This window comes from Burkholderia sp. BE12 (assembly GCF_002959955.1).
GTDB lineage: Bacteria > Pseudomonadota > Gammaproteobacteria > Burkholderiales > Burkholderiaceae > Burkholderia.
The window spans coordinates 1-56,385 of record NZ_PREY01000015.1 but is presented as its reverse complement, the minus strand read 5'-3'; the positions used below and the strand labels follow the sequence as shown (position 1 = coordinate 56,385).

General features: G+C 66.5%; 53 protein-coding genes and 1 tRNA gene (1 of these 54 only partly in view). 20 read left to right on the top strand and 34 right to left on the bottom strand.

All coding sequences use genetic code 11. The annotated features are described in order from the left end of the window. From accC to C4B30_RS18440, 6 genes are all read left to right on the top strand, one after another. A protein-coding gene (gene accC, locus C4B30_RS18465) for an acetyl-CoA carboxylase biotin carboxylase subunit (protein ID WP_027783491.1) crosses the window boundary here: on the top strand, positions 1-334 show its 3' end. Its footprint begins 1,034 nt before the window's first position; the window shows 334 of its 1,368 coding nt (coding positions 1,035-1,368); its start codon lies beyond the left edge, outside the window; the stop codon is at positions 332-334. 2 nt (positions 335-336) lie between these two features. Continuing rightward, positions 337-1,239 (top strand): 50S ribosomal protein L11 methyltransferase, encoded by a 903-nt coding sequence (gene prmA, locus C4B30_RS18460; protein WP_027783490.1) that lies wholly within the window; start codon positions 337-339, stop codon positions 1,237-1,239. 45 nt (positions 1,240-1,284) lie between these two features. Beyond that, positions 1,285-2,724 (top strand): zinc-ribbon and DUF3426 domain-containing protein, encoded by a 1,440-nt coding sequence (locus tag C4B30_RS18455; RefSeq protein WP_027783489.1) that lies wholly within the window; start codon positions 1,285-1,287, stop codon positions 2,722-2,724. A 69-nt stretch (positions 2,725-2,793) separates the two neighbouring features. Beyond that, positions 2,794-3,297, top strand: a complete 504-nt coding sequence (gene tpx, locus C4B30_RS18450; protein ID WP_027783488.1) for a thiol peroxidase — start codon at positions 2,794-2,796, stop codon at positions 3,295-3,297. An 85-nt stretch (positions 3,298-3,382) separates the two neighbouring features. Beyond that, positions 3,383-4,321, top strand: a complete 939-nt coding sequence (locus C4B30_RS18445; RefSeq protein ID WP_006490717.1) for a carbohydrate kinase family protein — start codon at positions 3,383-3,385, stop codon at positions 4,319-4,321. 19 nt (positions 4,322-4,340) lie between these two features. Continuing rightward, complete coding sequence (locus C4B30_RS18440) at positions 4,341-4,814, top strand: glycine zipper 2TM domain-containing protein (protein WP_027783487.1); 474 nt, start codon at positions 4,341-4,343, stop codon at positions 4,812-4,814. Positions 4,815-5,055: 241 nt separating this feature from the next. On the opposite strand, the gene C4B30_RS18435 is transcribed toward C4B30_RS18440, so the two are convergent. The 7 genes from C4B30_RS18435 to C4B30_RS18395 all read right to left on the bottom strand — a co-directional run bounded on the left by C4B30_RS18435 (position 5,056) and on the right by C4B30_RS18395 (position 12,990). After that, positions 5,056-5,703, bottom strand: a complete 648-nt coding sequence (locus C4B30_RS18435; RefSeq protein WP_027783486.1) for a histone H1-like DNA-binding protein — start codon at positions 5,701-5,703, stop codon at positions 5,056-5,058. Positions 5,704-5,731: 28 nt separating this feature from the next. Continuing rightward, positions 5,732-6,058, bottom strand: coding sequence for a hypothetical protein (locus tag C4B30_RS18430; protein ID WP_011544525.1), 327 nt, complete (start codon positions 6,056-6,058; stop codon positions 5,732-5,734). Positions 6,059-6,140: 82 nt separating this feature from the next. Further along, positions 6,141-7,352, bottom strand: a complete 1,212-nt coding sequence (locus C4B30_RS18425; protein ID WP_027783485.1) for a ribonucleotide-diphosphate reductase subunit beta — start codon at positions 7,350-7,352, stop codon at positions 6,141-6,143. A 365-nt stretch (positions 7,353-7,717) separates the two neighbouring features. After that, positions 7,718-10,723, bottom strand: coding sequence for a ribonucleoside-diphosphate reductase subunit alpha (locus C4B30_RS18415; protein WP_027783484.1), 3,006 nt, complete (start codon positions 10,721-10,723; stop codon positions 7,718-7,720). Positions 10,724-11,175: 452 nt separating this feature from the next. After that, the gene (ampD, locus tag C4B30_RS18405; protein WP_027783483.1) at positions 11,176-11,766 is read right to left on the bottom strand and encodes a 1,6-anhydro-N-acetylmuramyl-L-alanine amidase AmpD; all 591 of its coding nucleotides are present in this window, start codon (positions 11,764-11,766) and stop codon (positions 11,176-11,178) included. Next, positions 11,763-12,083, bottom strand: coding sequence for a PP0621 family protein (locus C4B30_RS18400; RefSeq protein ID WP_027783482.1), 321 nt, complete (start codon positions 12,081-12,083; stop codon positions 11,763-11,765). Before C4B30_RS18400 ends, ampD begins: the two co-directional genes overlap by 4 nt. A gap of 13 nt (positions 12,084-12,096) precedes the next feature. Further along, the gene (locus C4B30_RS18395; protein WP_027783481.1) at positions 12,097-12,990 is read right to left on the bottom strand and encodes a cytochrome C assembly family protein; all 894 of its coding nucleotides are present in this window, start codon (positions 12,988-12,990) and stop codon (positions 12,097-12,099) included. 89 nt (positions 12,991-13,079) lie between these two features. Between C4B30_RS18395 and ffh the strand changes: the two genes are divergently transcribed. Together ffh and C4B30_RS18385 are read left to right on the top strand one after the other, a co-directional pair. Continuing rightward, positions 13,080-14,447, top strand: a complete 1,368-nt coding sequence (ffh, locus tag C4B30_RS18390; RefSeq protein ID WP_027783480.1) for a signal recognition particle protein — start codon at positions 13,080-13,082, stop codon at positions 14,445-14,447. A gap of 94 nt (positions 14,448-14,541) precedes the next feature. Beyond that, a complete protein-coding gene (locus tag C4B30_RS18385; protein WP_006489240.1) occupies positions 14,542-15,093 on the top strand; it encodes a hypoxanthine-guanine phosphoribosyltransferase in 552 nt (183 codons plus the stop codon). An 81-nt stretch (positions 15,094-15,174) separates the two neighbouring features. On the opposite strand, the gene C4B30_RS18380 is transcribed toward C4B30_RS18385, so the two are convergent. Continuing rightward, entirely contained in the window at positions 15,175-15,777 is a 603-nt protein-coding gene (locus tag C4B30_RS18380; protein WP_027783479.1) for a MarC family protein, read from the bottom strand. 21 nt (positions 15,778-15,798) lie between these two features. Continuing rightward, positions 15,799-17,535 carry a proline--tRNA ligase gene (locus tag C4B30_RS18375; protein WP_027783478.1) on the bottom strand — a complete coding sequence of 579 codons (1,737 nt, stop codon included), beginning with the start codon at positions 17,533-17,535 and terminating at the stop codon, positions 15,799-15,801. Positions 17,536-17,753: 218 nt separating this feature from the next. Between C4B30_RS18375 and C4B30_RS18365 the strand changes: the two genes are divergently transcribed. Further along, positions 17,754-18,398 (top strand): RNA pyrophosphohydrolase, encoded by a 645-nt coding sequence (locus C4B30_RS18365; RefSeq protein ID WP_027783477.1) that lies wholly within the window; start codon positions 17,754-17,756, stop codon positions 18,396-18,398. Between the two features lie 13 nt (positions 18,399-18,411). Further along, a complete protein-coding gene (locus C4B30_RS18360) occupies positions 18,412-19,020 on the top strand; it encodes a CNP1-like family protein (protein ID WP_034185395.1) in 609 nt (202 codons plus the stop codon). 95 nt (positions 19,021-19,115) lie between these two features. Here the strand turns inward: C4B30_RS18360 and proB are convergent, their stop codons facing one another. The 4 genes from proB to rplU form a co-directional block, all read right to left on the bottom strand. Beyond that, entirely contained in the window at positions 19,116-20,234 is a 1,119-nt protein-coding gene (proB, locus tag C4B30_RS18355) for a glutamate 5-kinase (protein WP_027783475.1), read from the bottom strand. A gap of 89 nt (positions 20,235-20,323) precedes the next feature. Next, positions 20,324-21,436, bottom strand: coding sequence for a GTPase ObgE (obgE, locus tag C4B30_RS18350; RefSeq protein WP_027783474.1), 1,113 nt, complete (start codon positions 21,434-21,436; stop codon positions 20,324-20,326). Between the two features lie 187 nt (positions 21,437-21,623). Beyond that, positions 21,624-21,887, bottom strand: coding sequence for a 50S ribosomal protein L27 (rpmA, locus tag C4B30_RS18345; protein ID WP_027783473.1), 264 nt, complete (start codon positions 21,885-21,887; stop codon positions 21,624-21,626). A 24-nt stretch (positions 21,888-21,911) separates the two neighbouring features. After that, a complete protein-coding gene (rplU, locus tag C4B30_RS18340; protein ID WP_027783472.1) occupies positions 21,912-22,223 on the bottom strand; it encodes a 50S ribosomal protein L21 in 312 nt (103 codons plus the stop codon). A gap of 210 nt (positions 22,224-22,433) precedes the next feature. Between rplU and C4B30_RS18335 the strand changes: the two genes are divergently transcribed. The 9 genes from C4B30_RS18335 to C4B30_RS18295 all read left to right on the top strand — a co-directional run bounded on the left by C4B30_RS18335 (position 22,434) and on the right by C4B30_RS18295 (position 30,355). Beyond that, on the top strand, positions 22,434-23,429 hold the full coding sequence (locus tag C4B30_RS18335) for a polyprenyl synthetase family protein (protein WP_027783471.1): 996 nt from the start codon (positions 22,434-22,436) through the stop codon (positions 23,427-23,429). A 148-nt stretch (positions 23,430-23,577) separates the two neighbouring features. Further along, positions 23,578-23,654: transfer RNA gene (locus C4B30_RS18330), tRNA-Pro, on the top strand. A gap of 139 nt (positions 23,655-23,793) precedes the next feature. Continuing rightward, positions 23,794-25,086, top strand: coding sequence for an HlyC/CorC family transporter (locus tag C4B30_RS18325; protein ID WP_027783470.1), 1,293 nt, complete (start codon positions 23,794-23,796; stop codon positions 25,084-25,086). 122 nt (positions 25,087-25,208) lie between these two features. Continuing rightward, positions 25,209-26,486: a GspE/PulE family protein gene (locus C4B30_RS18320; RefSeq protein ID WP_034185394.1), complete on the top strand. Its 1,278-nt coding sequence runs from the start codon at positions 25,209-25,211 to the stop codon at positions 26,484-26,486. Between the two features lie 2 nt (positions 26,487-26,488). Continuing rightward, positions 26,489-27,694, top strand: a complete 1,206-nt coding sequence (locus C4B30_RS18315) for a type II secretion system F family protein (protein WP_034185393.1) — start codon at positions 26,489-26,491, stop codon at positions 27,692-27,694. 45 nt (positions 27,695-27,739) lie between these two features. Continuing rightward, positions 27,740-28,651 (top strand): prepilin peptidase, encoded by a 912-nt coding sequence (locus C4B30_RS18310; protein ID WP_027783467.1) that lies wholly within the window; start codon positions 27,740-27,742, stop codon positions 28,649-28,651. A 1-nt stretch (position 28,652) separates the two neighbouring features. Continuing rightward, the gene (gene coaE, locus C4B30_RS18305) at positions 28,653-29,261 is read left to right on the top strand and encodes a dephospho-CoA kinase (protein ID WP_027783466.1); all 609 of its coding nucleotides are present in this window, start codon (positions 28,653-28,655) and stop codon (positions 29,259-29,261) included. A 109-nt stretch (positions 29,262-29,370) separates the two neighbouring features. After that, positions 29,371-30,126, top strand: coding sequence for a cell division protein ZapD (zapD, locus tag C4B30_RS18300; RefSeq protein WP_027783465.1), 756 nt, complete (start codon positions 29,371-29,373; stop codon positions 30,124-30,126). Positions 30,127-30,154: 28 nt separating this feature from the next. Beyond that, positions 30,155-30,355 (top strand): DNA gyrase inhibitor YacG, encoded by a 201-nt coding sequence (locus tag C4B30_RS18295; RefSeq protein ID WP_027783464.1) that lies wholly within the window; start codon positions 30,155-30,157, stop codon positions 30,353-30,355. A gap of 57 nt (positions 30,356-30,412) precedes the next feature. Here the strand turns inward: C4B30_RS18295 and C4B30_RS18290 are convergent, their stop codons facing one another. The 4 genes from C4B30_RS18290 to secA all read right to left on the bottom strand — a co-directional run bounded on the left by C4B30_RS18290 (position 30,413) and on the right by secA (position 35,926). Continuing rightward, positions 30,413-30,856: an NUDIX domain-containing protein gene (locus C4B30_RS18290; protein ID WP_027783463.1), complete on the bottom strand. Its 444-nt coding sequence runs from the start codon at positions 30,854-30,856 to the stop codon at positions 30,413-30,415. Beyond that, positions 30,853-31,722 (bottom strand): ATP-binding protein, encoded by an 870-nt coding sequence (locus tag C4B30_RS18285; protein WP_027783462.1) that lies wholly within the window; start codon positions 31,720-31,722, stop codon positions 30,853-30,855. Before C4B30_RS18285 ends, C4B30_RS18290 begins: the two co-directional genes overlap by 4 nt. Positions 31,723-31,741: 19 nt before the next feature. Beyond that, positions 31,742-32,983: a bifunctional glutamate N-acetyltransferase/amino-acid acetyltransferase ArgJ gene (gene argJ / locus C4B30_RS18280; protein WP_027783461.1), complete on the bottom strand. Its 1,242-nt coding sequence runs from the start codon at positions 32,981-32,983 to the stop codon at positions 31,742-31,744. A gap of 144 nt (positions 32,984-33,127) precedes the next feature. Beyond that, complete coding sequence (gene secA, locus C4B30_RS18275) at positions 33,128-35,926, bottom strand: preprotein translocase subunit SecA (RefSeq protein ID WP_027783460.1); 2,799 nt, start codon at positions 35,924-35,926, stop codon at positions 33,128-33,130. Between the two features lie 256 nt (positions 35,927-36,182). Here secA and C4B30_RS18270 point away from each other — a divergent pair, with 256 nt between their 5' ends. Then, the gene (locus C4B30_RS18270; RefSeq protein WP_027783459.1) at positions 36,183-36,659 is read left to right on the top strand and encodes a DUF721 domain-containing protein; all 477 of its coding nucleotides are present in this window, start codon (positions 36,183-36,185) and stop codon (positions 36,657-36,659) included. A 79-nt stretch (positions 36,660-36,738) separates the two neighbouring features. On the opposite strand, the gene lpxC is transcribed toward C4B30_RS18270, so the two are convergent. From lpxC to mraZ, 17 genes are all read right to left on the bottom strand, one after another. Then, positions 36,739-37,656, bottom strand: a complete 918-nt coding sequence (gene lpxC / locus C4B30_RS18265) for a UDP-3-O-acyl-N-acetylglucosamine deacetylase (RefSeq protein ID WP_006487145.1) — start codon at positions 37,654-37,656, stop codon at positions 36,739-36,741. 241 nt (positions 37,657-37,897) lie between these two features. After that, on the bottom strand, positions 37,898-38,404 hold the full coding sequence (locus C4B30_RS18260; RefSeq protein WP_027783458.1) for a peroxiredoxin: 507 nt from the start codon (positions 38,402-38,404) through the stop codon (positions 37,898-37,900). A 188-nt stretch (positions 38,405-38,592) separates the two neighbouring features. Beyond that, positions 38,593-39,789, bottom strand: a complete 1,197-nt coding sequence (ftsZ, locus tag C4B30_RS18255) for a cell division protein FtsZ (protein ID WP_006477012.1) — start codon at positions 39,787-39,789, stop codon at positions 38,593-38,595. Between the two features lie 192 nt (positions 39,790-39,981). After that, the gene (gene ftsA / locus C4B30_RS18245; RefSeq protein ID WP_006487138.1) at positions 39,982-41,214 is read right to left on the bottom strand and encodes a cell division protein FtsA; all 1,233 of its coding nucleotides are present in this window, start codon (positions 41,212-41,214) and stop codon (positions 39,982-39,984) included. 26 nt (positions 41,215-41,240) lie between these two features. Continuing rightward, a complete protein-coding gene (locus tag C4B30_RS18240; protein ID WP_006477014.1) occupies positions 41,241-41,993 on the bottom strand; it encodes a cell division protein FtsQ/DivIB in 753 nt (250 codons plus the stop codon). Positions 41,994-42,012: 19 nt separating this feature from the next. After that, complete coding sequence (locus C4B30_RS18235; RefSeq protein WP_027783457.1) at positions 42,013-42,954, bottom strand: D-alanine--D-alanine ligase; 942 nt, start codon at positions 42,952-42,954, stop codon at positions 42,013-42,015. Between the two features lie 84 nt (positions 42,955-43,038). Then, on the bottom strand, positions 43,039-44,436 hold the full coding sequence (gene murC, locus C4B30_RS18230) for a UDP-N-acetylmuramate--L-alanine ligase (protein WP_027783456.1): 1,398 nt from the start codon (positions 44,434-44,436) through the stop codon (positions 43,039-43,041). After that, positions 44,433-45,536: an undecaprenyldiphospho-muramoylpentapeptide beta-N-acetylglucosaminyltransferase gene (gene murG / locus C4B30_RS18225; protein ID WP_027783455.1), complete on the bottom strand. Its 1,104-nt coding sequence runs from the start codon at positions 45,534-45,536 to the stop codon at positions 44,433-44,435. Before murG ends, murC begins: the two co-directional genes overlap by 4 nt. Further along, positions 45,533-46,816, bottom strand: coding sequence for a putative lipid II flippase FtsW (gene ftsW, locus C4B30_RS18220; RefSeq protein WP_027783454.1), 1,284 nt, complete (start codon positions 46,814-46,816; stop codon positions 45,533-45,535). The genes murG and ftsW overlap by 4 nt, the downstream gene beginning before the upstream one ends. Then, complete coding sequence (gene murD, locus C4B30_RS18215) at positions 46,813-48,324, bottom strand: UDP-N-acetylmuramoyl-L-alanine--D-glutamate ligase (RefSeq protein ID WP_027783453.1); 1,512 nt, start codon at positions 48,322-48,324, stop codon at positions 46,813-46,815. Before murD ends, ftsW begins: the two co-directional genes overlap by 4 nt. Positions 48,325-48,352: 28 nt before the next feature. After that, entirely contained in the window at positions 48,353-49,522 is a 1,170-nt protein-coding gene (gene mraY / locus C4B30_RS18210) for a phospho-N-acetylmuramoyl-pentapeptide-transferase (protein WP_006477019.1), read from the bottom strand. A 16-nt stretch (positions 49,523-49,538) separates the two neighbouring features. Beyond that, positions 49,539-50,945 carry a UDP-N-acetylmuramoyl-tripeptide--D-alanyl-D-alanine ligase gene (locus C4B30_RS18205; protein ID WP_027783452.1) on the bottom strand — a complete coding sequence of 469 codons (1,407 nt, stop codon included), beginning with the start codon at positions 50,943-50,945 and terminating at the stop codon, positions 49,539-49,541. After that, complete coding sequence (locus tag C4B30_RS18200; RefSeq protein ID WP_027783451.1) at positions 50,942-52,489, bottom strand: UDP-N-acetylmuramoyl-L-alanyl-D-glutamate--2,6-diaminopimelate ligase; 1,548 nt, start codon at positions 52,487-52,489, stop codon at positions 50,942-50,944. Before C4B30_RS18200 ends, C4B30_RS18205 begins: the two co-directional genes overlap by 4 nt. Next, complete coding sequence (locus tag C4B30_RS18195) at positions 52,486-54,333, bottom strand: peptidoglycan D,D-transpeptidase FtsI family protein (protein ID WP_027783450.1); 1,848 nt, start codon at positions 54,331-54,333, stop codon at positions 52,486-52,488. Before C4B30_RS18195 ends, C4B30_RS18200 begins: the two co-directional genes overlap by 4 nt. Further along, positions 54,330-54,671 (bottom strand): cell division protein FtsL, encoded by a 342-nt coding sequence (gene ftsL, locus C4B30_RS18190; RefSeq protein WP_006487110.1) that lies wholly within the window; start codon positions 54,669-54,671, stop codon positions 54,330-54,332. The genes C4B30_RS18195 and ftsL overlap by 4 nt, the downstream gene beginning before the upstream one ends. Further along, positions 54,668-55,609, bottom strand: a complete 942-nt coding sequence (rsmH, locus tag C4B30_RS18185; protein ID WP_027783449.1) for a 16S rRNA (cytosine(1402)-N(4))-methyltransferase RsmH — start codon at positions 55,607-55,609, stop codon at positions 54,668-54,670. The genes ftsL and rsmH overlap by 4 nt, the downstream gene beginning before the upstream one ends. A gap of 23 nt (positions 55,610-55,632) precedes the next feature. Next, entirely contained in the window at positions 55,633-56,061 is a 429-nt protein-coding gene (gene mraZ, locus C4B30_RS18180; protein ID WP_006487094.1) for a division/cell wall cluster transcriptional repressor MraZ, read from the bottom strand. Between the last annotated feature and the right edge of the window lie 324 nt (positions 56,062-56,385).

The following is a 56,385-nucleotide window of genomic DNA, read 5'->3' as shown; positions in this document are numbered from 1 at the left end:
CAAGTTCACGCCTTCGCCGGGCCGGATCACGTCGTGGCATACGCCGGGCGGCCCCGGCGTGCGCGTCGATTCGCACGCCTACAATGGCTATTTCGTGCCGCCGAACTATGATTCGATGATCGGCAAGCTGATCACCTACGGCGCGACGCGCGAGCAGGCGATCAGCCGGATGCGCATCGCGCTGTCGGAAATGGTCGTCGAAGGCATCCAGACCAACATCCCGCTGCACCGCGAGCTGATGATCGACTCGAAGTTCGTCGAAGGCGGCACCAGCATCCATTACCTCGAAAACCGGCTCGCGCAGAAGCTGCAGGTCGCACCGGAAGAAGCGTAAGCATGAGTTATCGCGAACTCGTCGTCGAACTGGCCCGCGAGCATGCGGAGGCCCTGTCCGACGCACTGCTCGATCTCGGCGCGCTGTCGGTGTCCGTCGAGGACGCCGACGCCGACACGCCCGACGAACAGCCGCTCTTCGGCGAGCCGGGCCTCGTGCCCGATCGCACCGCGTGGCAGCACTCGCGCGTGGTCGCGCTGCTGTCGGCCGACCATGAGCCGGCCGTGCTGCTCGCGGCGGCCGCGAACGAAATCGGCATCGCCGAGACGCCGACGTTCGTCGTGCGTGAAGTCGAGGAGCAGGACTGGGTGCGGCTCACGCAGTCGCAGTTCGAGCCGATCCCGATCGGCGAGCGGATCTGGGTCGTGCCGTCGTGGCACGATGCGCCCGATCCCGATGCACTCGTCCTCGAGCTCGACCCCGGCCTCGCGTTCGGCACCGGCAGCCACCCCACCACCCGTCTGTGCATGGAGTGGCTCGAACAGTCGGTGAAGCCCGGCCAGTCGGTGCTCGACTACGGCTGCGGCTCGGGCATCCTCGCGATCCTCGCGAAGAAATGCGGGGCGAACCCCGTGATCGGCATCGACATCGATCCGCAGGCGGTCGAATCGGCACGCCAGAACAGCGAACGCAACCGGGCCGAAGTCACGTACGGGCTGCCCGATGCATGCCCGGACGGCGAATTCGACATCGTCGTCGCGAACATCCTGTCGAACCCGCTGAAGCTGATGGCATCGATGCTCGCATCGAAGGTCAAGCCGGGCGGGCGCATCGCGCTGTCGGGCGTGCTCGCGCGCCAGGCGGACGAGGTCGCGGCCGTTTATGCGCGCTACGTCGACATCTCGGTCTGGCGCGAACACGAAGGTTGGGTATGCCTCGCCGGAACCCGCCGCGAAAGCCATTAGAATAGCGCTGTCCTTCACTCTGGCCAGCAGGCCGCCCGCCTCGACATGCTTCTTGCGACGCGCTGCCCTCATTGCGAAACCGTCTTCCGGCTGCAGCAGGAACAGCTCTCGCTGCATCAGGGGCTCGTGCGCTGCGGGCATTGCCACGAAGTCTTCAACGCTTCCGAATCGCTCGTTCCCGAATACGCGCAGCAGCCCGAGCCGGCCTTGACGGAACCGGCTGCCGCGCCGCATGGCGGCGACGCACACCAGCAGGCCGCTCCGGTTCGGCTGTTTACCGCCGACGCGCCGGCCGGACTGCCGACCGGCACCGATTACAAGCCGGAAGGCTGGGACATGTGGGCGCCGTGGCTCGACGCAGGCGTCGATCCGACGCTGCAGCACAGCGTCGAAACCGTGCGCACCGAGCCGCTGATACCGCTCGCGCTCCCGTCCACGGAAGCCGGCGTCGTCCATCTGTCGGGTACGCCCGCGCCGTTCGCGACCTCTCCGGCCGAGCTCGATTCATCGGCTGCCGTCGAGCAACCGGCCGAACCGCATTCGCCGCACGAACCGCACGAAATCGAAGAAGCCGCGCCGTCGCCGTCGCCGTCGCCGTCGCCCTCGCCCTCGCCCTCGCCCGCGCCCGTCGAGCGCGACCCGCGCGAGCCCCGCTTCGTCGCCCACCTTCCGTCGGAACCGGAAATCGCGGCCGAACCGGCCGAACCCGTCGGCCACGCGCACTTCGCCGTGCCGGACGACGAACGCGCGCCGCGCGAACCGCGCTTTGCGTTCACGCCCGCACCGGCCGTCACCGAAGCCGAAACCGCATCGGAATCCGACGCCTTCGCCCGACACGACACGGCCCCGGCCGCGGCGGCAACCGATGAACCGGCCGTCGAACCGGTCGCCGAATCGGCCGCCCAACCGGCCGTCCAACCGGCCGTCCCGTTCCCCGCCGCACTGACCGACGACGATCGCCCGCCCTTCGCCGTCACGCGCGAGACGCGCGCGCCGCAGCGCCGCGGGATGCTCGGCGGCTTTTTCGGCGGCCTCGTCGCGGCCGCGCTGGTCGGGCTGCTCGTCGTGCAACTGGCGTGGTGGCAGCGCGAAACGCTGATGATCTACTGGCCCGTCACGCAGAGCTGGTTCCGGCAGGCCTGTGCGCCGCTCGGCTGCACGGTCACGCCGCCGCGCGCGATCGACGGCCTTCGGCTCGACGCGACCGACCTGCGCCAGCTCGACGGCCCGCGCGAACTCGAACTGAAGGTGCCGCTGACGAACCGCTACCGTGTCGCGCTCGCATACCCGTCGCTCGAACTCACGCTGCTCGACGACACCAATCACGTCACCGTGCGCCGCGTGCTCGCGCCGCGCGACTACGTGCGCCCGGGCACGCCGATCGACGCCGGGCTGCCGCCCGGCACGACGCAGACGATGGTCGTCCGCCTCGAAACGAACGGTACGCCCGCCTCGAATTTCCGCGTCCAGATCTTCTATCCGTGACGCACCGCGGCGCGCTTGCGCGCCGTCTCAACCCGCGCGCCGTGCGGCGCGCTATTTCGGAGCACGAACATGAGCAAAGTTACGCTGGGTGGCAACCCGATCGATCTCGCCGGCACGTTCCCGGCCGTCGGTGCACAAGCCGCCGATTTCAAGCTGGTCGGCAAGGACCTCGCCGACCTGTCGCTCGCCAGCTTCGCCGGCAAGCGCAAGGTGCTGAACATCGTGCCGAGCCTCGACACGCCGACCTGCGCGACGTCGACCCGCAAGTTCAACGAAGCCGCGTCGTCGCTCGACAACACGGTGGTGGTCGTCGTGTCCGCCGACCTGCCGTTCGCCGCCACGCGCTTCTGCACGACCGAAGGCCTCGAGAACGTCGTGACGGCATCGACGTTCCGCACCGGCCGCGCGTTCGCGAACGCGTACGGCGTCGACGTGACGAGCGGCCCGCTGAACGGCTTGACCGCACGCGCGGTGGTCGTGCTCGACGCGCAGGACAAGGTGATCCATGCGGAACTCGTCGGCGAAATCAAGGACGAGCCGAACTACGATGCAGCGCTCGCCGCACTGAAGTAAGCTTTCTTCCGCTTTCCCCTGCCGCGCCGCGCCCTTCGCGCGGCGTTGTCGCGCAGGGCCCCTCATTTCTACAGGAACGCACACCTTGGCTACGCTGATTTGCGGCTCGATCGCCTACGACTCCATCATGACCTTCGAAGGGCGGTTCCGCGAGCACATCCTGCCCGACCAGGTGCACCTCATCAACCTGAGCTTCCTCGTGCCGACGATGCGCCGCGAATTCGGCGGCTGCGCGGGCAACATCGGGTACGCGCTCCACCTGCTCGGCGGCGACGCGCGCATCATGGGCACGATGGGCGCGCTGGATGCGCAGCCGTATCTCGACCGGCTCGACCAGCTCGGCCTGCGCCGCGATCACGTTCGCGTGCTGCCCGATACGTACACCGCGCAGGCGATGATCACGACCGATCTCGACAACAACCAGATCGCGGCGTTCCACCCGGGCGCGATGATGCAATCGCACCTGAACCACGCGGGCGACGCGCCGGACATCAAGCTCGCGATCGTCGGCCCGGACGGCTTCGACGGGATGGTGCAGCACGTGGAAGAGCTCGCCAAGGCCGGTGTGCCGTTCGTGTTCGATCCGGGCCAGGGCCTGCCGCTGTTCGATGGTGCGACGCTGCGCCGCAGCATTGAACTTGCGACCTACGTAGCGGTCAACGACTACGAGGCCAAGCTGGTGAGCGACAAGACGGGATGGTCCGAAGATGAAATCGCCAGCCGGGTCGACGCCCTCGTCATCACGCGTGGCGAGCATGGCGCGACCATCCGCCACAAGCAGGGTGCGGAACAGATTCCAGTCGTGCCGGCCGAGCGCATCGCCGATCCGACGGGCTGCGGCGACGCCTTCCGGGGCGGCCTGCTGTACGGCATCGAGCATGGCCTCGACTGGGCCACCACCGGCCGTCTCGCGAGCCTGATGGGCTCGCTCAAGATCGCCCATCAAGGGCCCCAGACTTATGTACTGACGCGCGCCGAAATCGACGCACGCTTCGAGACTGCATTCGGTTACAGTCTCAAATGAATATTGTGGGAGAGCAAAGATGTTGACGAAAAAAACCCTCACGCTCGCGGCCATGCTGACGGCCACGCTGACGCTCGCCGGCTGCTTCACGGCGCCCGGCTCGGCGGATGTCTATAGCGTCGGCCAGGCGCAACGCGAACAGACGGTCCGCATGGGCACGGTCGAAAGCGTCCGCGCGGTGCGCATCCAGTCCGACGGCGGCGGCAGCGCGATCGGCACGCTCGGTGGCGGCGCACTCGGCGCGGTCGCGGGCAGCGCGATCGGCGGCGGCAAGGGCTCGATCCTGACGGCGATCGCCGGCGGCCTCGTCGGTGCGGTGGCGGGTAACGCGGTCGGCGAAAACCTCAGCACGGCGAACGGTGTCGAAATCACCGTGCGCCTCGACAACGGCGATCTGCGTTCGATCACGCAGGCGGCAAACGGCGAAGCATTCCGCGCCGGCGAGCGCGTACGCCTGCTGTCGAGCGGCGGCGTCACGCGCGTCACGCACTAACCGGTACCTCAGCACGCGGCGCAAGCCGCGGTCGAACGCATGTGCGAAGCCGCACATGCGTTTTTTTTCGTCCGCCCGTTCTTGTCCGCGCTCGCGGCGGCCAGCCGACCGGCGCCCCGTCGGCGCCCCATACGGACGAAAAAAAATCCCGCCACCTGAGCCAGATGGCGGGACTGATTGAGTAGCGCTACTCAACCCACGGACACCACGTGAGTGTCCGGGTGATGCTGCTCAGCCGCGATTACGGACGGCTGCCGGTCGGGAACGGCCATGCTGCTGCCGGGTTGAGCGCGGTCTTCACGCCCGATGCCGGCGCAACCGATGCGGTCGACGCGGTCGTTGCCGGCGCAGCCTTCTTCACGACGGCCTTCTTCGGCGCAGCAGCCTTCTTCGCCGGTGCGGCAGCCTTCTTCGCAGGGGCAGCCTTCTTGGCGGGCGCAGCCTTCTTCGCGGCAGCCTTCTTCGCAGGCGCGGCCTTCTTCGCGGCAGCCTTCTTCGCCGGCGCAGCCTTCTTGGCAGCAGCCTTCTTCGCCGGTGCGGCCTTCTTCGCAGCAACCTTCTTCACTGCGACTTTCTTGGCTGCAACCTTCTTCGCGGCGGCCTTCTTCGCCGGTGCTGCCTTCTTCGCAGCAACCTTCTTCACCGCGACTTTCTTCGCTGCGACCTTCTTGGCTGCAACCTTCTTCGTTGCGACCTTCTTGGCTGCGACCTTCTTTGCAGCGGCCTTCTTCGCCGGTGCTGCCTTCTTCGCGGCAACCTTCTTCACCGCGACCTTCTTCGCAGCAACCTTCTTCACCGCGGCCTTCTTCACCGGAGCAGCAGCCTTCTTCGCAACGGTCTTCTTGGCAGCAACCTTCTTAGCAGCCGGTTTCTTCTTGGCAGTAGCCATGTTGTTCTCCTTCAGGTTCAGATGAGAGTCAGTTCAAACTACACCCTTCGTCAAAACCCGCTTCCCGCGGACGCTGTTCAGGACGTGCGCTTCGAAGCGGGCTATTCATCGGCGTACGCAGGTACCGCGCGCTTACGCTAATGAATACGGTATGGCGCGCGTGACCACTCGGCCTCGCGCGCCAAATCAAGTCGGTAGCCGGCGCACCTCGCGCCGCTACCCCTAATCGCTTGATCAAGCGGACCGCCACACGGCCGTCCGCTTTTTCCGGAGGGAAGTTTGCCCATCCCACTGAAGGGTTCGCAAAGTGCCTGTCGTATCGTTGGGCCGTTAAGGCACCGGGCATGCTTTGCATCAGGCGTTCTTGCTCCTAAACCTTGGGCCGGGGCCGAGAGGCCACCGGCTGCTCCATCATGTAACGGGTTCGCTGCTGCGGGTTATTCCCAGGACAGCGCGCCCCCCGTCTGATACTCGATCACACGCGTCTCGAAGAAGTTGCGTTCCTTCTTCAGGTCGATCATCTCGCTCATCCACGGGAACGGGTTTTCCTCGTTCGGATACAGCGGGTCGAGGCCGATCTGCTGGCAACGGCGGTTGCTGATGAAGCGCAGATAGCTCTTGAACATCGACGCGTTCAAACCCAGCACGCCGCGCGGCATCGTGTCTTCGGCGTAGCGGTATTCGAGTTCGACAGCCTGCTTGAACAGCTCGCGGATCTCGGCGCGGAATTCCGCGGTCCAGAGATGCGGATTCTCGAGCTTGATCTGGTTGATCAGGTCGATGCCGAAGTTGCAGTGCATCGACTCGTCGCGCAGGATGTACTGATATTGCTCTGCAGCACCCGTCATCTTGTTCTGGCGGCCGAGTGCGAGGATCTGCGTAAACCCGACATAGAAGAACAGGCCTTCCATGATGCAGGCGAACACGATCAGCGACTTCAGCAGCTTCTGATCCGCTTCGAGCGTGCCGGTCTTGAAGGCCGGGTCCGTCAGCGTATGAATGAACGGGATCAGGAATTCGTCCTTCGCGCGGATCGACGTGACCTCGTGATACGCGTTGAAGATCTCGCCTTCGTCGAGACCGAGCGATTCGACGATGTATTGGTACGCGTGCGTGTGGATCGCTTCCTCGAACGCCTGGCGCAGCAGGAACTGCCGGCACTCGGGCGCCGTGATGTGGCGGTACGTGCCGAGCACGATGTTGTTCGCCGCGAGCGAATCGGCCGTCACGAAGAAGCCGAGGTTGCGCTTCACGATGCGGCGCTCGTCCTCGGTCAGACCGTTCGGGTCCTTCCACAGTGCGATGTCGCGGGACATGTTGATTTCCTGCGGCATCCAGTGGTTCGCGCAACCGGCCAGATACTTTTCCCACGCCCACTTGTATTTGAACGGCACCAGCTGATTGACGTCAGTCTGGCCGTTGATGATGCGCTTGTCGGCGACATTGACCCGCGCTTCCGTGCCGCCGGCGGGAACAGCCGATGCTTGCGGCGGCACCGCAAGATCGCCTTCGAAAATGTCGCGGACCTGATGGGCGGCAGGCGACGCAGCCTGCATTCCGACAGCCACTCCGGCGGGGGCGCGCATCGCGTTGTGCTGCGCTCCGCTCGCGGGAGCTACGGCAGTCTTCTCGTCATCCCAGTTGAGCATAAATTCTCACCATCAATTTAGAACGGTTTGTACCATCTTTTCCTGAGCGATAAAAGGGTTCGCTCACGAAAAATCCTTTTTTCGATTCGCGTTGCGACCTCGATACAACACTTTGAGCAACGCATCGTCGTTCATGCAGCGCGCGATGTGAGTCGCGCTTGTATCGCGAGGTGCGCTCGACGCATCGAACGCTGATCGAAACGCGACGCCGTCGGGGATGTTTCGATCGCTCGTCACTGCCTGCAACGCAGGTGTCGCGTTACAGATTCCTTATCATTTTTTTAGTTGAGAGCGGCGCACACTTCAACCTCGATCGGTCGCCGTGTGCGCCGCCCTCGCCTGCTTCTCAGGTCAGGCGCACTGCGTTACTGGCACGCTTCGCATTCGTCGAAGCCGGGATCGCCCGGACGCATCGTGCACACCGGACCGTCTGCTTCGACCGGCGCGAGTGCCGGCGCCGCGCTGATCGCGCCCGACGATGCATTGCCGCCTGCCGCACCGAAGCCGCCCGCTGCGCCTTGCGCGCCACCGCTGCCCGAGCCGCCGCTACCCGCACCGCCCGTCGGCACCGCGTTCAGCGCGCCGTGCGCGACCGTCGACTTCTCGACGTGCGTCGCCGCCATCGTGCGCAGGTAGTAGGTCGTCTTCAGGCCGCGCAGCCATGCGAGCTTGTAGACCTCGTCGAGCTTCTTGCCCGATGCGCCGCCCATGTAGATGTTCAGCGACTGCGCCTGGTCGATCCACTTCTGGCGACGCGAGGCCGCTTCGACCAGCCACGTCGGGTCGACTTCGAACGCGGTCGCGTAGATCGCGCGCAGGTCGGCCGGGATGCGGTCGATGCGCGACAGCATGCCGTCGAAGTACTTCAGGTCGGAGACCATCACTTCGTCCCACAGGCCGCGCTCCTTCAGGTCGCGGACGAGATACTCGTTTACCACCGTGAATTCGCCCGACAGGTTCGACTTCACGTACAGGTTCTGGAAGGTCGGCTCGATACAGGCCGACACGCCGATGATGTTCGAGATTGTCGCCGTCGGCGCGATCGCGACGCAGTTCGAGTTGCGCATGCCGTGCGAGGCGATCCGCGAACGCAGCGTCGTCCAGTCGAGCGATTCCGACGTGTCGACCTCGACGTAGCCGCCGCGCGCTTCGGCCAGCAGCTTCAGCGTGTCCTGCGGGAGGATGCCGCGATCCCACAGCGAGCCGCGGTAGCTCGAGTAGCGGCCGCGTTCTTCGGCCAGCTCGGTCGACGCGTAGTACGCGTAGTAGCAGACGGCTTCCATCGAACGGTCGGCGAACTCGACCGCCGCTTCCGACGCGTACGGCGTGCGCAGCAGATGCAGGCAGTCCTGGAAGCCCATGATGCCCATGCCGACCGGGCGGTGCTTCAGGTTCGAGTTACGCGCCTTCGGCACCGCGTAGTAGTTGATGTCGATCACGTTGTCGAGCATGCGCATCGCGACGCTGATCGTGCGCTTCAGCTTGTCGTGGTCGAGCGCGTAGCTGCCGTCCGCCTGCTTCACCAGGTGGGCGACGAGGTTCACCGAGCCGAGGTTGCACACCGCGATTTCGGTGTCGCTCGTGTTCAGCGTGATTTCCGTGCACAGGTTCGACGAGTGGACGACGCCGACGTGCTGCTGCGGCGAGCGGATGTTGCACGGATCCTTGAACGTGATCCACGGGTGGCCCGTCTCGAACAGCATGCCGAGCATCTTGCGCCACAGCTGCGCCGCCGGGATCTTCTTGAACAGCTTGATCTCGCCGCGCGCGACCTTGTCTTCGTAAGCCGTGTAAGCCGCCTCGAATTCCGCGCCGAACTTGTCGTGCAGGTCCGGGCAGGTCGACGGCGAGAACAGCGTCCAGTCGCCGCCTTCCATCACGCGCTTCATGAACAGGTCGGGAATCCAGTTCGCCGTGTTCATGTCGTGCGTACGGCGACGGTCGTCACCGGTGTTCTTGCGCAGCTCCAGGAACTCCTCGATGTCGAGGTGCCACGATTCGAGGTACGCGCAGACCGCGCCCTTGCGCTTGCCGCCCTGGTTCACCGCGACGGCCGTGTCGTTCACGACCTTCAGGAACGGGACCACGCCTTGCGACTTGCCGTTCGTGCCCTTGATATGCGAGCCGAGTGCGCGCACGCGCGTCCAGTCGTTGCCGAGGCCGCCGGCGAACTTCGACAGCAGCGCGTTTTCCTTCAGCGCTTCATAGATGCCGTCGAGGTCGTCCGCGACCGTCGTCAGGTAGCACGACGACAGCTGCGAGCGGTGGGTGCCCGAGTTGAACAGCGTCGGCGTCGAGCTCATGAAGTCGAAGCTCGACAGCACGTTGTAGAACTCGATCGCGCGCGTTTCGCGGTCGATCTCGTTCAGCGACAGGCCCATCGCGACGCGCATGAAGAATGCCTGCGGCATTTCGATGCGGGTGCCTTCGACGTGCAGGAAGTAGCGGTCGTACAGCGTCTGCAGGCCGAGGTAGCCGAACTGCAGGTCGCGGTTCGCGTCGAGCGCTTCGCCGAGGCGCTTCAGGTCGAACTGCAGCAGCTTGTCGTCGAGCAGGCCGGCGTCGACGCCGCGCTTCAGGAACTGCGGGAAGTATTCGGCGTAGCGGGCCGACATCTCCGACTGGAGCACTTCCTCGCTGAGGATCTCGCGACGGATCGTATGCAGCAGGATGCGGGCCGTGACCTGGCTGTATGCCGGGTCCTTTTCGATCATCGTGCGTGCCGCGAGGATCGCCGAGTCGTAGACCTGGCTCATCGGTACGCCGTCGTACAGGTTCTTCACCGTCTCCGCGACGATCGGGTCAGGGTTAACCGCAGCGCCGAGGCCGTCGCACGCCGACACGATCAGCGAGCGCAGCGCGTTCAGGTCGAGCGGGCGCGACACGCCGTTGTCGACGACGTTGATGCCGGTGGTCGACTCGCCGCCCGCGGCCGCCGCTTCCTCGCCCGCATGCTGGCGCTCGAGGTGACGCTTCTCGCGATACAGCACGTACGCACGCGCGACGTTGTGCTCGCCGCCGCGCATCAGCGCGAGTTCGACCTGGTCCTGGATGTCTTCGATATGGAACGTACCGCCGTTCGGGCGGCTGCGCACGAGCGCGCGCACGACGTTGTGCGTCAGTTGTTCGACCTGCTCGCGTACGCGCGCCGATGCCGCGCCCTGCCCGCCATTGACGGCCAGGAAAGCCTTGGTCACCGCGATCGCGATCTTCGAAGGTTCGAACGACACCACGCTGCCGTTGCGGCGGATCACCTTGTAGTCGGCGAACGTGGCCTGCGGCGCGAGCGCCTTCGCGCCCTGTTCGGTCCCGCCGAGCGGACGGCTCGAGGCGCTCTCGTACTGGGACGTCGCGTTGTCGGTGGTTTGCATGTGCAAAGCTCCTGGTGTTGGATGGTGCGGAGAGAACCGCGGATTAAAACGAACGCCGCGCAATGTGGTGCGCGAGCGGTAAGAGGCGAGCGATGCGCCGGGGAAGCCGGTTCGGTCGATGCGCGACAACCCAGCCGGTCGTGTGCTTCGTCATGTATACCCTGCCCCGTCGATATTCGCTGCGCTGATCGCGACGCCCTGACCGCCCGGCCTGACGCGCCGCCTTGAGAACCCCGTCCGCCGGCGTTGCCCGCCGGCCGGTGCCGCTCGGGTTTTCCCCTGCGACACACACTATATCTAGTACAAAACCGCTCAACTGGCACCAAGTATAGTGGACATTCGGAGGACGTCCAAACGGATAATTTGCGATAGAGGTCTTGACATCGCTCACGCGCAGACACGGCAAGGCATTGATCGGAGAAAAAACTTTCTCCGATCAAAAAACCCCGCGATCAGTGCTGACGGAAAGGAAAGTATTCGGCGGAAAAACCGGCATCGCTCGCGAAGCGTTGCCAATCGAAGTGCGGGCCCGGGTCGGTCTTGCGGCCCGGCGCGACGTCCGAGTGCCCCGCGAACGCGTCGACCGGGTAGCGCGCGGCGAGCGCGCGGGAGAGCGCGGCGAGCACCGCGTATTGCGCATCGTCGAACGGTACGTCGTCCGCGCCTTCGAGCTCGATGCCGATCGAGAAGTCGTTGCAGCGCGTGCGGCCGAAGAACTCGGACGAGCCCGCGTGCCACGCGCGCTCGTCGCACGACACGAACTGCACGAGCTCGCCGCCGCGCCGAATCAGGAAATGGGCGGACACGCGCACGCCGCGCAGGTGGCTCTGGTAATAGGGGTGCGCATCGCAGTCGAGGCGATTCAGGAACAGCGCCTCGATCGCGTCGCCGCCGAATTCGCCGGGCGGCAGGCTGATGTTGTGGACGACCACGAGCGTCGGCACCGCACCCGCGGGCCGCACCTCGAAGTTCGGCGACGGCGCATGACGCGCTTCGCGCACCCAGCCGTTCGCGTCGACCGACAACACCGGCGCGTCGCTCATCGCGCGTCGCGGCCGTCCACGCGCGCGGCGTGGCGCCGCGCATGCTCGGCGCTGCAGAAGTATTCGCCGCTCGCGGCGACGGCGTCGCCCTTCGGCGCATGCACGCCGCATTCGGCGCAGCGCACCATCGGCTCGGGCAGCGACCGCGCGTCGCCGTTCGGGCGCGCGGCACCGCCGCCGGCACCCGCGCCGGGCGCACCGTCGTAACCGGCGCCGCGGCCGGCGCGCGCCTGCGCCTGTTCCTGTGCATGGCGCAGCTTGCGCGCGAGCCACGAACCCGCGAAGAAGAGAAGAATCAGGAGAAGAATCTGTCGCATCGGAAACCTGCGGTCAAACCACGGAGCGGTGCAGCAGCACCTCGAAAACGAACCGGCTGCCGACATACGCGAGCAGCAGCGCGGCGAACGACACGAGCACCCAGCGCGCGGCGCCACGGCCGCGCCAGCCCGACGTCTTGCGGGCCACCAGCAGCCCGCCGAACATCAGCCACGACAGGATCGCGAACACCGTCTTGTGGTCGAGCCGCAACGCGCGCGCGTCGACCTGCTCGCTGAACAGGATGCCCGACGCGAGCGTCAGCGTCAGCAGCACGAAGCCGGCGCCGATCAGGCGGAACAGCAGCTTCTCGAGCGTGAGCAGCGGCGGCAGCGTTTCGAGCCAGCTCGCGATCCAGCCCGTCGAGCCGTCGCGCCCGCCGCTGCGCAGCGACTGCAGGCGCCGCTCGACCATCAGCATCAGGACCGCGTGCAGCGCGGCGATCGCGAACAGCCCGTAGGCGATGTTCGCGATCAGGAAATGCAGCTTGAACAGCGGCGCCGCGGCATAAGGAAGCACCCGCACGCCGCCGAACACGAGCGGCAGCAGCGACGCGCCGCACGCGAGCGGCAGCACCAGCAGGCGCAGGCTGTCGAGCGGGAAGAAGAAGCTCTCGATCCAGTAGATGCCGGCGCCGAGCCAGAACATCGCGGACAGCGCGAATGCGAAACCGAACACCATCGCGTCGTTCGGAAAGATCGTCATGTGGAGCAGCACGCCGTGCGCGACCAGCGCGGCAAACAGCAGCGCGCGGCCGGCCCCGCTCATCCCGGACGCAGCGGACGCGGGGACCGGCACGGCCGGCACGCTCGCGACGAGCGGCGTCGCGCCCTGCCGATGCGTGCGCCAGCCTGCGACGGCGAGGCCGCCGTACAGGAATGCGGTGAGGGCATACAGTACAATATCCATGTTCGAAGTTTACACTAGGCCCCCTTCCCGCGACGGCTCCCTTTGTTCGGTTCCGCCGCGCCTTCGGGCCCCACTGTCCACCGCTCCCCATGCTCGACAATCTCACTCAACGGATGGCCCGCGTCGTCAAGACGCTGCGCGGCGAGGCCCGGCTCACCGAGGCGAACACGCAGGAGATGCTCCGCGAGGTGCGTCTCGCGCTGCTGGAAGCCGACGTGTCGCTGCCGGTCGTCCGCGAATTCATCGCCAAGGTCAAGGAAAAGGCGCTCGGCGAAGAAGTGATCAGCAGCCTGTCGCCGGGCCAGGCGCTCGTCGGCGTGGTCCAGAAGGAACTGACCGCCGTGATCGGCGGCGACTACGAAGGCAAGGCCGCCGAGCTGAACCTCGCGGTCACGCCGCCCGCCGTGATCCTGATGGCCGGCCTGCAGGGCGCCGGCAAGACCACGACCGTCGGCAAGCTCGCGAAGCTGCTGCGCGAGAAGCACAAGAAGAAGGTGCTGACCGTGTCGTGCGACGTGTATCGCCCGGCCGCGATCATGCAGCTGAAAACGGTGAGCGAACAGGTCGGCGCCGACTTCTTCCCGTCCACGCCGGATCAAAAGCCCGTCGACATCGCGGTCGCGGCCGTCGACTGGGCGAAACGCCACTACCATGACGTGCTGATCGTCGACACGGCCGGCCGCCTCGGCATCGACGAAGCGATGATGCAGGAAATCGCCGCGCTGCACGGCACGCTGAAGCCGGCCGAAACGCTGTTCGTCGTCGATGCGATGCTCGGCCAGGACGCGGTCAACACCGCGAAGGCGTTCAACGACACGCTGCCGCTCACCGGCGTCGTGCTGACCAAGCTCGACGGCGATTCGCGCGGCGGCGCCGCGCTGTCGGTGCGCCACATCACGGGCAAGCCGATCAAGTTCGTCGGCGTCGCCGAGAAGCTCGACGGCCTCGAGGTGTTCCACCCCGACCGGATGGCGAACCGGATCCTCGGCATGGGCGACATCCTCGCGCTCGTCGAGGAAGCGCAGCGCGGCGTCGATGTCCAGGCCGCGCAGAAGCTCGCCGACAAGGTCAAGAAGGGCGGCGATTTCGACCTGAACGATTTCCGCGCCCAGATCTCGCAGATGAAGAACATGGGCGGCCTGTCGTCGCTGATGGATAAACTCCCCGCGCAGTTCCAGCAGGCGGCGGCCGGCGCCGACATGGGCCAGGCCGAGAAGTCGATTCGCCGGATGGAAGGCATCATCAGCTCGATGACGCCCGCCGAGCGCGCGAAACCCGAAATCATCAAGGCGACGCGCAAGCGCCGCATTGCAGCCGGCGCGGGCGTGCCGGTGCAGGAAGTCAACCGGATGCTGAACCAGTACGACCAGATGCGTACGATGATGAAGAAGCTGAAGGGCGGCAACATGCAGAAGATGATGCGCGGCCTGAAGGGCATGATGCCCGGCATGCGCTGATTTCGCCCGCCGGCCGGCGCGCGGGTTTTTGCCGTAGCGCGCGCCTGCCGTTCTGCTTCATCCTTATTTGTATACCGACTGCCCGCCAGAACACATGAACCGCGAAGAAGCCCTCCACATTTTCGACCACTCCGAAGAGATCGTCTCGGCCGACGCCGTCAATGCGTCGATCTCGAAGATGGCCGACGCGATCCGCGCCGAAATCGGCGACGCGTTCCCGCTCGTTCTCTCGGTGATGGGCGGCGCCGCGGTGTTTACCGGGATGCTGCTGCCGCATCTCGATTTCCCGCTCGAATTCGACTACATCCACCTGACCCGCTACCGCAACACGACGCAGGGCAGCCCGGAGATGCACTGGCGCGTCGCGCCGCGCGAATCGGTGAAGGACCGCATCGTGCTCGTACTCGACGACATCCTCGACGAAGGCGAGACGATGGCCGCGATCCGCGACCGCATCCTCGACATGGGCGCGCAGCGCTTCATGTCGGCCGTGCTGTGCGAGAAGACGCTCGCGAAGGCGAAACCGCTGCACCCCGACTTCTGCGGCTTCTCGGTGCCGGACCGCTACGTGTTCGGCTGCGGGATGGACGCGAAGGGCTACTGGCGCAACCTGCCGACGATCCGTGCGCTGACCGCGAACGTCTGACAGCCGCCCTGCCCGCCATATAAAAGAAAGCGGCGCTCCGGTTTCCCGGAACGCCGCTTTTTTGTGCACGCACCGCCTGCCTTACAACTGACGCACGAACGCCCGGATGCCGGCCAGCAGCATCTCGACCGAGATCGCGACCAGCACGAGGCCCATCAGCCGCTCGAACGCCGCGACCGTCCGTTCGCCGAGCCACTGCTGGATCCGCTCGGCCAGCACCAGCGTGATCGCGCAGACGATCATCGTGACCGTCAGCGCGCCGACCCACTCGAGCATCTTGCCGGGCGCCTGCGACGTCATCAGCATCACCGTCGCGAGCGCGGACGGCCCGGCCAGCGCCGGAATCGCGAGCGGCACGATGAACGGCTCGCCGCCCGCGCGCGGATCGCTGCCGAGCGCGCCGTCCGGATGCGGGAAGATCATCCGCAGCGCGATCAGGAACAGCACGATCCCGCCGCCGAGCCGCAGCGACAGATCGGTGAGGCTCATCATCCGCAGGAAGCGGTCGCCGACCAGCATGAAGAACAGCAGGATCACGAACGCGATTCCCACTTCACGCAGGATCAGCTTCACGCGCCGCTCGCGCGGCACATCCCGCATCGCCGTAATGAACAGCGGGATGTTGCCGAGCGGATCCGTGATCAGCACGAGCAGCACGGTGGCCGACAGGAACGTGTATTCCATCGTGTCCGCCGGTCGCCGCGCTTAGTGCGCGAGCGCGGCGCGGATCTTCTCCGCGACCGTCGCCGCGGCCGTGTCGGCCGGCAGCAGCGTCGCTTCGGCGTCGCGGCGGCCCTGGTACTCGATCTTGCCTTCCTTCAGGCCGCGCTCGCCGATCACGAGACGATGCGGCACGCCGATCAGTTCCCAGTCGGCAAACATCACGCCCGGGCGTTCGCCGCGATCGTCGAGGATCACGTCGATGCCGGCCGCGACGAGTTCCGCGTACAGCTTGTCGGCCGTCTCGCGCACCATGTCGCTGCGGTCATAGCCCATCGGGCACAGCACGACCTCGAACGGCGCGATCGACTCGGGCCAGATGATGCCGCGATCGTCGAAGTTCTGTTCGATCGCCGCGCCGAGAATACGCGTGATGCCGACGCCGTAGCAGCCCATCAGCATCGGCTGCGGCTTGCCCGACTCGTCGAGGAACGTCGCGCCCATCGCTTCCGAGTACTTGGTGCCGAGCTGGAACACGTGGCCGACTTCGATGCCGCGGCAGATGTCGATCGCGCCCTTGCCGTCCGGCGACGGGTCGCCCTTCTTCACGTTGCGCACGTCGGCGACTTCCGGCTCCGGCAGGTCGCGGCCCCAGTTCACGCCGGCGATGTGATAGTCGACCTCGTTCGCACCGACGACGAAGTCGCTCATGTTCGCGACCGTGCGGTCCGCGATCACCTTCACGGGCTTCTTCGTGCCCACCGGGCCAAGGTAGCCCGGCGGCGTGCCGAACCACTCGACGATTTCCTGCTCGGTCGCGAAGCGGTGGTTCTGCAGGCCCGGCAGCTTCGATACCTTGATCTCGTTCAGATCGTGATCGCCGCGCAGCATCACGAGCCAGATGGTCGGCTCGGCGCCTTCGTTGTCGGTCGCGAGCACGATCGACTTGATCGTGCGCTCGAGCGGGATGGCCAGCAGTTCGGCGACGGCCTCGCACTTCGCCTTGCCGGGCGTCGCGACCTTTTCCATCGCTTCGGCCGGCGCCGCGCGCTCGGCAATCAGCGGCAGCGCTTCGGCCGCCTCGACGTTCGCCGCGAATTCGGAGGTCGGGCAGTACGCGATCGCGTCCTCGCCGGTATCGGCGATCACGTGGAACTCGTGCGAGAAGTTGCCGCCGATCGAGCCGCTGTCGGCCGCGACCGCCCGGAACTCGAGGCCGAGGCGCGTGAAGATGCGCACGTACGCGTCGTACATCTTGCGGTACGACTCGTTCAGGCCCGCCGCATCCTTGTCGAACGAATACGCGTCCTTCATGATGAATTCGCGGCCGCGCATCACGCCGAAGCGCGGACGGATCTCGTCGCGGAACTTCGTCTGGATCTGGTAGAAGTTCACCGGCATCTGCCGGTAGCTCTTGATCTGGTTGCGCGCGATGTCGGTGACGACTTCCTCGTGCGTCGGCCCGATCACGAAATCGTTGTCCTTGCGGTCCTTGAAGCGCAGCAGCTCGGGGCCGTACTGCTCCCAGCGGCCCGACTCCTGCCACAGCTCGGCCGGCTGCACGGCCGGCATCAGCAGCTCGATGGCGCCCGCCCGGTTCATTTCCTCGCGCACGATCGCCTCGACCTTGCGAATCGAACGCAGGCCGACCGGCAGGTAGTTGTAGATGCCGCCGGCGACGCGACGGATCATGCCGGCGCGGACCATCAGCTTGTGGCTGACGATCTCTGCGTCGGCGGGTGCCTCTTTCAGGGTGCCGATAAAGAAACGGGAAGCTTTCATGCGGACGGTTCCAAAAACGGCGCCCCAACGCGGGGCGCCCGAAAAAGTTTCAAGGTGAAAAAGCTGCGCGCCGCGAACAACGATGGCGCAGATGACGTAACAGACTAATCAGGGACAATTCAGCCGGTGTACCCCGTGCGGATTCGCTCCGTCACGGTGCGCAGCGCCCGTTATCTGTTTATAATCAAAGCAATTTTAAAGGATTCGAAGGTGGTTGTATGCTGGATCGTGAAGGCTTTCGCCCGAACGTCGGCATCATCCTCTTGAACGCGCGCAACGAGGTGTTTTGGGGCAAGCGGCTCCGCGAGCATTCCTGGCAGTTTCCTCAAGGTGGGATCAAGTACGGCGAGACCCCCATGCAGGCGATGTACCGGGAGCTGCACGAGGAAACGGGCCTGCATCCGGAACACGTCAAGATAATCGGCCGCACCCGCGACTGGTTGCGTTACGAGGTGCCTGACAAGTTCATCAAACGCGAAGTACGCGGTCATTACCGCGGCCAGAAGCAGATCTGGTTCCTGCTGCGGATGGTTGGACGCGATTGCGACATTTGCTTGCGCGCGACCGACCACCCGGAGTTCGATGCGTGGCGCTGGAACGAGTACTGGGTGCCGCTCGATGCGGTGATCGAGTTCAAGCGGGATGTCTATCAGTTGGCGCTGACGGAACTGTCGCGCTTCCTGCGCCGCCCGGCGCAGCGAGCCGAGAAGCCGCGCGGGCCGCGTGTGTCGCGCTATCCGCGCGTCATTGGCGCACAGGCCCAGACGCTGACGATTGTCGACACATCGGTGGTCTGTTCGGAGATCGAAATGGAGGCGAGCACGCTCGACGAGATGCCGCCCCAGGTGATCGTCGGCAAATGACGAGTCGGACTGCATGACCGGGCGCGACCTTGGTGTCGCGCCCTTTTTTTACGAGGAATGCATATTGAAAGCGATTGCTCTCGCGCTCGCATCGATCGCCGCAGTGGCCACCCTGGCCGGCTGCGCGAACTCGAAAGCGCCGTCCAACAAGGATGACAGCGAGTTCGTGTACCTGCTCGACCGTCAGGGAACCTGGAAGGAAAACGCCGTCGACACGCTGCCCCCGCTGCCGCAAACGGGCGATCTGCTGCCGTTCAACGTGTCGCAGAACACGCCGCTCAAGTTCTTCGTCGATGCGAAGTCGCTCGAAGTCGGCACCGACGGCGTCGTGCGCTACGCAGTCGTCATCACGAGCCCGGCCGGTGCGCGCAACGTGAACTACGAAGGCATCCGCTGCGACACCTACGAATGGCGCCAGTACGCCGGCCTGAACTCCGACCACAACGGCTGGGATCGCACGGTCGAGAACGACTGGCGGCGCATCGAGAACGGCGAGCTGAACGCGTACCACTCCGCGCTCTACCAGGACTATTTCTGCTCGAACAAGATGCCGCAGGGCTCGACCCGGCAGATTCTCGAAAACATCCGGTTCCACCGCACCGCGATGACGCAGTTGCGCTGACGGCACGCGATGCGGGCCGCCCGCATCGTCCCGTCGCACAAAAAAGCCCGCATCGCGCGGGCTTTTTCATTTGAACGATGGCATTCGGCCGGCGATCACACCAGCACGAGGTTGTCGCGATGAATCAGTTCGGGCTCCAGCATGTAGCCGAGCACGGTCTCGATCTCGCCGCTCGGCTTGCGGTGAATCAGCTTCGTTTCCGCGCTGCTGTAGTTCGTGAGCCCGCGCGCGACCTCGCGCCCGTCCGGGCCGACACACGCGATGACCTCGCCGCGCGCGAACGCGCCCTGCACGTCGATCACGCCGATCGGCAGCAGGCTCTTGCCGCCGGCCGTCAGCTTCTCGACCGCGCCCGCGTCGATCACAACGTGGCCGCGTACCTGCAGATGGTCGGCCATCCATTGCTTGCGTGCCGCCATCCGCGCGGTACGTGCGATCAGTTGCGTGCCGATCGCCTCGCCGGCCGCCAGACGCACGAGCACGTCGGCCTCCCGGCCGCTCGCGATCACGGTATTCGCGCCGCTGTGCGCCGCACGCTTCGCCGCGAGGATCTTCGTCAGCATCCCGCCGCGACCGAGACTCGAACCGGCCCCGCCCGCCATCGCCTCGAGCTCGGGTGCGCCCGCATTGGCCTCGCCGACGAGCGTCGCGTTCGGGTCCTTGCGCGGATCGGCCGTGAACAGCCCCGTCTGGTCCGTGAGGATGATCAGTGCATCGCCTTCGATCAGGTTCGCGACGAGTGCGCCGAGCGTGTCGTTGTCGCCGAACTTGATTTCGTCGGTGACGACCGTGTCGTTCTCGTTGATGATCGGCACGACGCCGAGCCGCAGCAGCGTGAGCAGCGTCGATCGCGCATTCAGGTAGCGCTCGCGATCGGCCAGATCGGCGTGCGTGAGCAGGATCTGCGCGGTGCGGATGCCGTGCTCGGTGAAGCGGCTTTCGTAGACTTGCGCGAGCCCCATCTGGCCGACCGCGGCCGCAGCCTGCAGTTCATCGATTTCCCGCGGGCGCTTGCTCCAGCCGAGCCGTTGCATGCCTTCGGCAATCGCGCCCGAACTGACCAGCACGACTTCCTTACCCTGCGCACGCAGCGCAGCGATCTGAGCGGCCCAGCGGCCGATTGCAGCATGATCGAGCCCCTTGCCGTCGTTGGTCACGAGGCTGGAGCCCACCTTCACCACCAATCGCTTCGAATCCGCGATGATCGAACGCATCCTGCACTGTCTCCTGTATCTGATGCCTGCCCGGCCGGGCGCGATTGAACGCCAACGCCGGGCGGCACGCCCGGCGCGTTACGCACCGTTCAGGCGTCGTCGTCCGGCGCCGCACCGCCCTTCGCCGGCGGCGCATCGCGGAAACGCACGTCCGCCGCGAGATCCTCCTCTTCCGCCGCGCGATGCGCGTCCGAATGTTCGGAGAGATAGTCGTAGATCGCGTAGCACAGCGCTTCGCAGCCCTGGCCCGTCAGCGCCGAGATCTCGAACACGGGGCCGTCCCAACCAAAGCGGTCGAGGAAATCGGCGACGCGCGCCTCGCGCTCGTCTTCCGGCACCATGTCAAGCTTGTTGAGCACGAGCCAGCGCGGCTTCTCGTAGAGCGCCTCGTCGTACTTGCGCAGCTCGCCGACGATCGCCGTCGCTTCCGCGACCGGATCGACGTTTTCGTCGAACGGCGCGAGATCGACCAGATGCAGCAGCACGCCGGTACGCTGCAGGTGACGCAGGAATTGGTGCCCGAGGCCCGCGCCTTCGGCCGCACCTTCGATCAGCCCCGGGATATCGGCGATCACGAAGCTCTTGCTCGGGCCGACACGCACCACGCCGAGATTCGGCGCGAGCGTCGTGAACGGGTAGTCGGCGATCTTCGGCTTCGCGTTCGACACCGACGAGATGAAGGTCGACTTGCCCGCGTTCGGCATGCCGAGCAGGCCGACGTCGGCGAGTACCTTCAGCTCGAGCTTCAGCATGCGCCGCTCGCCCGGCTTGCCGTCCGTCTTCTGGCGCGGCGCGCGGTTCGTACTCGACTTGAAATGCAGGTTGCCGAGACCGCCGGCGCCGCCCTGCGCGAGCATCACCTGCTGGTCGTGCTCGGTCAGATCGGCGATCAGCTCGCCCGTATCCATGTCGCTGATGACCGTGCCGACCGGCATGCGCAGCGTGACATCGTCGCCGCCCTTGCCGTAGCAATCCGAGCCGCGACCGTTTTCGCCGTTGCGCGCGAGGTGCTTCTTCGCGTAACGGTAGTCGATCAGCGTGTTGATGTTGCGGTCGGCGATCGCGTAAACGCTGCCGCCCCGGCCGCCGTCGCCACCGTCCGGCCCGCCGAACGGGACGAATTTCTCGCGGCGCATCGACGCGCTGCCATCGCCTCCGTCGCCGGCGATGACTTCGATTCGTGCTTCGTCAATGAACTTCATTCGTCACTCCGCCCAGTATTTCCGCTATTGTGCCGCGCGCCGGCACGCTTGAACAATCTGCCGTTCGGCCGATCGCATGCCGGTTGCGCGAGGGTCGCCGGCACGCAAATGCGCCCGGCGACCCAATAAAAAAGGCCCCGCGAAGACTGCGGGGCCTTTCGGCTACGAAGCCCGTGAGTGCCTAAACTTAGGCAGCCGCCGGGACGACGATGACCAGATGCTTCTTGTCCGCGCCCTTCGTCGCGAACTTGACGTGACCGTCGATCAGCGCGAACAGGGTGTGATCCTTGCCCATGCCGACGTTCTCGCCAGCGTGCATGCGCGTACCGCGCTGACGCACGATGATGCCGCCGGCATTGATCGCCTGGCCGCCGTACACTTTCACGCCGAGACGTTTCGACTCGGAGTCGCGGCCGTTCCGGGAAGAGCCGCCTGCCTTTTTGTGTGCCATCTGATTGCTCCTTAACCGAGGCGCTTACGCGTTGATCGCGTCGATGCGCAGCTCAGTGTAGTTCTGGCGGTGGCCGCCATGCTTTTGGTAGTGCTTCCGGCGACGCATCTTGAAGATGGTGACCTTGGCATGACGACCGTGCGACACAACGGTGGCCTTGACGGAAGCCCCACTGACCAGCGGCGCACCGAACTTAATCGATTCGCCTTCGCCCACTGCGAGAACCTGGTCGAGCGTGATTTCAGCGTCAATGTCAGCCGGTATCTGTTCTACTTTGAGTTTTTCGCCAACGGCAACCTTGTACTGCTTGCCGCCGGTTTTTATGACCGCGTACATTGAGAACCTCACTCTGGATCCAATTTTTCCGCACACCACGCGCGGAAAACACGTGATTATACATGGGCTTAGCACCCAAGTCAAAGCCGATCGACGATTGCCGCGCGCGGGCCTCGGCCGGACGGCCAAAAATCGCGCCGCGGCGCGTCTGACAGACCGGCATATCGCGGATTCGACTTATAATCCGCGGCATCACCCAATTCCATCATCATGTCGTCGTCCACCGCCTCCCCCACCCTCAGCGCCGCCCACCTGCTCGCCCCGATCGCCAGCGACATGGAGCAGGTGAATCGCGTTATCCGGCAAAGCCTCGCGTCCGACGTGCTGCTGATCAACCAGATCGCCGAGTACATCATCGGTGCGGGCGGCAAGCGGCTGCGTCCGGCGCTGCTGCTGCTCGTCGCCGGCGCGCTCGACGAAACGTCGCACCAGCGGCACGTGCTGGCCGCCGTCGTCGAGTTCATCCACACGGCCACGCTGCTGCATGACGACGTCGTCGACGAATCCGAGCTGCGCCGCGGCCGCCAGACCGCCAATGCGCTGTTCGGCAACGCGGCGAGCGTGCTGGTGGGCGATTACCTCTACTCGCGCTCGTTCGAGATGATGGTCGGCGTCGGCAAGATGCGCGTGATGGAAATCCTGTCCGAAGCGACGACGATCATTTCGGAAGGCGAGGTGCTGCAGCTCCTCAACATGCACGACGCGGACGTCGACGAAGCGCGCTACATGCAGGTGATCCGCTACAAGACCGCGAAGCTGTTCGAGGCGTCGGCGCGCCTGGGCGCGGTGCTCGCGGGCGCCGATGCGCCGACCGAGGCCGCCGCCGCTGAATACGGCCGCCGGATCGGCACCGCGTTCCAGATCATGGACGACTGGCTCGACTATGCAGGTACCGCCGAGGCGATGGGCAAGAATGCCGGCGACGATCTCCGCGAAGGCAAGCCGACGCTGCCGCTCATCTATCTGATCGAGCGCGGCACGCCCGAACAGTCGGCGCTCGCACGCGAGGCGATCGAACAGGGCGGCACCGATCGCTTCGACACGATTTTCGAAGCGATCACGCGCTCGGGCGCACTCGATCACACGCTCGAATGCGCACGCCAGGAAGCGCAGGCGGCGGCCGCGGCGATTGCCGCGTTTCCCGATTCGATCTACAAGGAAAGCCTGCTCGGGTTGTGCTCGTATTCGACGTCGCGTCAATCGTAAACACGCCGCGAACGGGAAGCGATGTCTTGTCTCGAAAATTTTCTTCGTCCAAGTATTCCCTTTTAGAAAAAACATCGTTATAGTTACGTTCTTGCTTGAGACGACGCAGAAATCTTCACGAAGACGGCGAAGTCCGAGGAGCAAAAATCGGGGTGTAGCTTAGCCTGGTAGAGCGCTACGTTCGGGACGTAGAGGCCGGAGGTTCGAATCCTCTCACCCCGACCAGATTTAAAAAAACCGTGCACCACGTGCACGGTTTTTTTTCGTCCGGCCGCCGCGAGCCCCGTGTCGCGCGCGACACATCGCGGTCGCCGGCCTCTGCTATATTTCCCCCATCCCTGTCCTTCACTGCCCTTTCCAACGCGTGGACCAAATTCCCTTATGGGCGCAAATCGGCGCCGTCTTCCTGCTTCTCCTCTGCTCCAGCTTCTTTTCCATTTCCGAGACCGCGATGATGGCGCTCAATCGCCATCGGCTGAAGCATCTCGCCGGCCAGGGCGCGCTCGGCGCGAAAACCACGCAGGGGCTGCTCACGCGCACTGACTTGCTGCTCAGCGTGATCCTGATCGGCAACAACCTGTTCAACACGATCATCCCGGTCCTCACGACGTCGCTCGCGCTCCACACGTTCGGCCGCAACAACCTCGCGCTGTCGATCGCGACCGGCATCGTCGCGTTCCTGATCATCGTGTTCGCGGAAATCGCGCCGAAGATCGTCGGCGCGACGTTCCCCGAACGTATCGCGCTGCCCGCGAGCCTCGTGATCGCCCCGCTGATGCGCGTGTTCAAGCCCGTCGTCTGGTTCGTCAATGCGCTCGCGAACGGCGTGCTGTGGGTGCTGCGCATCAACACGAAGAAGGGTCGCGACCAGCGGATGTCGGCCGACGAGCTGCGGGCCATCGTGCTCGAGTCGAGCAGTTTCATGCCGACCAAGCACCGCAGCATCCTGCTCAACCTGTTCGACCTCGAGAACATCACGGTCGACGACGTGATGGTGCCGCGCCGCCAGATCGAGTCGCTCAACTTCTACGCGCCGCTCGACGACATCCTGCATCAGCTCGAAACCTGCTATCACAACCGGCTGGTCGTCTACGAAGGCGACATCGACAAGGTGCTCGGGGTGCTGCACGTGCGCAAGACGCTCACCGCGCTGCACAACCAGGATTTCGATCGCGAGACGCTGCGCGCGCTGCTCGCCGAACCGTACTACGTGCCGTCGGGCACGCCGGTGGTCCAGCAGCTCCAGTTCTTCCAGGAAATCCGGCAGCGCACCGCGCTCGTCGTCAACGAGTACGGCGAACTCGAAGGGCTCGTCACGCCCGAGGACATCATCGAGGAACTGATCGGCGAATTCACGACGTCGATGCCGCGCAGCGAACGCGCGGGCGGCTGGGACGAGAACGGCGAATGCATCGTCTCGGCCAGCATGCCGCTGCGCGAACTGAACCGCTGGCTGCACCTGAAACTGCCGACCGACGGGCCGAAGACGCTGAACGGACTGGTACTCGAGATCCTCGAGGAAATTCCGGAAGACGACGTGTGCGTGAAAATCGGCGACGTGATGCTCGAAGTGATGCGCAGCGACGATCAGGCAGTACGCACCGTCAAGCTCTTCAAGCCGCGCGGCACACGCACCGGACGCGCGGCCTCGCAGTAGGGCCTGTTCACGCTGATAACGGGCTTGCGCTGGCCCTAACCGAACGGCCGACTGCCGGCGCCGCCCGCGACGCGCGATCATCTGCGCATCACGGTCAACAGGCGGCCAGCGTGCCGGCTCACATGCATTTCCCTTCCTCCGGGGCGCCGCTGCGCACGCAGTCGTCGCCCGCGCATTCCGACGCGCCGCCCGCCGCCGCGCCCCCTGCACTCGATGCGGCCCAGCTCGACGATGCCCCCGCCGTACGCCTGCTGACGGACACGCTCCATGCGGCGCGCGTGCGCGACGCGTCGGACATCCACGTCGAGCCGTTCGAAGCCGGCTGGCGCATCCGTCTGCGCGTCGACGGCGTGCTGCATGAACAGGCGCGACCGCCGCTGCACCTGCGCGATGCGCTCGTCACGCGGATCAAGGTGCTCTCGCGCATGGACATCGCCGAGCGGCGGCTTCCGCAGGACGGCCGGCTGCGCATCGCGATCGACGGCGGCACGCGCGGCGACTACCGCGTCAGTTCGCTGCCCACGCTGTTCGGCGAAAAGCTCGTGCTGCGGCGGCTCGAAACGCTGCCGCCCGATCTCACGCTTGCCAGCCTCGGCTTCGACGCGCGGCAGGCGGCGGCGATGGAGGCCGCGATCCGCGCGCCGCATGGCCTCGTGCTCGTCACGGGCCCGACCGGCAGCGGCAAGACGCTGTCGCTCTACTGCGCGCTGCAGATGCTCGATCGCGACGCGCACAACGTCTGCACGGTCGAGGATCCCGCCGAGATCCAGCTCGACGGGATCAATCAGGTCGGGGTCGCCGACAAGGCGGGGCTCACGTTCGCGACGGCGCTGCGCGCGCTGTTGCGGCAGGATCCGGACGTCATCATGGTCGGCGAGATTCGCGATGCGGAGACGGCCGATGTCGCGATCAAGGCCGCGCAGACCGGTCATCTCGTGCTGTCGACGCTGCACACGAACGACGCACCGGCCGCCATCGCGCGGCTGCTCGACATCGGCGTCGCGCCGTACAACCTCGCCGCCGCGTTGCACCTCGTCACCGCGCAGCGTCTCGTCCGGCGCCTGTGCGTCGCCTGCCGCGTGCATTCGGACGCATCGGCGCGCGCGCTGCGGGAAGCCGGCTGCGACCCGGCGGCGCTGGCGGCCGGATGGCGGCCGTTCGTCGCGCGCGGCTGCTCCGCCTGTCACGGGATCGGCTATCGCGGCCGCATCGGTCTACACCAGACGATGCCGGTATCGCCCGGGGTGGCCGAGCGCATCGTCGCGCGGGCGAGCGTCGGCGAACTCGCGCGATGCGTGGCGGCCGAGGGCGTGCGCACCCTGCGCGACGCGGCATTCGCGCGCGTCATGGACGGCACGACGAGCATCGCGGAAGCCGTCGCCGCCACACCCGCGGCGTGAACATGCGCACGCCGCCGCGCGAAACCCGCTTTGCATGGCGCGGCCGCCATCGCGACGGCTCGCCGCGCCGCGGGATCGTCATCGCCTTCGACGCCGCGGCCGCGCGCGCCACGCTCGCGCGCGACGGCATCGCGGTACTGTCGCTCGACGTCCGCGGGCCGGCCCGTCCGCCCGTGGCGGCCGCACGCGACATCACGCGCTTCACGCGCCAGCTCGCGAGCCTGCTGCAAGCCGGCCTGCCGCTTGCGCCGTCGCTCGAGATGCTCGCGCGCACCCGCACGCGCGACGGCGTGCCGCGCATCGCCGCGGGGCTCGCGCGCGAGATCGTCGGCGGCCGGCGCTTCGCCGATGCGCTCGCACGCTATCCATCGCAGTTCGGCACGCTGTATCGCCAGTTGATCGAGGTCGGTGAGGCGTCCGGTTCGCTCGGCATCGTGCTGACGCGGATCGCGGAACACCGCGAGCGCGCCGATGCGCAATGGCGCAAGCTGCGCGCGGCACTCGCGTATCCGGTCGCCGTCATCCTGTTCGCGCTCGCGATCTCGGTGGCATTGATGGTGTGGGTCGTGCCGACCTTCCGGCAGACCTTCGACGGTTTCGGCGCCGCCCTGCCCGCCCCGACCCGCGCATTGCTCGCGCTGTCCTCCGCGCTGTCGGCATGGGGTGGCGTACTGCTGGCCGGTGCGGCCGCCGCGGGGCTTGCCGCACGGCACGCGCTTCGGCGCTCGGTCGCACTGCGTCACGCGCTCGCGCGGCGCCTGCTGCGCGCCCCGCTCGCGGGCAGCGCGCTGGAGCGGTTCGCGGCCGCACGCTGGTGCCGTTCGCTGGCGACGCTGCTCGGCGCCGGCGTGCCGCTCGCCGATGCATTCGCCACGCTCGAGCGCACGGCCGGCCATCCGGTGTTCGCGCACGCCACCGTACACATCGCCGCACGCGTGTTGCGCGGCGCGCGTCTGGCCGATGCGATGCATTCAGCCGGCTGCTTTCCGGACGACGTCGTGCAACCGATCGCCGTCGCCGAGGAATCCGGTGCGCTCGACACGATGCTCGCCGACATCGCCGCGTCGTGCGAACGCCAGCTCGACGCGCGCCTCGATGCGCTCGCGGCGCTCGGCGAACCGTTGATCGTGATCGTCCTGGGCGCCCTCGTCGGCGGCCTCGTGATCGCGATGTACCTGCCGATCCTTCAACTCGGCAACGTGGTGTAGCATCGCAACCGATTCTGTCGCCTTTTAGTCCGAACCTTGAGCCTCATGACGCCAGCGCACCTGTCCGCCGTTTCCGATTCGCCCGAGGGCACGCTGCTCGCGCTGGCGATGCTGCCGCCCGCGCTGCAGTATGCGTTCGCGGTCGCCATCGGCCTTTGCATCGGCAGCTTCCTGAACGTGGTCGTGCACCGGCTGCCCGTGATGATGCAGCGCGCATGGCAGGCCGAGATCGCCGAGGCGACGGGCGCCGCGAGCGCCCCGCCCGACGACGGCTATCCGCCGCGCTACGATCTGTGGCGCCCGCGCAGCGCCTGCCCGCATTGCGGCCACGTATTGCGCGCCTGGGAGAATATCCCGCTCGTCAGCTACCTGATGCTGCGCGGGCGCTGCCGGCGCTGCGGCCATGCGATCGGCGTCCGTTACGTGCTCGTCGAACTCGCGTGCGCACTGCTCGCCGCCGTCTCGCTCGCGGCGTTCGGCCCGAACGTCGCCGCGCTTGCCGCGTTCGCGCTGTGCGCGGCGCTGCTCGCGATGAGCGCGATCGATATCCGGACCGGCTACCTGCCCGACTCGATGACGCTGCCGCTGCTGTGGGCCGGGCTCGTACTGAACCTCGGCGGCACCTTCACGTCGCTGCGCTCGGCCGTGATCGGCGCGATGGCCGGCTACCTGTTCCTGTGGTCGATCTACTGGCTGTTCAAATGGCTGCGCGGCATCGAGGGCATCGGTTTCGGCGACCTGAAGCTGCTTGCCGCGCTCGGCGCGTGGATGGGCTGGGCCGCACTGCCGCAGGTCGTGCTGTTCGCGGCGGTGACCGGCGCGATCGTCGGGCTCGTCGCGACCTGGCGCGGCCGCATGCGCTTCGAGGAGCCGATTCCGTTCGGTCCGTTCCTCGCGGCCGGCGGCGTCGCCACGTTGTTTTTCGGCACCCCTTTCTATGCGGCGCTCGGAGGCTGACATGTTTTCCGTAGGACTCACGGGCGGCATCGGCAGCGGCAAGACGACCGTCGCCGATCTGTTCGGCGCCCGTGGCGCATCGCTCGTCGATACCGATCTGATTGCCCATCGCATCACCGCACCGGGCGGCCTCGCGATGCCGGCGATCGAGCAAGCTTTCGGTCGCGGCTTCGTGGCCGCCGACGGCTCGCTCGATCGCGCGAAGATGCGCACGCTGATCTTCAGCGACGACGACGCGCGGCGGCGCCTCGAAGCGATCACGCACCCGTTGATCCGCGCGGAAACCGATCGCGAGGCACGCGAAGCACGGGGCCCGTACGTGATGTTCGTCGTGCCGCTGCTCGTCGAGTCGGGTACCTGGAAGGCGCGCAGCGATCGCGTGCTCGTCGTCGACTGCCCGGTCGAAACGCAGATTGCGCGCGTGATGCGGCGCAACGGTTTCACGCGCGAACAGGTCGAAGCGATCATCGCGCGGCAGGCGACGCGCGAAGCACGCCTCGCGGCGGCCGACGACGTGATCGTCAACGACACGGTCACGCCCGCCGCGCTCGCCGCGCAGGTCGATGCACTGCACCAACGCTACGTCGGATTCGCGGCCGCCGGGCACTGAGCGTCGCGTGCAATCGTGATGGTGTACGAAATTGGCGCGTTGCTAGGGTAGAGAGGGGGCATTAGAATGTCCTTCATTGTTTCAATCCCTACCGAAGAGGCGAGCGCGCTTGATTCTTTACGAGTATCCGTTCAACGAGCGAATTCGCACGCTGTTGCGTCTCGAAGATCTGTTCGAGCGCTTCGCGTTCTTTTTGGCTCAGGAGGACCCGCGTGAACACCACGTCGCGTTGACGACGCTGTTCGAAATCGCCGAGGTAACGGGCCGCGCGGACCTGAAATCGGATCTGATGAAGGAGCTCGAACGTCAACGCCAGACGCTCGCCCCCTTTCGCGGCAATCCGGGCATCGAGCAGAACGCGCTCGAAGCCGTGCTCGGTGAAATCGAGCAGACGCTCGCGAATCTCGCGCAGATGCAGGGCAAGACCGGCCAGCACCTCGTCGACAACGAGTGGCTCGCCAGCATCCGCAGCCGCGCGGTAATTCCGGGCGGTACGTGCAAGTTCGACCTGCCGTCGTACTACGCGTGGCAGCAATGGCCCGCCGAGCAGCGGCGCCAGGACATCGCGAAGTGGATCCTGCCGATGCTGCCGTTGCGTGACGCCGCGGCGATCGTGCTGCGGCTCGCGCGCGAATCGGGTCAGGCGTCGAAGGTCATGGCGATGCAGGGCAGCTACCAGCAGATGCTGTCCGGCCGTACCTACCAGCTGATGCAGGTACGGGTGCCGCCGGAGCTGCGCGTCATTCCCGAAGCGAGCGCCAACAAATACATGTTGTGGGTACGGTTCACCATGCAGGACGGCGATGTACGGCCGCGCGCGGTGGACATCGACGTGCCGTTCCATCTGACACTGTGTAATCTGTAACGGCCGCGTGCCGGATCAATGCTTTCGTATGACTACCGTCGTGAAATGTCCGTCGTGCGGCGCCGAAGTGCGCTGGACGCCTGAAAATCAGTTCCGCCCGTTCTGTTCGGTCCGCTGCAAGCAGCTCGACCTCGGCGCATGGGCCGCGGAAAAGTACCGGATCGGGGGCGCCGCCGACGAGGGTCCGTCGTCGGAAGAAGACGGCACCGACGGCCGTCGCGACAGCTGACCGGCACCACGCCGGCCACCCGCGATATGGCCCGCCTTTCCGCAGGCCGCCGCGGCGTCAGTGCGACGCCGCTTCCTTCTCGAGCAGTGCCAGCACCGGCAGCGCCGCCGGCAGCAGCGGCGCGACTTCGACCGGCAGTCGCTGCCACACGAACGCCTGCCCTTCCTTGCTGTGCGGCTCTCCCGTCCAGCCCGTCACCTTGCAGAAATAGAGCCGCACGTACGCGTGCGGATAATCGTGCTCGAGCGTGTGCCAGCGGTGGCTGGCCGTGACTTCGATGCCGAGTTCCTCATGCAGCTCGCGCGCAAGCGCGTCCTCGACGCTTTCGCCGGCCTCCAGCTTGCCGCCCGGAAACTCCCAGTAGCCTTCATACGGCTTGCCCTGCAGGCGTTGCGCGAGCAGATAACGGCCGTCCGGCTGCACCATCACGCCGACCGCGACTTCCGTCACCTTACGGCCGTCCGGCGCCCGCACGCCGCCCTGTGCCAAGTTCGCGCTCATGCCTGCTCCTTGCGGCCCGACCAGTCACGCGCGAACTGCCATGCGACGCGGCCCGAGCGCGAACCGCGCTCGAGCGCCCATACGAGCGCGTCGCCACGTGCCGTCTCGATCTCCGCATCCGGGCAGCCGAAGTGACGCAGCCAGTGCGCGACGATGTCGAGGTAGTCGTCCTGCTTGAACGGATAGAAGCTGACCCACAGGCCGAAGCGCTCCGACAGCGAGATCTTCTCCTCGACGACTTCGCCGGGGTGAATCTCGCCGTCCGGGAGATGCTTGTACGACTCGTTGTCGCTCATGTACTCGGGCAGCAGATGGCGGCGGTTCGACGTCGCGTAGATCAGCACGTTGTCCGACTGCGCGGCGATCGACCCGTCGAGCGCGACCTTCAGCGCCTTGTAGCCCGATTCGCCATCCTCGAACGACAGGTCGTCGCAAAACACGATGAATCGCTCCGGACGCTGCGAAATCAGGTCGACGATATCGCCGAGATCGTGCAGGTCGTCCTTGTCGACTTCGATCAGGCGCAGCCCGTCGTTCGCGTACGCATTCAGGCACGCCTTGATCAGCGACGACTTGCCGGTACCGCGCGCGCCGGTCAACAGCACGTTGTTGGCCGGCTTGCGCTGCACGAACTGCCGCGTGTTCTGGTCGATCAGCGCTTTCTGGCGATCGATGTTGTGCAGGTCGCCGAGCGTGATCGACGACACGGCCGGCACCGGCTGCAGGTAACCGCGCCCCTGACGCTTGCGCCAGCGGAACGCGTGGGCCGCGTTCCAGTCGATGGCCGCCGGTGCAGGCGGCAGCATCCCTTCGAGACGGCCGAGCAGCGCTTCCGCGCGCGTCAGAAACTGTTCAAGCTTGTCCATGTCGTTCGAGCGCTCCCGATCAGGAGCGGTAATCCGCGTTGATACTCACGTAATCGTGCGACAGGTCGCACGTCCAGACGGTAGCCTGCGCGTCGCCACGGCCGAGCAGCACGCGGATCGTGATCTCGCTCTGCTTCATCACGCGCTGGCCGTCCTCTTCCTGGTAGGCCGGGTTGCGGCCGCCTGCCTTCGCGACGAGCACGTCGTCGAGATAGAGGTCGATCTTGCCGACGTCGAGATCCGCGACGCCCGCATAGCCGATCGCCGCGAGAATCCGGCCGAGGTTGGGGTCGGATGCGTAGAAGGCCGTCTTCACGAGGGGCGAATGGCCGATCGCGTACGCGATCTGGCGGCATTCGGCGACGCTCTTGCCGCCTTCGACCTGCACCGTCATGAATTTCGTCGCGCCTTCGCCGTCGCGCACGATCAGCTGCGACAGCACCTGCGCGACGTCCGTCACCGCGTCGCGCAGCGCCGCATAGGCCGGCGAATCGGTCGACGTGATCGCGGGCAGCGTGCTCTTGCCCGATGCGATCAGGATGAACGAGTCGTTCGTCGACGTGTCGCCGTCGATCGTGATGCAGTTGAACGAGCGGTCGGCCACTTCCTTCACGAGCGTGTCGAGCACCGGCTGCGCGACGTTCGCATCGAACGCGAGGAAGCCGAGCATCGTCGCCATGTTCGGCTTGATCATGCCCGCGCCCTTGCTGATGCCCGTGAGCGTGACCGTGTGGCCGTCGATCGTCACCTGGCGCGACGTCGCCTTCGGCAGCGTGTCGGTCGTCATGATCGCCTGCGCGGCGTCGAACCAGTTCGCGGCCTTGCGGTTCGCGAGCGCGGCCGGCAGGCCGGCCTTCAGGCGGTCGATCGGCAGCGGCTCGAGGATCACGCCGGTCGAGAACGGCAGCACCTGCGCCGGCTCGATGCCCGCGAGACGCGCGAGTTCCGTGCAGGTCTCGCGTGTGTTCACGAGGCCCGGCTCGCCGGTGCCCGCGTTCGCATTGCCCGTATTCACGACCAGCGCGCGAATGCCCGCGCCGCCGGCCCGTACCTTCGCCAGGTGCTCGCGGCAGACGGTGACCGGCGCCGCGCAGAAACGGTTTTCGGTGAATACGCCCGCGACCGTCGCGCCTTCGTCGACGGAGATGACCAGCACGTCCTTGCGATTCGGCTTGCGGATGTTCGCCTCCGCCCAGCCGAGCGTGACGCCGGCGACGGGATGCAGTTGGGCGGGATCGATCGACGGAAAATTGACAGCCATGGGGCACACCTGCCGGATGGAAAATGCCGGCACGCGCCGGCATCGATTGGAAGAACCGGCGGCCGCACGCGCGGGCCGCCGCAACTCACATCACTGACTCGAAGCTGCGAACGACGCGGCACGCGTGACGCGCGCCGCCGCCGATCATGACAGCTTCCCGTGACATTGCTTGTACTTCTTGCCGCTGCCGCACGGGCACGGGTCGTTACGGCCGACCTTCGGCATTTCGCCGCCGGGGCCGCTGTGCGTCATCGCGCTGCCGACCATGTCGGCCGTCGCCGTGGCCGCCGCGGCCGCCGTGACGTTGGCCACCGGCGCGCCGCCGTCCGCGTAGTCGGCGTGCTGGTATTCGACGTTCTCGAGATGACCGCCGCGCTCCTCGATCTGCTCGGCCGCTTCCTCGAGCTGCTCCGGCGACTGGATCTGCACGTTCATCACGATGCGCGTGACTTCCTGCTTGATCGCGTCGAGCATCGCGGCGAACAGCTCGAACGCCTCGCGCTTGTATTCCTGCTTCGGGTTCTTCTGCGCATAGCCGCGCAGGTGGATGCCCTGGCGCAGGTGGTCGAGCGCCGCGAGGTGCTCGCGCCACAGGCGGTCGACCGTCTGCAGCATCACCGAACGCTCGAACGCGCTGAACGATTCGCGGCCGACCATCGCGACCTTCGACTCGTACTGCTCGTCGGCGGCCGTCATCACCGCGTCGAGGATCTCCTCGGCCGTGATCGACGACGACTCGTTCACCATTTCCTGGATCGCGAGGTCGAGCTGCCAGTCGTTGCGCAGCGCTTCCTCGAGCTCGGGCACGTCCCACTGCTCTTCGATGCTGCCTTCCGGCACGAACTGGCGGACGACTTCGGTAACCACGCCGTGACGCATCGCGGTGATCGTCTCGGTGATGTCGTGCGCTTCGAGCAGTTCGTTGCGCTGCTGGTAAATCACCTTGCGCTGGTCGTTCGACACGTCGTCGTATTCGAGCAGCTGCTTGCGGATGTCGAAGTTGCGCGCTTCGACCTTGCGCTGCGCCGATTCGATCGACCGCGTGACGATGCCCGCCTCGATCGCCTCGCCTTCCGGCATCTTCAGGCGATCCATGATCGAGCGCACGCGGTCGCCCGCGAAGATGCGCAGCAGCGGATCGTCGAGCGACAGGTAGAAGCGCGACGAGCCCGGATCGCCCTGACGGCCCGCACGGCCGCGCAGCTGGTTGTCGATGCGGCGCGATTCGTGGCGCTCGGTGCCGATGATGTGCAGGCCGCCCGCGGCCTTCACCTGCTCGTGCAGCGTTTCCCACTCGTCGTGCAGCTTCTGGATGCGGCGCGCCTTTTCGTCGGCCGGGATCGCATCGTCGGCCTCGATGAACGCAGCCTGCTTCTCGGCATTGCCGCCGAGCACGATGTCGGTGCCGCGACCGGCCATGTTGGTCGCGATCGTCACGCGGTTCGGACGACCGGCTTCCGCGACGATCGCCGCTTCGCGCTCGTGCTGCTTCGCGTTCAGCACTTCGTGCGGCAACCCGGCCTGCTTCAGCAGGTGCGACAGCAGTTCGGAGTTCTCGATCGACGTCGTGCCGACCAGCACCGGCTGGCCGCGCTCGTAGCAGTCGCGGATGTCGCGGATCACCGCGTCGTAGCGCTCCTTGGCCGTCTTGTAGATCTGGTCCTGCTTGTCGATCCGTTTCGGCGGGCGGTTGGTCGGGATCACGACCGTCTCGAGGCCGTAGATCTCGTTGAATTCGTACGCTTCGGTGTCCGCGGTACCGGTCATGCCGGCCAGCTTCGCGTACATCCGGAAGTAGTTCTGGAACGTGATCGACGCGAGCGTCTGGTTCTCGCTCTGGATCTTCACGTGTTCCTTCGCCTCGACGGCCTGGTGCAGCCCGTCGGACCAGCGGCGGCCGGCCATCAGGCGGCCCGTGAATTCGTCGACGATGACCACTTCGCCGTTCTGCACGACGTAGTGCTGATCCTTGTGGAACAGCGTGTGGGCGCGCAGCGCCGCGTACACGTGGTGCATCAGCGTGATGTTCTGCGGCGCGTAGAGGCTCTCGCCCTCGCCGATCAGGCCCCATTCGGCGAGCAGGCGCTCGGCCTTCTCGTGGCCCGATTCCGTCAGGAACACCTGGCGCGCCTTCTCGTCGAGCGTGTAGTCGCCCGGCTTCTCCACGCCCGTGCCGTCGGCCTTCTCTTCGCCGATCTGGCGCTCGAGCAGCGGCGGCAGCGCGTTCATCCGCACGTACAGCTCGGTGTGATCCTCGGCCTGGCCCGAAATGATCAGCGGCGTACGCGCTTCGTCGATCAGGATCGAGTCCACTTCGTCGACGACCGCGAAGTTCAGGGCCCGCTGCACGCGCGCGTCGGTCTCGTAGACCATGTTGTCGCGCAGGTAGTCGAAGCCGAATTCGTTGTTCGTGCCGTACGTGATGTCTGCCGCGTACGCCTGCTGCTTCTGGTCGTGCTCCATGCCGGACAGGTTGATGCCGACCGACAGACCGAGGAAGTTGTAGAGGCGCGCCATCCATTCGGCGTCGCGCTGCGCGAGGTAATCGTTGACGGTCACGACGTGCACGCCGCGGCCGGCCAGCGCATTCAGGTACACGGGCAGCGTCGCGACGAGCGTCTTGCCTTCGCCGGTGCGCATTTCCGCGATCTTGCCGTAGTGGAGCACCATGCCGCCGATCATCTGCACGTCGAAGTGCCGCATCTTCAGCACCCGGCGGCTCGCCTCGCGACAGACCGCGAAGGCCTCGGGCAGCAGCTTGTCGAGCGACTCGCCGGCCGCGACCCGCTGGCGGAATTCGTCCGTCTTGCCGCGCAACTGGTCGTCCGTCAGCTTCTCGATCTGCGTTTCGAGCGCATTGATCGTCGTGACGGTCTTTTGGTATTGCTTGACGAGCCGCTGGTTGCGGCTGCCAAAAATTTTCTGGAGAAAACCGGTTGTCATCGGATCGGATCCTGCGTCGCAGCACCGGCGCCCGGCGCGTGTTGCGCGCCCCGGCGCCCGAGCCTCGGCGGCTTAGCGAATTAGTGGACTCAAACGTCGAATTTTAGCACGCGGGGACGCGTGCGCCTGCGTCCCGGCCAGACGGGCATTGCGCGCCCAAGCCGGGCGCACGGGGGCGAAAGCCGCCCGTGCGCGGGCCGGCGCGGGTACAATCGGCTGCAACGTCCGCGCGCGTGCGCGCTCGAAGAAAGCCTCGATGAACCGATTTTCCAAGCGTTTCGGCCCGCTCGCCGCCTATCGCCCGCAACCCGTGTCCGAAGTGCTCGGTCGTACCGACGCATTCGCGGCGCTGCGCGCCGGCGTCGAGCAGATCGCATCGCTGCAGCGCGACCTGGGCGCGTGCCTGCCCGACTATCTCGCGAATCATGTCGAACCGGGCTTCATCAAGGATGGCACCCTGACCCTCTTTGCCGCGCACAATGCGCTGGCCGCCCGATTGCGACAGGTCGAAGTGCGGCTGCTCGGCGATCTCCAGAAGCGCGGCTGGCCCGTGACGACGCTGCGCGTGCGCGTGCGGCCGAAGGACGCGCCGGAGCCGCCGCAGGTGAAGCAGGCACGGATGACCTCGACCGGCGCCGCCGCGCTGCGCGACCTCGCCGACCACCTCGAACCGTCGCCGCTGCAGGCCGCGCTCGCGCGGATGGCGGCACGGCACGGCGCGAAGCCGCGTTGACCGCACGGGCCGCGGGCGGCCCCAGCCAACAAAAAAGCGACCCGAGGGTCGCTTTTTTATCGCTTGCGCTGAACGCCGGTCACGCGAAGGCCGTCTGCGCGTCGAACGCAAACCCTTTCGGCGCAGCCTGGGGATCGTCGAACGTCACGATCTCGTACGCGTCCTCGTGTGCGAGCAACTCGCGCAGCAACGCGTTGTTCAGGCCGTGGCCCGACTTGTACGCGGTGTACGACGCCAGCAGCGGGTGGCCGATCACGTACAGGTCGCCGATCGCGTCGAGCATCTTGTGCTTCACGAACTCGTCGTCGTAGCGCAGCCCGTCGTTGTTCAGGATCCGGTACTCGTCGAGCACGATCGCGTTGTCCATGCTGCCGCCGCGCGCCAGGCCGATCTCGCGCAGCATCTCGGCCTCGTGCGCGAAGCCGAACGTGCGCGCGCGCGCGATCTCGCGCACGTACGACGTGGTCGCGAAATCGACTTCGAGCTCCTGGCCCGTCTTGTCGACGGCCGGGTGGCGGAAGTCGATCGAGAACTTCAGCTTGAAGCCGAAATACGGATCGAGACGCGCGAACTTGTCGCCATCGCGGATTTCGACCGGCTTCTTCACCTTGATGAAGCGCTTCGGCGCGTTCTGCTCCTCGATGCCCGCGGACTGGATCAGGAACACGAACGTGGCGGCGCTGCCGTCCATGATCGGGATTTCCTCGGCCGTCACGTCGACATACAGGTTGTCGATGCCGAGACCCGCACACGCGGACATCAGGTGTTCGACCGTCGACACGCGCACGCCATCCTTCTGCAGCACCGACGCGAGCCGCGTGTCGCCGATCGACATCGCCGATGCGGGAATGTCGACCGGCGTGGGCAGGTCGACGCGTGAAAAAACGATGCCCGTGCCGGGGGCGGCGGGACGGAGCGTCAACTCGATCTTGCGGCCCGAGTGGACACCGATACCCACGGTCTTCACGATGGATTTGATGGTGCGCTGCTTCAACATGGTCTTCTTCGTCTTGATTGAAGATATCAATCAGGAGTTATATTCGATAGACGGGATTATAGCGTAATTCCCTATTCAACGCTGTCTGAAACTGCGTATCAATCTGTTTCGACAGTTTACCCGCGCCGATACGGGACGGGCCGATGCCCGGAACGGAGGCGTTTCCGGTCATCGGCCCGTGTTACAACTGCCCTGAGGCTTGGCGAGCAGCGTTGCCGGAAGGCAACGGCGCACCGCACGATCAGGACGTCAACGTCGCGAGAACACTCGCCGCACCACTCACTTCGAATTTGCCCGGTGCTTCGACGGCCAGCGTCTTGACCACACCGCCGTCAACCACCATCGCGTAGCGCAGGGAACGAATTCCCATGCCACGCGCGGACAAATCCTGCGTCAGCCCCAGCGCATGAGTGAAAGCCGCGCTACCGTCCGCCATCATGCGCACCTTGCCCGCGGTGTGCAGATCACGTCCCCATGCGCCCATCACGAATGCGTCGTTGACGGACACGCACCAGATCTCGTCGATCCCCGCCGCGCGCAGTCGCTCGGCGTGCTCGACGTAGCCCGGTACATGCTGCGCCGAGCAGGTCGGCGTGAAAGCGCCCGGCAATCCGAAGATCACCACCCGCTTTCCCGCAACCTGGTCGCGCACGCTGCAGGCGTTCGGCCCCAGCGTGCACCCTTCGCGCGCATCGTCGATGAACTCGAACAATTGCGCGTCGGGCAGCGCGTCGCCCACTTGAATCATGGCTGGTCCCTCATAGCGATACGGTTTTTCAGCGTGTTGCGGACAGCACGGCCCATCCCGCCTCGCTCGAGCGAAGAGGGCACCTTTCCCGGCCCGGCGTCGCATCCGACGCGGCCTGTCGTGGTCCGTAGCATCCGTCACGCCGGCGATACCGCGGCAGTTTCGCCGCGGCTTCGCCTGTGTTTGCGTCAGTCAGCCTGCTTGCGCAGGAAAGCCGGGATGTCGTACGTGTCGACACCCTTCTCCTGCAGCGCCTGCACGTGCGATGCCGCGGTTTCGCGCGAATTGCGCCACACCGCCGGCGTATCGAGCGCGCCGTAGTCGGCCGTGCTGACGTGATGCGGCTGCGCATAGCCGTGCGACACCGCGCTGACCGGCTGGTTGTCCGTACCCGTGCGCAGCAGCGTCATCGGAGCCGACTGCTGCTTCTTCGCCGCACGGCCCAGACCCGTCGCCACGACCGTCACGCGCAGTGCATCGCCCATCGCGTCGTCGTACACCGCACCGAAGATCACCGTCGCATCTTCCGCCGCGTAGCTCTTGATCGTGTTCATCACTTCGCGCGTTTCCGACAGGCGCAGCGAACGGCTCGACGTGATGTTGACCAGCACGCCGCGCGCACCCGACAGATCGACGCCTTCGAGCAGCGGGCTCGCCACGGCCTGTTCCGCCGCGAGGCGCGCGCGATCGACGCCGGCGACCGTCGCCGTGCCCATCATCGCCTTGCCCTGCTCGCCCATCACCGTCTTCACGTCTTCGAAGTCGACGTTCACGAGGCCGTCGACGTTGATGATTTCCGCGATACCTGCCACCGCGTTGTTCAACACGTCGTCCGCGCACTGGAAGCACTTGTCCATCTCGGCGTCGTCGCCCATCACGTCGAACAGCTTGTCGTTCAGCACGACGATCAGCGAGTCGACGTGATCCTCCAGTTGCTGCGAGCCTGCTTCGGCGACGCGCATGCGCTTGCCGCCTTCGAACTCGAACGGCTTGCTGACGACACCGACCGTCAGAATGCCCATCTCCTTCGCGATCTGCGCGACCACCGGTGCCGCGCCCGTGCCCGTGCCGCCACCCATGCCGGCCGTGATGAACACCATGTGCGCGCCGCGCAGTGCGTCGGCGATGCGCTCACGCGCTTCTTCCGCTGCCGCACGCCCCATTTCCGGCTTCGCACCGGCGCCAAGACCCGTGTTGCCGAGCTGGATCACCGACGATGCGCGCGAACGCGACAGCGCCTGGGCGTCCGTGTTCATCACGATGAAGTCGACGCCCTGCACGCCGCGGTTGATCATGTGCTGGACGGCATTGCCGCCAGCGCCGCCAACGCCGACCACCTTAATGATGGTGCCGTTGGTTTCGGTTTCCAGCATTTCGAATTCCATTGTTGCCTCCGTCAAGAGAATGACTGCTACTCGGCCGTTATTCGGCAGGAGATCGGGCAACCCCCTGTCGCGCGCCAGCCGCCGGCACCAGCGCGAATTTCGATTCGGTTTGTCCCCAAGAAAACGCCGGGCCGCCCCGGGTTTTCCTGGCCCCTCAGGGGGCAGGCTCGGCATGCCGAGCCGTGGGGATACTTAAAAATTGCTCAGGAACCATTCCTTCATCCGCGAGAACACCTGCCCCGCGTTGCCGGACTGCACGGCGACCTTGCGGCCGCGCATGCGCTGCGCACTGCCTTCGACGAGCAGCCCCATCGCCGTCGAGTAGCGCGGATTGCGCACGACGTCGGAAAGACCGCCTGCATATTCCGGCGCACCGATGCGCACCGGCTTCAGGAAAATGTCCTCGCCGAGCTCGACCATGCCCGGCATCATCGACGCGCCGCCGGTAATGACCACGCCGGAGCTCAGGAGTTCTTCGTAACCCGATTCGCGCACGACCTGCTGCACGAGCGAGAACAGTTCCTCGACGCGCGGCTCGATCACGGCCGCGAGCGCCTGACGCGACAGCGTGCGCGGGCCGCGTTCGCCGAGGCCCGGCACTTCCACCATTTCGTCCGGATCGGCGAGCGCCTGCTTCGCGATCCCGTAGCCGACCTTGATGTCTTCCGCATCCGGCGTCGGCGTGCGCAGCGCCATCGCGATGTCGCTCGTGATCTGGTCGCCGGCGATCGGAATCACCGCCGTGTGGCGGATCGCGCCTTCGGCGAAGATCGCGATGTCCGTCGTGCCGCCGCCGATGTCGACCAGCACCACGCCGAGATCCTTCTCGTCTTCGGTCAGCACCGCGAGCGACGACGCGAGCGGCTGCAGGATCAGGTCGTTCACTTCCAGTCCGCAGCGGCGCACGCACTTGACGATGTTCTGTGCGGCGCTCACCGCGCCCGTTACGATGTGCACCTTCACTTCCAGCCGGATGCCGCTCATCCCGATCGGCTCGCGCACGTCTTCCTGGCCGTCGATGATGAATTCCTGCGTGAGGATGTGCAGCACCTGCTGGTCGGTCGGGATGTTGATCGCCTTCGCGGTCTCGATCACGCGCGCGACGTCCGTCTGCGTGACTTCCTTGTCCTTGATCGCGACCATCCCGCTCGAATTGAAGCTGCGGATGTGGCTGCCCGCGATCCCCGTGAACACGTTGGTGATCTTGCAGTCGGCCATCAGCTCGGCTTCCTCGAGCGCGCGCTGGATCGACTGCACGGTGGCCTCGATGTTCACCACCACGCCTTTCTTCAGACCCTTCGACTCGCTCTGGCCGAGACCGATCACCTCGTAGTGACCCTCGCCCTTCAGCTCGGCGACGATGGCCACCACCTTCGACGTGCCGATGTCGAGGGAAACCAGCAGATCCTTGTAGTCTTTGCTCATAAAGTGCTCTTGCGTGTGATCTCTCGTTACTTCTTGCGCTTGTCGGTATCGGTCAGGAACCGCATGCCTGCCGCGCGAATCGCGAATCCGTTCGGATAACGCAGATCCGCGTACTCGATGTCGTTGCCCCAACGCTCCGTGACGGCCGGCCACGCGGCGACCAGGCGCTGGCTCCGGTCATGCAGCGTGTCGCTGTTGCGCTCCTTGCCCAGCTCCACCTGCATGCCATTCGACAGCTTCACCGTCCACGCGTACCGCGCCGACAGCGTCACTTCTTCCGGCGCCGCCTTCAGCGGCGCAAACCATTTCCCGAAGTCGCGATACCGCGTGACGACTTCCTTCGCACTGCCCTCCGGGCCGTCGAACGCCGGCAGCTCCTGCTCCAGCTCGCCCTGGTTCGCGGTGAACAGTTCGCCGTCCACGCTCACGAGCTGATCGCTGCCCCAGGTCCCGAGCGGTTTGTACTCCTCGAGCGTGACAGCCAGCGCATTCGGCCACACCCGGCGCACGCTCGCGTGACGCACCCACGGCATCTGCTCGAACGCCGCGCGCGCCGTATCGAGATCGACCGTGAAGAAATTGCCCTTCAGCCGGCCGACCACGCCCGCGCGCACCGTCGGCGAATTGATGTGCTCGGTGTCGCCGTCGATCCGGATTTCCCGCAGCGCGAACGTCGGGCGCTGGATCAGCCAATAGCAGCCGGCCGCCGCCAACACGAGCAGCAGCAGCGCGTACAGCGCGCTGGCGGCAAGGTTGAGTTGGCGAACGTTGTTCCACATACGTCGTTCCGTTCCTGCGTCAGTCGTTGAGGGTGAGCGACAGCACCTTCACGACCAGCTCCGAATAGCCGATGCCGACCGCGCGCGCGGCCTTCGGCGGCAGCGAGTGGTCGGTCATCCCGGGGGCCGTGTTCACTTCCAGGAAATACGCATTGCCGGCCGCGTCGAGCATGAAATCCGCGCGGCCCCAGTCGGTGCAGCCGAGCACGTCGAACGCGCGGCGCGCGATGCGCTTCAGTTCCGCTTCCTGTTGCGCCGGCAAGCCGCACGGGATCAGGTACTGCGTATCGTCGGCGACGTACTTCGCGTGGTAGTCGTAGAACTCGCCGGCCGGCACGATCTTGATCAGCGGCAGGTCGAGATCGCCGGCGATGCACGCGGTGTATTCGCCGCCGCCTTCGATGCTCTTCTCGACGATCACGATCTTGTCGTGCGTCGCGGCTTCCTCGAGCGCGGCCGGCAGCGCGTCGGCCGTCTTCACCTTCAGCACCGCGACGCTCGAGCCTTCGCTCGCCGGCTTCACGAACAGCGGCAGGCCGAGCTTCGCGACAATGTCGGTCGCGCGCGCGGCCAGGTCGTCGCCGCGCATCACCGTCTCGAACGGCGGCGTCGGCACGCCCGTCTGCTGCCACACGAGCTTCGTGCGGAACTTGTCGAGGCCGAGCGCCGAGCCGAGCACGCCGCTGCCCGTGTAGCGAATGCCGTAGAAATCGAGCGCGCCCTGAATCTGGCCGTTCTCGCCGTAGCCGCCGTGCAGCGCATTGAACGCGCGCACGAAGCCTTCGTCCTTCAGCGCCGACAGCGGCCGCTCGGCCGGGTCGAACGGATGCGCGTCGATGCCCGCGTCACGCAGGCCCTGCAGCACGAGGCGGCCCGAGGTGAGCGACACCTCGCGCTCGGCGGATTCGCCGCCGAACAACACCGCCACCTTGCCGAAACGTTTCGGATCGATCCCGCTCATGTCAGCCTCCGCCGGGCCGCCCCAAGGAGGCTGACCGCCCCCGCGGGGGGCAGCGAACGAAGTGAGCGTGAGGGTAGTTTCATGTCATGCCTTCTGTTGAATGTGTTGCACGAGCTTCGCCGGCACGCCGCCGATCGAACCCGCGCCCATCGTGATCACCACGTCGCCGCTCTGCGCGACCTTCGCCAATGCATCCGGCACGTCGTCGACCGTCGCGACGAACACCGGGTCGACCTTGCCCGCCGCGCGCAGCGCACGCGACAGCGCATCGCCGCTGGCCGTCGGGATCGCGGCCTCGCCGGCCGCATAGACTTCCGTCAGCACCAGCGCATCGACCGTCGACAGCACGTTGACGAAATCGTCGAAGCAGTCGCGCGTGCGCGTGTAGCGGTGCGGCTGGAACGCCAGCACGAGGCGGCGGCCCGGGAACGCGCCGCGCGCGGCCGCGATCGTCGCCGCCATCTCGACCGGGTGATGACCGTAATCGTCGATCAGCGTGTACTGGCCGCCGTCCGCGCTCGGCACTTCGCCGTAACGCTGGAAGCGTCGGCCGACGCCGTTGAATTCCGCCAGCGCCTGCTGGATCGCGTCGTCCGACACGCCGAGGTCGGTCGCGATCGCGATCGCCGCGAGCGCGTTCTGCACGTTGTGCAGGCCCGGCATGTTCAGCACGACCGCGAGCGGCGCACGCCCTTCGCGGATCACCGTGAAATGCATCCGGCCGTCGCGCGCGTCGATGTCTTCCGCGCGCACCTGCGCGTCCGGCGACAGGCCGTAGCGCACGACCGGCTTCGAGATGAACGGGATGATCTGCCGCACGTTCGGATCGTCGACGCACACGACCGCGCTGCCGTAGAACGGCAGGCGCTGCGTGAATTCGATGAACGCCTGCTTGAGCCGCGCGAAATCGTGGCCGTAGGTGTCCATGTGGTCGGCGTCGATGTTCGTGATGACTTCGATCACCGGATACAGGTTCAGGAACGACGCATCCGACTCGTCGGCCTCGGCGACGATGAAATCGCCCGTGCCGAGCCGTGCGTTCGCACCGGCGCTGATCAGCCGGCCGCCGATCACGAAGGTCGGGTCCAGGCCGCCCGCCGCGAGCACGCTCGCGACGAGGCTCGTCGTCGTGGTCTTGCCGTGCGTGCCGGCGATCGCGATGCCCTGCTTCAGCCGCATCAGTTCCGCCAGCATCACCGCGCGCTGCACGATCGGCACGCCGCCGTGACGCGCGGCCAGCACTTCCGGGTTGTCCGAACGCACGGCCGTCGACACGACGACCGCGTTCGCGCCCTCGATGTTCGCCGCGTCGTGGCCGATCGCGATCCGCGCACCCAGCGCCGCGAGGCGATCGGTCACCGCATTGCGCGACAGGTCCGAGCCGCTGACCGTGTAGCCGAGGTTGACGAGCACTTCGGCGATGCCGCTCATGCCCGCGCCGCCGATCCCGACGAAATGAATGTGTTTGACGATGTGTTTCATTGCAGTTGTTCCAGGTTCGCGCCGGCCGCCTTCGCGCAGACGCGCGCGACTTCGTCGGTGGCCTCGGGCTTCGCGAGCGAGCGCGAACGTTCCGCCATGGCCGCGAGCGATGCCCGCGACTGGCCGCGCAGCCAGTCGGCGAGCAGTTCCGCCGACAGGTCGCGTTGTTGCACCAGCACGGCCGCGCCCGCATCGGCGAGGAACGCGGCGTTGGTCGTCTGGTGATCGTCGACCGCGTACGGGAACGGCACGAACAGCGCCGCCACGCCCACCGCCGCGATCTCCGACACCGTCATCGCGCCCGACCGGCAGATCACCAGATCCGCCGCCGCATACGCGGCCGCCATGTCGTCGATGAACGGCACGAGCCGCACGTCTTCGCCGGCCGCGAAACCGGCCGCTTCGTAATTCGCCTTCAGTGCCTCGATGTGCTTCACGCCGGCCTGGTGCACGACGCGCGGGCGCTCGCCCGGCGTCAGCAGCGCCAGCGCGCGCGGCACGACTTCGTTCAGCGCGGCCGCCCCGAGGCTGCCGCCGACGACCAGTACGTTCAGCGCGCCGCTGCGCGACGCATAGCGTGCTTGGGGCGGTTCGGTGTGCGCAAGTTCCGCGCGAATCGGGTTACCCGTCCATTCCGCATGCGGCAGCGCGCCGGGGAACGCGACGAGCACGCGCTTCGCGAGTTTCGCGAGCACCTTGTTCGTCAGGCCCGCGATCGAATTCTGTTCATGCAGCACGAGCGGGCGCCCCGACAACGCGGTCATCACGCCCGCCGGGAACGTGATGTAGCCACCCATCCCGAGCACGACGTCCGGTCGCACGCGGCGCAGCGCGCCGAGGCTCTGCCAGCATGCACGCAGCAGGTTGACCGGCAGCGTCAGCTTGGTCTTCAGGCCCTTGCCGCGCAGGCCGCCGAACCGCACGTACTCCATCGGAATGCCGTGCTTCGGCACGAGCGTCGCTTCCATCCCGGCCGGATTGCCGAGCCATACGACACGCCAGCCCGCCGCTTCCATCCGGTGCGCGACCGCGAGCCCGGGGAACACGTGGCCCCCGGTGCCGCCTGCCATCACCATCAGCGTGCGTTGCGACGCGGTCATACCTTCCCTCCGCGCATCAGCACCCGGTTTTCGTAATCGACCCGCAGCAGCACCGCGAGCGCGACGCAGTTCAGCAGGATGCCGGAGCCGCCGTAGCTCACGAGCGGCAGCGTCAAGCCCTTGGTCGGCAGCAGCCCGAGGTTCACGCCCATGTTGATGAACGTCTGCGCGCCGAACCAGATGCCGATGCCCTTCGCCATCAGGCCCGCGAACGTGCGATCGAGCGCGAGCGCCTGGCGGCCGATCTCGAACGCGCGGCGCACGATCCAGTAGAACAGCAGGATCACGACCAGCACGCCGACGAAGCCGAGTTCCTCGCCGATCACCGCGAGGATGAAGTCGGTATGCGCTTCCGGCAGGTAGTTCAGCTTCTCGACGCTGCCGCCGAGGCCGACGCCGAACCACTCGCCGCGGCCGAACGCGATCAGCGAGTGCGTGAGCTGGTAAGCCTTGCCCTGCGCGTAGCGCTCGTCCCACGGATCGAGATACGCGAAGATCCGCTCGCGACGCCACGGCGACAGCCACACGAGCATCGTGAAGGTGCCGACCGCCGTCGCGACGAGGCCGCCGAACAGCTTGCCGTTCACGCCGCCGAGGAACAGCACGCCCATCGCGATCGCGGCGACCACCATGAACGCGCCCATGTCGGGCTCGAGCAGCAGCAACGCGCCGACCAGGCCGACCGCGAACGCCATCGGCAGGAAGCCCTTCGCGAAGCTCTGCATGTATTCCTGCTTGCGCACCGTGTAGTTCGCGGCGTAGATCGTCACCGCGAGCTTCATGATTTCCGACGGCTGCATGTTCGTGATGCCGAGCGGAATCCAGCGGCGCGCACCGTTCACGCCCTTGCCGACGTGCGGGATCAGCACGATCACGAGGCCGACCAGCGCGATCAGGAAAAGATGCGGCGCGTATTTGTCCCAGGTCGACACGGGCACGCGGAACGCGATCACCGCCGCGACGAATGCGACGGCGAGCGACACGCAGTGGCGCATCAGGAACGCGTAATCGTGATACGACGCGTATTTCGGCGAATCGGGCATCGCGATCGACGCCGAATACACCATCACGACGCCGAGCCCGAGCAGCGCGATCGCGACCCACAGCAGCGAATAGTCGAAATCGAGCATCCGCGAACGGCTCGGGCGCACGCCGTTGACGACGCTCGCGAGGCCGCCCGTCGCGGCGCGCGTGGCCGAAGCGACGCGGCCGCCCGCGGCGTTGCCGCCGGCATCGCGCCGGTCGTTGAAACGGGAGACGAGGCGATCGGACCAGCTCATGGCGTCGCTCCTTTGTCGATGGCGATTTCGTCGACCGCCGCGCGGAACACATCCGCGCGATGGGCGTAGTTCCGGAACATGTCGAGGCTCGCGCACGCGGGCGACAGCAGCACCGCATCGCCCGGCTCGGCCAGCTCGGCCGCCGCGTGCACCGCGCTTTCGAGCGTCGCGTGGTCGGCGAGCGGCACGCCCGTTTCGGCGAGCGTGTCGCGGATCGCCGGCGCGTCGCGGCCGATCAGCATCACCGCGCGGCACCAGCGCGCGACCGGCGCGACCAGCGGCGCGAAATCCTGCCCCTTGCCGTCGCCGCCGGCGATCAGCACGATCTTCTGAGCGAGCCCGTCGAGCGCGGCCACCGTCGCGCCGACGTTCGTGCCCTTGCTGTCGTCGACGTAATCCACGTCGTCGATCGTCGCGATCACTTCGACGCGATGCGCTTCGCCGCGGTATTCGCGCAGCGCGTGCAGCAGCGGCGCTGCGGCCAAGTCGATCGCACGCGCGAGCGCGAACGCGGCCAGCGCGTTCGCCGCGTTGTGCAGCCCGCGGATGCGCAGCGCGTCGGCCGGCATCAGGCGCTTCTGCGCGATATCGGGCGTATGCGCGGCGTCGCGCTTACGCCGGCGAGTCGGCATCGCTTCATCCGGCGCGTCGCGATCGACGGCTTCCACCAGCCATGCGATACCGTTGTCGCGCGACAGCCCGTAGTCGCCGTCCTGCGTCGGTTCGTTTAGGCCGAACGTGACCGTGCGCGGCGCGTCGGCCGCGCCGGCTGCCGGCGCGAACTTCATCACGGCCGCGTCGTCGCGGTTCAGCACGCGCGTCGTCGTCGCGCCGAAGATCCGGCCCTTTGCCTGCGCGTATGCGTCGAAGCTGCCGTGCCAGTCGAGGTGGTCCTGCGTGATGTTGAGGATCGCCGCGGCATCGGGCGCAAACGTGCGCGCGGTCTCGAGCTGGAAGCTCGACAGTTCGAGCACCCATACGTCGGGCAGCGCGGTTTCGTCGATCGCGCTCGCGAGCCGGTCGAGCATCGCCGGGCTGATGTTGCCCGCGACGGCGACCTTCTTGCCCGAGCGCTGGCACAGCAGGCCCGCGAGGCTCGTCGTCGTGGTCTTGCCGTTGGTGCCGGTAATCGCGAGCACCTTCGGCTGGTAGCCGCTCGTGCCGAGCGCGCGCAGCGCCTGCGCGAAGAATTCCAGCTCGCCCCACACCGCGACGCCGCGCTCGTTCGCGGCCGCGACCAGCGCCGCGAGTGCCGGCTCCAGCGGCGACAGCCCGGGGCTCAGCCCGACGATCTCGATGCCGCCGTCGAGCAGCGCGGGCGTGAACGCGCCGCCGACGAATTCCGCGTCGATGCCTTCGGCCTGCAGCGCGGCAAGGTTCGGCGGCGCCTCGCGGGTATCGGCAATGCGCAGCCGGCACCCGTGCCTCGCGCACCATCGCGCGATCGCGAGACCCGATTCCCCGAGCCCCAGTACGAGCACCATCGGCCGTTGCCGATCTCCAAACATCTCGCCAGACATCCTTGTTACCTTTCCTTTACCGCAGCTTGAGGGTGGTCAGACCGAACAGGCACAGCATCAGCGTGATGATCCAGAAACGCACCACCACCTGCGTTTCCTTCCAGCCGGACAATTCGAAATGGTGATGCAGCGGCGCCATCTTCAGCAGCCGCCGCCCTTCGCCGTAACGCTTTTTCGTGTACTTGAACCACGAAACCTGCAGCATCACCGACAGCGTTTCCGCGACGAAGATGCCGCCCATGATGAACAGCACGATTTCCTGGCGCACGATCACCGCGACCGTGCCGAGCGCGCCGCCGAGCGCCAGCGCGCCGACGTCGCCCATGAATACCTGCGCGGGGTGCGTGTTGTACCAGAGGAACGCGAGCCCTGCCCCGCCCATCGCGGAACAGAAGATCAGCAGCTCGCCGGCGCCCGGGATGTGCGGGAACAGCAGATATTTCGAATAGACCGCGCTGCCCATCACGTACGCGAACACACCGAGCGACGCGCCGACCAGCACGACCGGCATGATCACGAGGCCGTCGAGGCCGTCGGTCAGGTTCACCGCGTTGCTCGCCCCGACGATCACGAAGTAGGTCAGCACGATGAAGCCCCAGACGCCGAGCGGGTAGCTGATCGACTTCAGGAACGGCAGCATCAGGTCGGCGCGCGCCGGCAGCCCCATCGACAGGCCGCTCCTCACCCACGCCATGAACAGGTCGAACACGCGCACGTTGTTCGCCTCGGACACGCTGAACGCGAGATAGACGGCCGCGAACAGCCCGATCACCGACTGCCAGAAATACTTCTCGCGCGACGACATCCCGCGCGGGTCCTTGTGGACGACCTTGCGGTAATCGTCGACCCAGCCGATCACGCCGAAACCGAACGTGACGAGCATCACGATCCAGATGAAACGGTTCGTCAGGTCGCCCCACAGCAGCGTCGCGACCGCGATGCCGATCAGGATCAGCACGCCGCCCATCGTCGGCGTGCCGGACTTGACGAGGTGGGTCTGCGGGCCGTCCTTGCGCACGGCCTGCCCGACCTTCATTTGCGTCAGCTTGCGGATCACCCACGGTCCGCACACGAGCCCGATCCCGAGCGCGGTGATGGTGGCCATCACCGCACGGAACGTGAGGTACGTGAACAAGCGCAAAAAGCTTGCGTCACCTTGCAGCCATTGCGCCAGCGCCAGCAGCATGCTTCCTTCCTTCTACTCAGTGTGCGGCGGGCACGGTGCCCGCCGCGGGTTGGTTCGTCAGCGCGTCGATCACGCGCTCCATCTTCATGTACCGCGAGCCCTTCACGAGCACCGTCGCCTGCGCGCCGTAACCGGCCGCGAGCAGCGCCGACACGAGCGCGCCGACGTCGTCGAAATGGCGCGCCGTGTCGCCGTATGCGGTGCACGCGTCGCGCGACGCGTCGCCGAGCGCGAACAGCGCGTCGATTCCGCGTTCGCGCGCGTACGCACCGATTTCGCGGTGGAAGGCCGGCCCTTCGTCGCCCACTTCGCCCATGTCGCCGATCACCAGCACGCGCGGCGCCGGATGCGCGGCGAGCACGTCGATCGCGGCACGCATCGAATCGGGGTTCGCGTTGTACGTATCGTCGACGACCGTCGCGCCCGCGAGGCTGCCGACGCTCGCCTGCTTCACCTGCAACCGGCCCTTGACCGGCTCGAACGATTCGAGACCCTGCCGGATCGCGGACAGCGCGACGCCGGCGCCGAGCGCCGCAGCCGTCGCGGCCAGCGCGTTACGCGCGTTGTGCTCGCCGAGTGCACGCAGCCGCACCGTGACGGCGCCGACCGGCGTGTCGATCGCGAGTTCGCCGCCGTGCACGCGCCCGACGACCTGCGCGTCGTTCTGACGTTCGGCGTCGTGCAGCGCGAAATCGAGGATCCGGTTGCCGGTCGACGCGACCCGCCAGATGCCCGCGTACGCGTCGTCGGCCGGGAACACCGCGACGCCGTCCGGCGGCAGCGCGTGGATCACCGCCGCGTGTTCGAGCGCGACGGCCTCGACCGTCGCCATGAATTCCTGGTGCTCGCGCTGCGCGTTGTTGACGAGCGCGACCGTCGGCGCGGTGAGGCGCGCGAGGACTTCGGTTTCGCCCGGGTGGTTCATGCCGATCTCGATCACCGCCAGACGATGCGCGGCCGACAGGCGCAGCAGCGTCAGCGGCAGGCCGACATCGTTGTTCAGGTTACCGGCCGTCGCGAGCCGCGCGTCGGCACCGACCGCCGCCGCGAAGATGGACGCGATCATTTCCTTGACGGTCGTCTTGCCGTTGCTGCCCGTCACCGCGACGAGCGGCAGCGGGAATCGCATCCGCCAGCCGTGCGCGAGCGCGCCGAGCGCGGCGCGCGTTTCGCCGCCTTCGATCATCGGCATCGCGACGCCTGCCGGCGCATGCGCGACGAGCGCCGCGGCAGCCCCGCGCGCGGCGACGTCGCCGAGGAAGTCGTGCGCGTCGAAGCGCTCGCCCTTCAGCGCGACGAACAGGTCGCCCGGGCCGGCCGTGCGGCTGTCGGTCGACACGCGGTCGAAGGTGATGCCCGCGTCGCCGCGGACGGTGGCCCCGGGAATCAGGCGGGCGGCTTCGCCGAGACTGAGCATCGTCATTCCGCGCCTCCCTTGCCGTGCGTCGCGCGCGCTGCGAGCGCGAGCCGCGCGTGATCCTGGTCGGAGAACGCCCGCTTCTTGCCCATGATTTCCTGCGTGGCCTCGTGGCCCTTGCCGGCCAGCACGACGACGTCCTCGCGCGCGGCGCCGCGCACCGCCTGCAGGATCGCGCTCGCGCGATCCTCGATACGACGTGCGCGATCGGATGCGGTCATGCCCGCGACGATCTGGTCGATGATGTGCTGCGGATCCTCGCTGCGCGGGTTGTCGCTCGTGACGACGACTTCGTCGGCGAGCCGCTCCGCGATCGCGCCCATCAGCGGACGCTTCGTCGCATCGCGATCGCCGCCGCAGCCGAACATGCAGACGAGCCGGCCGCCGCGCGCCGCGGCGATCGGGCGCAGCGCGTCGAGCGTCTTTTCGAGCGCGTCGGGCGTATGCGCGTAGTCGATCACGACGAGCGGCTCGTCGTTCTGTAGCCTGCCGCCGAGCCGCTGCATCCGGCCGTTGACCGACTCGAGCCGCTCGATCTCGGCGAGGGCCGCCGCAAACGGCACGTCGGCCGCGAGCAGCGAGCCGAGCACGGCGAGCAGGTTGCTGACGTTGAACGTGCCGAGCGTGCCGACCTCGACATCCGCGTCGCCCCACGACGAACGCAGACGGAATGCGGTAGCCGTCGCGGTCGCGCGCACGTCGAGCGCGACCAGCTCGCGATCGGCGTCGGGCGCCGGTGCGTCGCCGATCCCGTACGCGATCGTGCGCACGCGGCCGGCCAGCTTCTCCAGCAGACGGCGGCCTGCTGCGTCGTCGCGGTTGATCACCGCCGCGCGCAGGCCGCGCCACGCGAACAGCTTCGCCTTCGCGGCCTCGTACGCATCGAACGTGCCGTGATAGTCGAGGTGATCCTGCGTGAGATTCGTAAACACCGCGATGTCGAACGCCGTCCCGTTCACGCGCCCCTGGTGCAGCGCGTGCGACGACACTTCCATCGCCACGGCCTGCGCGCCCGCGTCGCGCAATTGCGCGAGGCTGCGCTGAAGTTGCGGCGCGTCGGGCGTCGTGAAGCCGGTCGGCACGAGCTGGCCGGGCATCCCGCTGCCGAGCGTGCCGATCACCGCGCACGGTTGGTGCAGCGCCGTCAGCGCGGTGGCGATCCACTGCGTGCACGACGTCTTGCCGTTCGTGCCCGTGACACCGATCGCGAGCAGGCTGTCGCTCGGATCGCCGCACCAGCCGCTGGCGATCTCGCCGGCGAGCTGGTCGAGCGCCGGCACCGCGAGCGCGACGGGCACGGCCGGCGCGGCCGGTGCGTCGGTCAGCCCTTCCGGCTGATACAGCACGGCGGCCGCACCGCGCGCGACGGCGTCGGCCATGAAAGCACGGTTATCCGCCCCGTCGACCGCATACGCGACGAACACGTCGCCGGCCTTGAGGCTGCGCGTGTCGGCATGCAGTTGCGCCGCGGGGGCCACATGCTGGCGCAGCCACGCGAGCGCGGCTGCGATCTGCTGATGCGCCGGATGGGAACTGCGGGCGGCGCTCATCGAACAACTCCTGGTGAATTACGCGTCGTGCTGGACACGATCATATGCTTCGCGCCGCTCCCCGCGGCCAGCTTTTGCGGGCCCTTTGCGGCAGCCGATTCCGGCGAATCGTCGGACACGACGAGCTGCTTGATCGGCATGTTCGGCGGGACGTTCAGCGCACGCATCGTGTCGCCGGCGATCGCCGAGAATACGGGGCCGGACACCTGGCCGCCGAAGTGGCTGCCGGCGGTCGGCTCGTCGACCGACACCGCGACGACGATGCGCGGATTCGGCATCGGCGCCATCCCGACGAACGACGCGCGGTACTTGCGCGTGTAGCCGTGACCTTCGTGCTTGTACGCGGTACCGCTCTTGCCGCCGACGCGGTAGCCCGGCACGGCCGCATCCGGCGACGTGCCGCCCGGCGCGACCACCGTCTCGAGCATCGCACGCACTTCGCGCGCGGTGGTCGGGTTGAACACTTGCGTGCCCGCGATCGGCTGATTGGGGTCGGTCTTGAAAATGGTCACGGGCATCAGTTCGCCGTCGTGCGCGATCGCCGTGTACGCCCGTGCGAGCTGGAACAGCGACACCGACAGGCCGTAGCCGTACGACATCGTCGCCTGCTCGATGCGGCGCCAGCTCTTCCACGGACGCAGCCGGCCGGCCACCGCGCCCGGGAACCCGACCTTCGGCGCCTGGCCGAGGCCGATGCTCGTATACATATTCCACATTTCCTCGGGCCGCATCGTCATCGCGATCTTCGTCGCGCCGATGTTGCTCGACTTCTGGATCACGCCGCCGACCGTCAGCGTGCCGAAACCCGCGTCGTCGGTGATCGGCGCGCCGTCGAGCACGAAGTGCCCGTTGCCCGTCTCGACGAGCGTGTTCGGCGTCACGCGGTGCAGATCGAGCGCGAGCGACACGGTGAACGGCTTCATGATCGAGCCCGGCTCGAACACGTCGGTCATGATCCGGTTGCGCAACTGCTCGCCGGTCATGCGCGAGCGGTCGTTCGGGTTGTACGTCGGGTAGTTGACGAGCGCGAGCACTTCGCCGGTACGCACGTCGACGACCATCGCCGCGCCGGCCTTCGCCTTGAACTTCTCGACGGCGGCCTTCAGGTTCGCGTACGCGATGTACTGGATCTTGCTGTCGATCGACAGGTCGACGTCGGTGCCGTTGTGCGGCGGAATCTGCTCGGCGACGTCCTCGATGATGTGCCCCATCCGGTCCTTGATCACGCGGCGCATGCCCGACGTGCCGGACAGCATCTTCTGGTCGCCCAGTTCGACGCCTTCCTGCCCTTCGTCCTCGACGTTCGTGAAGCCGATCAGGTGAGCGGTGATCTCGCCTTCCGGATAGAAGCGCTTGTATTCGTTGCGCTGATAGATGCCGGGAATGTCGAGCGCGGCGACCTTGTCGGCGACGTCGATCGGCACCTGACGCTTCACGTAGACGAAACCCTTGTCTTCCGACAGCTTCACGCGCAGTTCCTTCGGCGTCATGCCGAGGAGCTTGCCGAGCTGGTTGATCTTGTCGGCGTCGAGATCGTCCGGCACCGCGTCGGGAATCGCCCAGATCGCGCGCACCGGCAAGCTCGTCGCGAGCACGAGCCCGTTACGGTCGAGAATCTTGCCGCGCGTGGCCGGCAGCTCCAGCGTGCGCTGGTAGCGGCTTTCGCCCTGCTTCTGGTAGAACGCGTTGCCGGGCCCCTGGATCCAGAATGCCCGCGCGGCCAGCGCGACGAACGCCATGAACAGCATGAACACGACGAGCTTCGAGCGCCACATCGGCAGATGCACGCCCAGCACGGGGCTCGACGAGAATTTCACGTTCTGGCGCTTCGGGGACGGTTTCATCGCGCGCCTCCCTTGCCCTTGCCGGCGGTATCGGCCGAAGCAGGGATCGGCGCGTCGATCGCCTTCGCGGCGCCCGGCGGCAGCGTCAGGTATTGCGTGCGGCCGGTCGAGATCGGCTGCATTTTCAGCGAATCGTTCGCGAGCTGCTCGATGCGGGACGTCTTCGACAGCGCGCTCTGCTGATATTGAAGCTGCGCATAGTCCTGCTGGAGTTGACGCTCCTGCGACTGCGCGCGCTGCAGCTGGATGAATATCTGGCGTTGCTGGTTCGTCGAGTTGACGACCGACAGCGCGCAACCCATCACGATGATCAGCAGGAAGATGTTGAGGCGGCTCATGGCGTGACGCGCTCCGCGATGCGCATCACGGCCGAGCGGGCGCGCGGATTCGCGGCGACTTCCGCTTCGCTCGGAAACTGGCGGCTGATGATCTTGAGCGGCGGGCTCGGGAGGTCGACGGCGCGGATCGGCAGACGACGATCGACCGCAGGCGCACTCGCGTGCGCCTGCATGAATCGCTTGACGATCCGGTCCTCGAGTGAATGAAAGCTGATGACCACCAGCCGCCCCCCTTGCTCCAGCAACGACAGTGCCGCGTCTAGTACGACTTGCAGGTCCGCAAGCTCTTGATTGACGTGAATCCGTATAGCCTGAAAGGTGCGGGTTGCCGGATCCTTGCCCTTCTCACGGGTTTTGACGACGTGACCCACGATTTGGGCAAGCTCGCCCGTGGTGTCGAGAGGCCCAAGACGGTCGGACTCTGCCCGGCGAGCAACAAGCGCCTTTGCAATCTGAAAAGCAAACCGTTCTTCCCCATAATCCCGTATCACCTCCGTCAATTCCTGCACCGAAGCCCGCGCGAGCCATTCGGCCGCCGACTCGCCACGCGTCGGATCCATTCGCATGTCCAGCGGACCATCGGCGCGGAAGCTGAAGCCGCGCGCCGGATCGTCCACCTGCGGCGAGGACACGCCCAGGTCCAGCAACACCCCCGACACCTTCTCGACGCCGCGCGCCGCAAGCGCGTCGCGCATCGATGCAAAGCTGTCATGCACGATCGAGAAGCGCGCATCCTCGATGCCCTGCGCCGTCTCGATCGCCCTCGGATCCTTGTCGAACGCGATCAGCCGCCCGGCCGCCGCCAGCCGCGCGAGCACCGCGCGGCTATGGCCGCCGCGCCCGAACGTGCCGTCGACATACACGCCGTCCGGCCGCGTCACGAGCGACTCGACCGCCTCATCCAACAGCACCGTCCGATGCCGCAATTCATTTCCCATCGCGGGCGTCTCCGTCACCGCAATCAGAACGTGAAATTCTTCAGCGCGTCGGGCATGCCCTGCGCCATCGCTGCCTGCTCCTTCGCGTTGTAGGTCTGCGAATCCCACAGCTCGAAGTGACTACCCATTCCCAACAACATGACTTCCTTTTCCAGTCCGGCTGCCATGCGCAGCTCGGGCGATACAAGAATCCGGCCCGCGCTGTCGAGATCGACGTCCATCGCATTGCCGAGAAAAATTCGCCGCCACCAGTGCGCGTCCATCGGCAGCGCGGCGATCTTGGCGCGGAACACTTCCCATTCGGGGCGCGGAAACAGCAACAGGCAGCCGTCCGGGTGCTTGGTCACAGTCACCCGTCCTTCTGCCTGTCCTTGCAGCGCTTCGCGATAGCGAGCCGGCACCGACATCCGGCCTTTCGCATCGAGCGTCAGCGCCGACGCCCCTTGGAACACTTTCCGCTCTCCCGTTCAGGGCACCGAAGCACCCGCTCAATGCTGAGAATTTAGCCGGAACAGCCTGCTAAATCACACAAAAATACACTTTCTCACACTGTCTCCCACTTTAGAGGAAGGGTGTGGCACGGTCAAGGGAGCGGCCCGCTTTTTTGACGAATTTTGTTAGTTAGAACAAGGACTTACGCGCACATGCTCATGCGGCCCCTCATTCCAAAAACCGTTATAAATGAAAGAGCTAGTGCAACTTGTGAAGGTGATACGTGAGAAAGATGGGCCAGACGGGCGTGCGGACGGGGCTTTCGGGGGCGGGAAAACGAGGAG

What these genes read in the sequence shown, in the direction of transcription:
- prmA (WP_027783490.1), top strand. Translation starts at nt 337, where the DNA reads ATGAGTTATCGCGAACTCGTCGTCGAACTGGCCCGCGAGCATGCGGAG.
- C4B30_RS18455 (WP_027783489.1), top strand. Translation starts at nt 1,285, where the DNA reads ATGCTTCTTGCGACGCGCTGCCCTCATTGCGAAACCGTCTTCCGGCTG.
- tpx (WP_027783488.1), top strand. Translation starts at nt 2,794, where the DNA reads ATGAGCAAAGTTACGCTGGGTGGCAACCCGATCGATCTCGCCGGCACG.
- C4B30_RS18440 (WP_027783487.1), top strand. Translation starts at nt 4,341, where the DNA reads ATGTTGACGAAAAAAACCCTCACGCTCGCGGCCATGCTGACGGCCACG.
- C4B30_RS18435 (WP_027783486.1), bottom strand. Translation starts at nt 5,703, where the DNA reads ATGGCTACTGCCAAGAAGAAACCGGCTGCTAAGAAGGTTGCTGCCAAG.
- C4B30_RS18430 (WP_011544525.1), bottom strand. Translation starts at nt 6,058, where the DNA reads ATGCAAAGCATGCCCGGTGCCTTAACGGCCCAACGATACGACAGGCAC.
- C4B30_RS18425 (WP_027783485.1), bottom strand. Translation starts at nt 7,352, where the DNA reads ATGCTCAACTGGGATGACGAGAAGACTGCCGTAGCTCCCGCGAGCGGA.
- C4B30_RS18415 (WP_027783484.1), bottom strand. Translation starts at nt 10,723, where the DNA reads ATGCAAACCACCGACAACGCGACGTCCCAGTACGAGAGCGCCTCGAGC.
- ampD (WP_027783483.1), bottom strand. Translation starts at nt 11,766, where the DNA reads ATGAGCGACGCGCCGGTGTTGTCGGTCGACGCGAACGGCTGGGTGCGC.
- C4B30_RS18400 (WP_027783482.1), bottom strand. Translation starts at nt 12,083, where the DNA reads ATGCGACAGATTCTTCTCCTGATTCTTCTCTTCTTCGCGGGTTCGTGG.
- C4B30_RS18395 (WP_027783481.1), bottom strand. Translation starts at nt 12,990, where the DNA reads ATGGATATTGTACTGTATGCCCTCACCGCATTCCTGTACGGCGGCCTC.
- ffh (WP_027783480.1), top strand. Translation starts at nt 13,080, where the DNA reads ATGCTCGACAATCTCACTCAACGGATGGCCCGCGTCGTCAAGACGCTG.
- C4B30_RS18385 (WP_006489240.1), top strand. Translation starts at nt 14,542, where the DNA reads ATGAACCGCGAAGAAGCCCTCCACATTTTCGACCACTCCGAAGAGATC.
- C4B30_RS18380 (WP_027783479.1), bottom strand. Translation starts at nt 15,777, where the DNA reads ATGGAATACACGTTCCTGTCGGCCACCGTGCTGCTCGTGCTGATCACG.
- C4B30_RS18375 (WP_027783478.1), bottom strand. Translation starts at nt 17,535, where the DNA reads ATGAAAGCTTCCCGTTTCTTTATCGGCACCCTGAAAGAGGCACCCGCC.
- C4B30_RS18365 (WP_027783477.1), top strand. Translation starts at nt 17,754, where the DNA reads ATGCTGGATCGTGAAGGCTTTCGCCCGAACGTCGGCATCATCCTCTTG.
- C4B30_RS18360 (WP_034185395.1), top strand. Translation starts at nt 18,412, where the DNA reads ATGACCGGGCGCGACCTTGGTGTCGCGCCCTTTTTTTACGAGGAATGC.
- proB (WP_027783475.1), bottom strand. Translation starts at nt 20,234, where the DNA reads ATGCGTTCGATCATCGCGGATTCGAAGCGATTGGTGGTGAAGGTGGGC.
- obgE (WP_027783474.1), bottom strand. Translation starts at nt 21,436, where the DNA reads ATGAAGTTCATTGACGAAGCACGAATCGAAGTCATCGCCGGCGACGGA.
- rpmA (WP_027783473.1), bottom strand. Translation starts at nt 21,887, where the DNA reads ATGGCACACAAAAAGGCAGGCGGCTCTTCCCGGAACGGCCGCGACTCC.
- rplU (WP_027783472.1), bottom strand. Translation starts at nt 22,223, where the DNA reads ATGTACGCGGTCATAAAAACCGGCGGCAAGCAGTACAAGGTTGCCGTT.
- C4B30_RS18335 (WP_027783471.1), top strand. Translation starts at nt 22,434, where the DNA reads ATGTCGTCGTCCACCGCCTCCCCCACCCTCAGCGCCGCCCACCTGCTC.
- C4B30_RS18320 (WP_034185394.1), top strand. Translation starts at nt 25,209, where the DNA reads ATGCATTTCCCTTCCTCCGGGGCGCCGCTGCGCACGCAGTCGTCGCCC.
- C4B30_RS18315 (WP_034185393.1), top strand. Translation starts at nt 26,489, where the DNA reads ATGCGCACGCCGCCGCGCGAAACCCGCTTTGCATGGCGCGGCCGCCAT.
- C4B30_RS18310 (WP_027783467.1), top strand. Translation starts at nt 27,740, where the DNA reads ATGACGCCAGCGCACCTGTCCGCCGTTTCCGATTCGCCCGAGGGCACG.
- coaE (WP_027783466.1), top strand. Translation starts at nt 28,653, where the DNA reads ATGTTTTCCGTAGGACTCACGGGCGGCATCGGCAGCGGCAAGACGACC.
- C4B30_RS18295 (WP_027783464.1), top strand. Translation starts at nt 30,155, where the DNA reads ATGACTACCGTCGTGAAATGTCCGTCGTGCGGCGCCGAAGTGCGCTGG.
- C4B30_RS18290 (WP_027783463.1), bottom strand. Translation starts at nt 30,856, where the DNA reads ATGAGCGCGAACTTGGCACAGGGCGGCGTGCGGGCGCCGGACGGCCGT.
- C4B30_RS18285 (WP_027783462.1), bottom strand. Translation starts at nt 31,722, where the DNA reads ATGGACAAGCTTGAACAGTTTCTGACGCGCGCGGAAGCGCTGCTCGGC.
- argJ (WP_027783461.1), bottom strand. Translation starts at nt 32,983, where the DNA reads ATGGCTGTCAATTTTCCGTCGATCGATCCCGCCCAACTGCATCCCGTC.
- secA (WP_027783460.1), bottom strand. Translation starts at nt 35,926, where the DNA reads ATGACAACCGGTTTTCTCCAGAAAATTTTTGGCAGCCGCAACCAGCGG.
- C4B30_RS18270 (WP_027783459.1), top strand. Translation starts at nt 36,183, where the DNA reads ATGAACCGATTTTCCAAGCGTTTCGGCCCGCTCGCCGCCTATCGCCCG.
- lpxC (WP_006487145.1), bottom strand. Translation starts at nt 37,656, where the DNA reads ATGTTGAAGCAGCGCACCATCAAATCCATCGTGAAGACCGTGGGTATC.
- C4B30_RS18260 (WP_027783458.1), bottom strand. Translation starts at nt 38,404, where the DNA reads ATGATTCAAGTGGGCGACGCGCTGCCCGACGCGCAATTGTTCGAGTTC.
- ftsZ (WP_006477012.1), bottom strand. Translation starts at nt 39,789, where the DNA reads ATGGAATTCGAAATGCTGGAAACCGAAACCAACGGCACCATCATTAAG.
- ftsA (WP_006487138.1), bottom strand. Translation starts at nt 41,214, where the DNA reads ATGAGCAAAGACTACAAGGATCTGCTGGTTTCCCTCGACATCGGCACG.
- C4B30_RS18240 (WP_006477014.1), bottom strand. Translation starts at nt 41,993, where the DNA reads ATGTGGAACAACGTTCGCCAACTCAACCTTGCCGCCAGCGCGCTGTAC.
- C4B30_RS18235 (WP_027783457.1), bottom strand. Translation starts at nt 42,954, where the DNA reads ATGAGCGGGATCGATCCGAAACGTTTCGGCAAGGTGGCGGTGTTGTTC.
- murC (WP_027783456.1), bottom strand. Translation starts at nt 44,436, where the DNA reads ATGAAACACATCGTCAAACACATTCATTTCGTCGGGATCGGCGGCGCG.
- murG (WP_027783455.1), bottom strand. Translation starts at nt 45,536, where the DNA reads ATGACCGCGTCGCAACGCACGCTGATGGTGATGGCAGGCGGCACCGGG.
- ftsW (WP_027783454.1), bottom strand. Translation starts at nt 46,816, where the DNA reads ATGAGCTGGTCCGATCGCCTCGTCTCCCGTTTCAACGACCGGCGCGAT.
- murD (WP_027783453.1), bottom strand. Translation starts at nt 48,324, where the DNA reads ATGTTTGGAGATCGGCAACGGCCGATGGTGCTCGTACTGGGGCTCGGG.
- mraY (WP_006477019.1), bottom strand. Translation starts at nt 49,522, where the DNA reads ATGCTGCTGGCGCTGGCGCAATGGCTGCAAGGTGACGCAAGCTTTTTG.
- C4B30_RS18205 (WP_027783452.1), bottom strand. Translation starts at nt 50,945, where the DNA reads ATGACGATGCTCAGTCTCGGCGAAGCCGCCCGCCTGATTCCCGGGGCC.
- C4B30_RS18200 (WP_027783451.1), bottom strand. Translation starts at nt 52,489, where the DNA reads ATGAGCGCCGCCCGCAGTTCCCATCCGGCGCATCAGCAGATCGCAGCC.
- C4B30_RS18195 (WP_027783450.1), bottom strand. Translation starts at nt 54,333, where the DNA reads ATGAAACCGTCCCCGAAGCGCCAGAACGTGAAATTCTCGTCGAGCCCC.
- ftsL (WP_006487110.1), bottom strand. Translation starts at nt 54,671, where the DNA reads ATGAGCCGCCTCAACATCTTCCTGCTGATCATCGTGATGGGTTGCGCG.
- rsmH (WP_027783449.1), bottom strand. Translation starts at nt 55,609, where the DNA reads ATGGGAAATGAATTGCGGCATCGGACGGTGCTGTTGGATGAGGCGGTC.